The sequence below is a fragment of the Glycomyces sp. NPDC048151 genome, from assembly GCF_043202775.1.
Lineage (GTDB): Bacteria > Actinomycetota > Actinomycetes > Mycobacteriales > Micromonosporaceae > Glycomyces.
The window spans coordinates 394,030-451,700 of sequence record NZ_JBIDBB010000004.1; the positions used below are offsets into that span (position 1 = coordinate 394,030).

Below are 57,671 nucleotides of genomic sequence, written 5' to 3' on the forward strand. Positions count from 1 at the left end.
GCTGCTGCGGCTGCTGTCCGTAGCCAGGGGGCGGGGGATAGGTCATTGGTGCATTGCTCCTTGCGAACGTACTGTGGGTCGGGGGTGTACCGGCACGGGGGATGGGCACCGCGCGAATGTTGGTTCACTCTAACCACCGGCCGCCACCGGTTCGCGCCGCCCGCCCCACTGTGCAGGTGCGTTACGCGGCCATTACGAGCGCGTTGCCCTGCCGACGTCGTACGCGTGAGAAAAACCGCTCGACCTGCTCGGATCGTAGGACGATGGTGTCCATCAGATGAGCGATGGATTACACTCGTCAGACACTTTGCATTCTCTCGGGCCGACGTCGTCCCGTATGAAACACCGTAGTGCTCCGCGCCCCCACCTGCTGCTGGAGCCCTCGACGACGAAGGAGGCCACGGTTGCGTTCTGCCCTGAACTCAGAGCCCGGTCTTTACCGCCCCGCTTGGGAACACGACGCCTGCGGCGTCGCGTTCGTCGCCGACATGCAAGGCCGAGCGGCCCATGAGGTCATCGAGCACGGGCTCTCCGCGCTCGTGCGCATGGAGCACCGCGGCGCCACCGCCCCCGACCCCGATTCGGGCGACGGCGCGGGCATCATGCTGCAGATCCCGGACGCCTACTACCGCGACACCGTCGGCTTCGCCCTGCCCGAGGCCGGGCACTACGCCGCGGGCCTGGTGTTCACCCCCGAGGACGACGAGTCGACCGCGCGCGCCCGCGCGATCGTGGAGAAGTACGCCGTCGCGGAGGGCTGTACGGTCCTCGGCTGGCGCGACGTGCCCACCGACCCGTCCGGGCTGGGCGCCGCCGCCCTGGCCTCCAAGCCCCGCGTCTCCCAGGTCTTCCTGGCCGCCGAAGACGGCCTCGCCGCCGGGCTCGACCTCGACCGGCTCGCCTTCGCCGTGCGCAAGCAGGCCGAGCGCGAGCTGCGCGAGCGCCACCTCGACGGCGCCGCGATCGTCGGCCTCTCCTCCCGCACCATCGTGTACAAGGGCATGCTCACCCCCGCCCAGGTGCCGCAGTTCTACCCCGAGCTGGCCGACCCGCGCCTCAAGAGCGCGATTGCCCTCGTCCACTCGCGGTTCTCGACCAACACGTTCCCGTCGTGGCCGCTCGCCCACCCGTTCCGGATGGTCGCGCACAACGGCGAGATCAACACCATCCGCGGCAACCGCAACTGGATGACCGCCCGCCAGGCCGAGCTCGCGACCGAGGCCCTGCCCGGCCGCCTGCGCCGCCTCTTCCCGATCAACACCCCGGGCGGCTCGGACTCCCTGAACTTCGACGAGGTCGTCGAGCTGCTGCACCTGGGCGGGCGCAGCCTGCCCCACGCGATGCTCATGATGATGCCGGAGGCCTGGGAGCACAACGCGACCATGGACCCCAAGCGCCGCGACTTCTACCGCTACCACGCGTCCATCATGGAGCCGTGGGACGGCCCGGCCGCGGTCTGCTTCACCGATGGCGTCCAGATCGGCGCGGTCCTCGACCGCAACGGCCTGCGCCCCGCCCGCTGGTGGCGCACCACCGACGACCTGGTCGTGCTCGCGTCCGAGTCCGGCGTGGTCGACATCGAGCCCTCCAAGGTCGCCCAGAAGGGCCGCCTGGAGCCGGGCCGCATGTTCCTCGTGGACACCGGGGCCGGCCGCATCCTCGACGACGAAGAGGTGAAGGACGCCCTCGCGAAGGAGCACCCGTACGGGGACTGGCTCCACGCCGGGCTCATCCGCCTCGAGGAGCTGCCCGAGCGCGAGCACGTCGCGTACGACCCCGAGTCCGTGCGCCGCCGCCAGCTCACCTTCGGCTACACCGACGAGGAGCTGCGGCTCATCCTGGCGCCCATGGCCTCCAAGGGCGAGGAGCCGCTCGTCTCCATGGGCTCCGACACGCCCATCGCGGGCCTGTCGAAGCGCCCGAAGCTCCTGTTCGACTACTTCACGCAGCTGTTCGCGCAGGTCACCAACCCGCCGCTGGACGCGATCCGCGAGAAGCTCGTCACCGCGCTCGGCACCACCGTCGGCCCCGAGGGCAACCTGCTCGAGCCCGGCCCGCACTCGTGCCGCCAGATCGAGCTGGCCCGCCCGATCCTGCACAACGACGAGCTGGCGAAGATCCTGCACATCGACGACGACGGCGACATGCCCGGCTTCAAGGCCGTGCGCGTCTCCGGCGTCTACAAGGCCCGCCACGGCTCGCGCGGCCTGAAGGACCGCCTGGTCGAGATCTGCCGCCACGTCTCCGAGGCCATCGAGGACGGCGTGCGCATCCTCGTGCTCTCCGACCGCGACTCGACCGCGGACCTCGCGCCGATCCCGTCGCTCCTGCTCACCGCCGCCGTGCACCAGCACCTCGTGCGCGAGCAGACCCGCACCAAGGTGGCGCTGCTGGTCGAGACCGGCGACTGCCGCACCGTGCACCACGCCGCGGTCCTCCTCGGCTACGGCGCGGCCGCGATCAACCCGTACCTGGCTTTCGACTCGATCGAGGAGCTGAGCGCGCAGGGCGTCGTCGACGCCGAGCCCGCCCAGGCGGTCGAGAACTACATCAAGGGCCTGTGCAACGGCGTCCTCAAGGTGATGTCGAAGATCGGCATCTCCACCGTCGCCTCCTACACGGGCGCGCAGATCTTCGAGGCCGTCGGCCTCGACGCCGACTTCGTCGACCGGTACTTCACCGGCACCGACTCCTCGATCGGCGGCATCGGCCTGCAGACCCTCGCCAAGGAGGTCGCCGAGCGCCACCGCTCCGCCTACGAGCGCAAGATCGAGGCGAGCGAGCCGCTGCCCCCGGGCGGCGACTTCCAGTGGCGCCGCGAAGGCGAAGTCCACCTGTTCAACCCCGAGACGGTGTTCCTGCTCCAGCACGCCACCCGCTCGGGCCAGTACGAGGTGTTCAAGCGCTACACCGACAAGGTCAACGCGATCGCCGCCGACTCCGGGCTGCTGCGCGGCATGCTCGGCTTCGACGACGCCCGCGAGGCGGTCCCGCTCGACGAGGTCGAACCGGTCGAGTCGATCGTCAAGCGCTTCCACACCGGCGCGATGTCCTACGGCGCGCTCTCGGCGGAGTCCCACGAGACCCTCGCGATCGCCATGAACCGCCTCGGCGGCCGCTCCAACTCCGGCGAGGGCGGCGAAGCCGTCGACCGCCTGTACGACCCGCTGCGCCGCAGCGCGATCAAGCAGGTCGCGTCGGGCCGCTTCGGCGTCACCTCCGAGTACCTGGCCACCGCCGACGCCATCCAGATCAAGATGGCGCAGGGCGCGAAGCCCGGCGAGGGCGGCCAGCTGCCCGGCTACAAGGTCTACCCGTGGATCGCGGACACCCGGAACGCCACGCCCGGCGTGGGCCTCATCAGCCCGCCCCCGCACCACGACATCTACTCGATCGAGGACCTGGCGCAGCTCATCCACGACCTCAAGCACGCCGGAGGCGGCGACGCCGAGGTCCACGTGAAGCTCGTCTCCGAGACCGGCGTCGGCACCGTCGCCGCGGGCGTCTCCAAGGCCAAGGCCGACACGATCCTCATCTCCGGCTACGACGGCGGCACTGGCGCCTCCCCGGCCAACTCGATCAAGCACGCGGGCACCCCGTGGGAGATCGGGCTCGCCGAGGCCCAGCAGACCCTGATCCGCAACGGCCTGCGCGACCGCGTGAAGCTCGAAGTGGACGGCGCGATGAAGACCGGCCGCGACGTCGTCGTCGCCGCGCTGCTCGGCGCCGAGGGCTTCGGCTTCGCGACCGCGCCGCTCGTCGTCACCGGCTGCGTCATGATGCGCGTCTGCCACCTCGACACCTGCCCCGTGGGCGTCGCCACGCAGGACCCGCGCCTGCGCGAGCGCTACACCGGCAAGCCCGAGTTCGTGGAGAACTTCTTCCGCTACATCGCCGAAGAGGTCCGCGAGCTCCTCGCCGAGCTCGGCTACCGCAGCCTCGAGGAGGCCATCGGCGCGGTCGAGCGGCTCCAGCAGGTCCCCGGGCCCGGCCGCAAGGCCGCCCGCGTCGACCTGTCGAACGTCATCGCCTCCCCGGTCGAGGGCCCGCGCACGCAGGCCACCGTCCAGGACCACGGCGTCGAGGGGACCCTCGGGGCCCGCATCGTCGACATCGCCCGCCCCGCGATCGAGCAGGGCGAGCGGGTCACGGCCGAGCTCGAGATCCGCAACACCGACCGTTCGGTCGGCGCGCTCCTCGGTGCCGCGGTCTCCCGCGCGCACCGCGAGGGCCTCACCGAGGACACCGTGAACCTGACGTTCCGCGGCACCGCCGGGCAGTCCTTCGGCGCGTTCCTCACCCGCGGCGCGAGCTTCAAGCTCGTGGGCGACGCGAACGACTACGTCGGCAAGGGCCTCTCGGGCGGACGCCTCGTGCTCACGCCCGACGCCGGGGCCCCGTTCAAGGCCGAGGAGAACGTCATCGCCGGGAACACGCTCCTGTACGGGGCGACTTCGGGCGAGGTCTTCATCCGCGGCAAGGTCGGCGAGCGCTTCGCCGTCCGCAACTCCGGCGCGGTCGCCGTCGTCGAAGGCGTGGGCGACCACGGCTGCGAGTACATGACCGGCGGCACCGTCCTCGTCCTCGGCCCCACCGGCCGCAACTTCGCCGCGGGCATGTCCGGCGGCGTGGCCTACGTGTGGCGCCTGGACGAGTCCCGCACCAACACCGCGCTCGCGGACCTGGACCCGCTGTCGGCCTCCGACATCGACCTGGTCCACTCGCTGCTGCTGCGCCACGGCCGGGCCACCGGCTCCGCCGTCGCCGCGGACCTGCTGGCCGAGTGGCCGCGGGCCGCGAGCGGCTTCACGAAGGTCATCCCCCGCGAGTACAAGGCCGTCCTCGCCCGTCAAGCCATTGACACGATCACGACCCGCACGCTCGTCCTGACCGAGAAGGAGGCCGCCAATGCCTGATCCGAGCGGATTCCTCGAACACGGCCGCGCCGTCCCGAAGAAGCGTCCCGTGCCGGTGCGCATCCTCGACAACCGCGAGGTCTACACGCGCACCAGCAAGGACCTGGTGACGGCGCAGGCCTCCCGCTGCATGGACTGCGGCATCCCGTTCTGCCACAACGGCTGCCCGCTGGGCAACCGGATCCCGGAGTGGAACGACCTGGCCCGCACGGGCCGGTGGGGCGCGGCGATCGAGCAGCTGCACGCGACGAACAACTTCCCGGAGTTCACCGGGCGGCTCTGCCCGGCGCCGTGCGAGGCGGCGTGCGTGCTGGGCATCGGGGACGACCCGGTGACCATCAAGAACATCGAGGTCGAGATCATCGACCGCGCGTTCGACGACGCGAACGTCCGGCCGCAGGTGCCCGAGTTCCGCAGCGGCAAGTCCGTCGCCGTGGTCGGCTCGGGCCCGGCGGGCCTGGCGGCGGCCCAGCAGCTGGCCCGCGCGGGCCACTCGGTCACCGTCTACGAGCGCGACGACGCCCCCGGCGGCCTGCTGCGCTACGGCATCCCGGACTTCAAGCTCGAGAAGCACCAGATCGACCGCCGCGTCGAGCAGATGCGCGCCGAGGGCGTCGAGTTCGAGTGCGACGTCAACGTCGGCGTCGACATCACCGCCGAGGACTTGCGTGAACGCCACGACGCGGTGATCCTGGCCGTGGGCGCGCTCGAAGGGCGCGAGACCGAGCAGCCGGGCCGCGAGCTCGCGGGCATCCACCAGGCGATGGAGCACCTCGTGGGCGCCAACCAGGTGGTCGCGGGCAAGGCCCCGTTCGCGCCGATCGACGCCAAGGGCAAGCACGTCGTCATCATCGGCGGCGGCGACACCGGCGCGGACTGCCTGGGCGTGGCCCACCGGCAGGGCGCGGCCTCGGTCCGCCAGCTCGACCTGTACCCGACGCCGCCGGAGGTCCGCAACGGCGCCAAGGACCCGTGGCCGACGTGGCCGGTGATCGTGCGCAACTACCCGGCGCACGAGGAGGGCGGCGAGCGCAACTACGCGTCCGCGGCCGCCGAGTTCATCGGGGACGAGCACGGCCACGTGCGCCAGATGCGCTTCAGCGAGGTCCGGGTCGACAAGTCCCAGGGCCGCCGCGACATCATCCCGGTCGAGGGCACCGAGCAGGTCGTCCCGGCGGACCTCGTCCTGCTGGCGATCGGCTTCGCGGGCACCGAGGACCAGCCGCTGCTGCGGCAGTTCGGGATCGAGCGCAGCCGCCGCAACGTGATCGACTGCGGCGAGGACTGGCAGACGGACGCGCCCGGCGTGTTCGTCGCGGGCGACGCCCACCGTGGAGCGTCGCTCATCGTGTGGGCCATCGCCGAAGGGCGCGCGGCCGCGGCCGCCGCGCACAAGTTCCTCGGCGGCCAGACGGCGCTCCCGGCGCCGGTCGAATCGAACGCACAGGCGCTCGTCGCGTAAGTGCAATAGGCGGAATTGAGCGCAGTGAATATATTCTTGCGCTCAATTCCGCCTACCTTTGTTTTGCATTCCGGCGGCGGTGAATTCCACCTCTCAACTGCGGAGACCCTGCGAGTGCGAGTAGGCGTCCGATATAAGCTCGCAGGGTGACTCGTAGAGCAAAAATCGTCTGCACCATCGGGCCTGCCACCGCCACGCCCGAGCGTATGGCCGGCCTGATCGACGCCGGTATGAACGTCGCCCGCATGAACTTCTCCCACGGCGCCCAGGCCGACCACGAGGCCGTCTATCAGATGGTCCGTGAAGCCGCCGAGGCCGCCGGGAAGCCCGTCGCCATCCTGGCCGACATGCAGGGCCCCAAGATTCGCCTGGGCACCTTCGCCAACGGCGTCGAGCAGTGGGACGCGGGCGACCGCATCAAGATCACCTCCGACGACATCGACGGCACCCACGACCGCGTGTCCTGCACCTACAAGAAGCTGCCGGCCGAGGTCTCCAAGGGCGACCGCCTCCTGGTCGACGACGGCAAGCTGGCGCTCGAAGTGCTCAGCGCCGACGACACCGACGTCGAGTGCCTCGTGGTCGAAGGCGGCCCGGTCTCGAACAACAAGGGCCTGTCGCTGCCGAACGTGAACATCTCCGTCCCGGCGCTGTCCGAGAAGGACATCTCCGACATGAAGTTCGCGCTGAACCTCGGCGTGGACCTCATCGCGATGTCGTTCGTGCGCAGCCCCGACGACGTCCGCCTGGGCCACAAGGTGATGGACGAGGTCGGCGTGCGCCGCCCGATCATCGCGAAGGTCGAGAAGCCCGAGGCCGTCGCGCGCCTCGAGGAGATCGTCCGGGCCTTCGACGGCGTCATGGTCGCCCGCGGCGACCTGGGCGTCGAGATGCCCCTCGACGAGGTCCCGATCGTGCAGAAGGAGATCGTCCGCCTCTGCCGCGAGAACGCCAAGCCCGTCATCGTCGCGACCCAGATGCTCGACTCGATGATCGAGAACGCCCGGCCGACCCGCGCCGAGGTCTCCGACGTCGCCAACGCCGTCCTCGACGGCACCGACGCCGTGATGCTGTCGGGCGAGACCTCGGTCGGCAAGTACCCGATCGGGACCGTCCGCACGATGGCCAAGATCGTGGAGACCACCGAGAACGGCCCGATCGCCCTGCGCGAGCTGCTGCACGACCCGCGCACGAAGTCCGGCGCGGTGACCCACGCGGCCGCCGAGATCGCCGACGCGATCGGCGCGAAGGCCCTCGTGGCGTTCACCCAGACCGGTGACACCGTCAAGCGCCTCGCCCGCCTCAAGCCGAACCGCCCGATCTACGGGCTCACCCCGATTGAGAGCGTCCGCAACCAGATGGCGCTGTCGTGGGGCACCGACTCCTACCTGGTCGAGCACGTCGACCACACCGACCAGATGTTCCAACTGGTCGACAAGACCCTGCAGGAGCACCACCTGGCGCAGCCGGGCGACCTCGTCGTCATCGTGGCCGGGACCCCGGCCGGGACTCCGGGTTCGACGAACACCGTCCGGGTCCACCAGATCGGCTCCTAGATGAGGGAAGTCCTCGTAGGCCAGGACGCCGTGGACTCGCTCCTCGGCGTCCTCGACCTCGAAGAGATCGACAAGGGCCTGTTCCGGGGCCCGCGCGCCGAGGTCGGCCTGCAGCGCGTGTTCGGCGGCCAGGTCGCCGGGCAGGCGCTGGTGGCCGCCGGGCGCACCGTTCCGTCCGACCGCCGGGTGCACTCGCTGCACGGGTACTTCGTGCGCCCCGGCGACTCGACGAAGCCGATCGTCTACCAGGTCGAGCACATCCGCGACGGCCGCTCCTTCTCCGTACGACGTACGGTGGCGCTGCAGAACGGGCAGACGATCTTCTTCATGTCCGCCTCGTTCCACACCGGCGAGCGCGGCCTGGAGCACTCGGACCCGGCCCCGGACGGCCTGGCCCGGCCCGAGGACATCCCGCCGCTCAGCGAGCAGCTGAAGTCCCACCCCGACCGGCTCGGCATGTGGGCGCGCGTGCCGCGCCCGATCGACATGCGCTACGCGGGCGGCGGCTCGGGCTTCTCGGCCTCGGGCGAGCGCCCGGCGCAGGAGCACCAGCGGGTGTGGATGAAGGCCGACGGCCGCCTCCCCGACGACCCGCTGATCCACGTGTGCGTGCTCACGTACGCGTCGGACCTGACGCTGCTGGACTCGGTCCTGTCGCGCCACGGCGAGGTCTGGGGCCCCGGCGGCTACCTCGGGACGAGCCTGGACCACGCGCTGTGGTTCCACCGGCCGTTCCGGTTCGACGACTGGATCCTCTACGACTCGATGTCGCCGACCGCCGCAGACGGGCGCGGCCTCGCTCAGGGCCGGTTCTTCGACGCGAACGGGGTGCACCTCGCCTCGGCGACCCAGGAGGGCCTGCTCCGCGAGACCCCTGAGCCCCCAGGGGTTCCCTAGAGCGGACGAAACACGCGGCGAGGGCGCATCCGGACCTCCGGGTGCGCCCTCGCCGCGTCCCCGGCACTGCTACCCGTGGTGAGAACACTGCTCTCCGTGGGGATTGAGGCGTATATCACCGCTTTAGAGGGGGTAGATCCCATTAACCGGGCAATGTTATGGTCTGCGTTCGTCCCCGGTAAGACCCCCGACCCCAGTCCGCCCAGCCTTGCCCGGCTGGGGAGTCCGATGCCCGGTGAACCGTTCGGAGACCGAGATCCATGCGTCTGACCAACGCACCAGAACCGGCGAAGACGTCCGTTGACGCCGCCGCCCGCATAGCACCGAAGCGGGATCCCGAGACCTTGGCGCTCAAGCGCATCGCTCGGGAAGACCACCAGCCGACCAGTGCGCGCCCCAGCCACTGGCGGCCCGACATCGAAGGCCTCAGGGCCGTCGCCGTGGGCGTCGTCATCGCCGCCCACATCGGCTTCCCTTACATGGCAGGGGGATTCGTCGGCGTCGACGTCTTCTTCGTCATCTCAGGCTTCCTCATCACCTCGCTGCTCCTGCGCGAGATCGACAAGACGGGGACCGTCTCCATCGCGGGCTTCTACGCCCGCCGTGCCGTGCGGCTCCTCCCGGCCGCCGCGACCGTCCTCATCGCCACGCTCGTCGCCGCCTGGCTGTGGCTGCCGCGCACCAGACTCGGCGACATCGCCGCCGACGCGGCGACCGCCGCGCTCAACGTCATCAACCTCCGCCTCGCGCAGGAGGGCACGGACTACCTCAACGCCGAGGTCCCGCCGTCCCCGTTGCAGCACTTCTGGTCGCTCGCGGTCGAGGAGCAGTTCTACATCGTCTGGCCGCTCGTCCTCCTCGCGATCGCGTTCCTGGGCGCGAAGCTCTCCACGCCCGGGAAGTTCACGGCCGCAAGGCACCGCAACCGCGGTCCCGGCCGCACCGCGGCCATCACGGCGTTCCTCGCCGTCGCGGGCGGCGCCTCGTTCTGGGCCAGCGCCGCCTGGTCCGCCGACGACCCCGTCTGGTCCTACTTCGGGATCCACACGCGCGCTTGGGAACTCGCCGTAGGCGCGCTCGTCGCCGTCGCGGCGGGCCGCATCCGCGCATGGGCGCCTACATGGGCGGCCGCGCTCGCGTCCTGGGCGGGCCTGGCGATGATCGTCGCCTCCGTGTTCGTCCTCGACGAGCACACCGTGTTCCCCGGCACCGCAGCGCTGCTGCCGGTCGCGGGCTGCGCGCTCGTGATCGCCGCCGGGTGCGCGCCGCACCGCTTCGGCGCCGGGACGCTCCTGGGCGTCCGCCCGGCGCAGTTCGTCGGGAAGATCTCGTACGGGCTGTACCTGTGGCACTGGCCCTTGATCATGATCGGCCCCACGGCGATGGGCCTCGAAGAGGTGCGGGTGCGCCACTACCTGTTCCTCATGGCCGTCGCGTTCCTGCTCACGATCACCACGTTCTACCTGGTGGAGAACCCGATCCGCACGAAGAAGCCGCTCGTGCAGGTGCCGTCGCGGGCGCTGGCGCTCGGCGGCGGGCTCATCACGGGCATGCTCGCCGTGTCGATCCTCATGGTGCAGCAGCCGATGCCCGCCGAGGAGAACGGCGAGGCCGCCGAGATCACCGGCGACGACAGCACCGTGTGGGAGATGATCGGCGAATCCTCCGATGTGGAGTCCGTTCCGGCGAACCTCACGCCGTCGCTCGAAGCGGCGGGCACCGACGAGCCCGCCCTGTACGCCGACGACTGCGTCACCGACCGTGAGAGCGCCGACCTCGCCGACTGCGTGTTCGGCGACCCGGACGGCACCAAGACCATCGTCTTGTTCGGCGACTCCCATGCCGCCCAGTGGTTCCCGGCGTTCAACCAGCTCGCCGAGGCCTCCGGCTGGAAGCTCGTCCCGATCGCGAAGGCGGGTTGCAGCGTCTCGGACGTGACCGAGCGCGACAGCAGCCTGGGTCGCCGCTACACCGAGTGCGAGGAGTGGAAGGAGAAGGCGTTCGACGAGATCGAGTCCCTCGAACCCGACGTCGTCGTCACCTCCGCATACGACGAGAAGGAGGTCCTCGCCGACGACCCCGACCAGGCGTGGGCCGACGGCTGGGCCGAGAGCCTGAACCGCCTCGACGACGCGGCCGACGAGGTCTACTACCTGGCCGACTCCGCGAACCCGCCCGGCGACACCCCCGAGTGCCTCGCCGAGCACTCCGACAACGTCACCGAGTGCGTCGTCAGCGTCGAGCAGGCCACGACGCGGCCGGAACGCCGCGAGGCGACCATCGCGACCGTGGAGGCGGAGACCGATGTGAAGATCGTCGACCCGATCCCGTGGATGTGCGACATGGAAAGCGACTCCTGCCCGGTCGTCGTCGGCAACTTCCTCGTCTACCGCGACGGGAACCACCTCTCCCCGCGATTCGTCGCCGAGCTCACGCCGCAGGTCGCGGCGGCGATCCCGTTGGAAGCCCAGGAGGTCGCCAGGTAGTCCCGGGACACAATCCGCCGCACTGAGGTGGGCCCGCATTCGAACCTGAATGTAGGCTCACCTCGAATTCGTAAGCGGCACAGCGTGAACGGCACACAAGGAGCGGTACGGATGGAACGGGTCTCACCCTGGCTGAAGGCCGTCAACACGGTCCTGACGCCCGCGATCGCCGGACGCCGCAAGAAGGTCGACCGCGTCCTGGACCGCGCCGTGCGCGAAGCCGAGCACCGCACCGGCTCGACCGCCCACGGCGAAGAGGCCTTCGTCGAGGACATGCGCGTCCTCGTCGCCGGGTACGCCGACATCCACGGCCTCACCGTCACCGGCTGGGTCGCCGTGCAGCAGGAGGTCACCGACCGCCTCGAGAACCGCCTGCGCATCCGCAAGCTCCACGTCCTCAAGCCCGAGCTCGCCGACGAGCCGATCAGCCGGCCCATCGTCGTCACCGGCGTCCCCCGCACCGGTACCACCATGCTCCAGCGCCTCCTGGCCGCCCACGCGGGCCACCGCTCCCCGCTCATGCACGAGCTCATGCACGCCGACCTCGACACCGCCGACCACCTGCGCCGCGCCGAACGCGCCGCCGACTTCCTCACCAAGGCCGTCCCCACCTTCGGCGCCGTCTACGACATGCACCCCGAGAAGCCCGACGCCGACGTCTGGGTCCTCCCGCACGGCATCGGCCACCTCGTGCGCGCCCAGCCGCCCGGGTACGTCCAGTGGATGCTCGAACGCGACTACGCCCCCGACTACCGCTACCTCAAGCAGACCCTCCAGGTGCTCCAGCACGGCCGCCCCCGCCGCCGCTGGGTCCTGCGCGCCCCCGCGCACCTGTGGAACCTCAGGGCGCTCGTCAAGGCCTTCCCCGACGCGCAGATCCTGTGGACCCACCGCGACCCGGCCGAGGCCCTCGGCTCGCTGTGCTCCATGACCGAGACCGCGACCGGGATGAACACCGCCGAACTCGACCCGCACGAGATCGGCCGGACCTGGCTGGGGCTCTTCGCGACCGGCCTCGACCGCGCCCGCGCCGCCCGCGCCCGCATGCCCGCCTACGCCGTGGTCGACGTGCCCTACCGCGACCTCACCGACGACGCCCGCGAACGCCTCCCGCAGCTCTTCGAGCACCTCGGCGCGACCTGGGGCGGCGCCGAGCAGGCCGCCCTCGACGCGGCGCTGGCGTCTCGCCCGACCGAGCACAAGTACGACCTGGCCCGGTACGGCGTCACCGAAGGCGAGATCGACCAGGCCCTCGGCGACTACAAGCGGGCCTTCGCCCCGTTCCTCTAGAGCTCCAGGGCGAACGCCCAGAGGTCGACCCCGGGCACCGGCGACCAGTCGAGGTCGTGCGCGCGCGCGAACCCGAGCCGCCCGTAGATCCGGTGCGCGGTCGTCATCGCCTCCTGCGAGCACAGCACGACGCGCTTGGTCCCGGCCTCGGCCCGCGCCGCCTCCACGCACGCGGCCGCCAGTGCCGACCCGACGCCGCGCCCGTGCGCGGCGGGCGCGACCGCCAGCATCCGGATCTCGGCGTCCCCGGGGCCGCCGAGCTCGCACATGGGGCTGCCGTGGAAGGCGAGGGTGACGCCGCCGAGCAGTGCCTCCCCGTCGGCGGCGACGAGGACGCGGGCGCTGGCGGCGCGGTGGGGGACGTCGCGCAGGCGGTCCGCGTAGGTGTCGTCGAGCCCGTCGAGGAGGAACCCGCCCCGGAGGTAGGAGTCGACGGTCAGGTCCCCAAGGGCCGCATGTTCTCCCGTGCGGACGGGACGGATCTGGAAGTCGCGGTTCGCGGTCACCCGGACATGCTGCCACGTCTATCCGACAAAAACCTGGGATAGCGCTTGCAAAGCGCGTCGCGGGCCGGTTGAATCGAAGCTTGTGAGCGACGCGATCCGCAACCCGATCCTGCCCGGCTTCCACCCCGACCCCTCGGTGCTGCGGGTCGGCGAGGACTACTACGTGGCGACCTCGACGTTCGAATGGTGCCCCGGCGTGCGCCTGCACCACTCGCGGGACCTGCGGCACTGGCGGCCGATCGGCGGCGCGCTCGACTCCCTCCGCCTGCTCGACCTCACCGGCGTCCCCGACTCCGGCGGCGTGTGGGCCCCCGACCTCACGTACGCGAACGGCCGCTTCCACCTGGTCTTCTCGGTCCTCGACAACTACGCCTACGGCTACAAGGACTGCGCGAACTACCTCACCACGGCCGCGTCGATCGAAGGCCCCTGGGCCGATCCCGTGCGCCTGCCCGGGCGCGGCTTCGACGCCGCGCTCTTCCACGAGGACGACGGCTCCACCTGGCTGCTCAACATGATCACGGGCTTCCGCGGCATCGAGATCCAGCAGCTCGTGGACGGCAAGGCGATCGGCGACCCGGTGCTGCTCCTCGAATCGAGCCCCGCGGGCGTCACCGAAGGCCCGCACCTGTACAAGAAGGACGGCTGGTACCACCTCCTGTGCGCCGAGGGCGGCACCGGCTTCAACCACGGCGCCGTCGTCGCCCGCTCCCGGAACCTCTTGGGCCCCTATGAGACCGACCCGAACGGGCCGCTGCTCACCACCCGCGACAAGCTCGACCTGCCGCTCCAGAAGGCCGGGCACGGCTGCCTCGTCGAGACGCAGACGGGGGAGTGGTACATGACGTACCTGGCCTCCCGGCCCTACACCGAGATCGAAGCCGGCGTCCCGACCGACGCCCGCGAGCGCGACGCCACGGGCCGCTGCGTCCTGGGCCGCGAGACCGCGATCGCGAGGATCGACTGGACCGACGGCTGGCCCCGGATCGACGGCGCCGCACCGGCAATGGAGGTCCCCGCCCCGGACCTGCCCGCGCACCCCTGGCCCGTCGCGCCCGCCCGCGACGACTTCGACGCCCCCGCACTCGACCACCGCTGGGCCACGCTCCGCCGCCACCCCGACCCGTCCTGGCTCAGCCTCACCGAACGGCCCTCGCACCTGCGGATCACCGGAGGCCAGTCCCCGCACGGGAAGCGCACGCCCAGTCTCGTCGCCCAGCGCGTCACCGCCAAGCACGGCGTCTTCGAGGCGGGCCTCGAATTCGACCCGCAGACGGTCGACCAGACCGCCGGGATCACCGCCTACTACAACGCCTTCAACTGGCACAGCCTCCACATCGGACTCCATGAGGGCCGCCGCACGCTCGTCCTCGCCACCGCCGACCGGGGCCGCCGCACCGCAGTACCCGTCGCCGAAGTCGGAACCAGGCTCGACCTCCGCATCGTCTTCGACGGCCCCGCACTGCGCTTCGCCTACCGCGACAACGGCGAATGGACCGACCTCGAAACCGAGGCCGACACGACGATCCTCGCCGACGAGCACGCCACCTGGATCGACCCCGGCCTCGTCCACGCCTTCGGCTTCACCGGAGCCTTCGCCGGCCTCTGGGTCCAGGACCTCGCCGCCGAAGGCGGCTACGGCGACTTCGACTACGCCGCATACAGAGTCGGCCGATCCGCTTGACCCGAGCCGGTTCGGGACAGGTCCCGACAGGAGCCGATATCGTCTAGGATCGATGTCACACCTCACAGGATGCAGCGTCGCGTCCGCATGTGCGATCCCCACGCACCGCATAGGCACCCCGACAGGACACCCCCATGCCTTCCAACGACAGCGCCGCACTCGGCGAGCTCAAGAGGAACCTGCCCGCCCCGATGCCCGGCCACGAGCCGCCCGCGCCCCTCGACCACGGGAGCGCCGGCCTCCTGCGCGACTACGCCGACCAGCTCAAGCGCAAGACCCCGCTCGCCCGCGTCAACTGCGCCGAGTTCACCGACGACCCCGTCCCCGACCTCCTCACCGACATCAAACGCCAGCTCATGCGCCGCTGCGACCCCTACCCCAGGCTCCAGTTCCGGCGGCTCGAACTCGCACTCGCCGTGACCGACCAGCCGATCAACTTCCGCAACCACCGTGCGGCGCAACGCAACATCAAACAGGCCGCGAAGGCCACCTTCGCGCCGCCGTCCGTCTCGGCGAACGCCGTGACCGAGAGCGGCGCGGTCCTCGGGCAGGTCGTCCCCGGCACGGCGCAGGTGCCCGCGCTCATCGCCGGGCTCTACCAGGCGCGGTTCCCGACGCTCTACAGCTTCTACAAATGGTTCGGCCACCGCGACGTCGGCGAAGTGGACGAGCCGCTCGACTACCTCGCGAACCTGAACCGCTGGGCCCACCCCCTGGCCGCCCCGGGACCGGCCCGCGAGGCCGAACTGCGCAAGCGCGACCGGGCGCTCGTCGCCGCGTTCCTGGCGGACCTCCGCCACGCCTACGGCCGCGGCCGCCTCGCGAAGGAGCAGTGGTACTGCTGCGTCGCGCTGCTGACCAACGCGGACGCGCTGGCGGGCAAGGCGTTCCTGGCGCGGCTGCACGAGGTCACCGAGTGGCTTCGCCGCTCGCAGGTCGAACCGGCGGCGTTCCTGGTCGTGACCGACCGCGTGAAGGCCCCTGAGACCGGACGGACCACGTGATGAGCGATATCGACGTTGACGACGACACCGGCATCGGCTTCAGCCGCGGCTCCCGCTGGTGGCGCACCCGGCGGCGCAAGCAGCGCCGTCTCGCGGCCTTCCTCGCGGTGGTGGTCGCGCTCGCGGCGCTCGGCGTCGGCGTGAAGTGGGCCTACCCGCAGTTCCAGTGCGGGTTCGGCTTCTCGCAGGTCCGCCAGGTCGATGGCGAGTGCGTCGGCGTCACGGACGGCTCGTACGTCTTCCAGGAGCAGTTCACCGAGGTCCAGGAGAACATCAAGGCCGAGAACGACTGGGCCGCGGAGCAGGCCGAGGCCGAGGACCAGCCGCTGGTGCGGATCGCGCTGCTCACGACCCTGACGACCACCGACGACAGCGCGATGAGCGGCGACAAGATCCAGAGCGCCCTCGAAGGCGCGTACGTCGCGCTCCACCGCGCCAACCGGACGCGCGAGCTCGGCGACCCGCAGCCGTACGTGCAGCTGTACCTCGCGAACGAGGGCGCACGGCAGTCGCACTGGGAGCTCGCGGTCGGGCAGCTCGAAGACATGGTCGACGACGAGGTGCCGCTCGTGGCGGTCATCGGCCAGGGCGTCAGCAGCGACGCGACAGTGCAGGCGGCCGAACGCCTTGCCGCCGACGGCATCCCGATGGTCACCGGCGTGACCACCGCCGACGGCATCGACCACGGCAGCATCGACGGCCTCCTGCGGGCCGCACCGAGCAACACCGACTTCGCGGTCGCGCTGCGCCGGCACCTGGACGCGCAGGACGAGCTCGACTCGGCGATCATGGTGTACGACAGCACCGCCCAGGACCGGTACACCACGACGCTGCGCACCGCCTACGAAGCCCAGCTCGGCGAATACCTGACCTCATCCGACCAGCCGTTCCCCGGCCGCTCGATCGAGACCGGCGGCCCCGAGGTGTTCGACCCGATCACCCGCAACATCTGCACGGACGGATCGGACGTGGTGCTGTTCGCGGGGCGCGAACCGGACCTGAAGGTGTTCATCGAGGCGCTCAGCGTCCGCGCCTGCGACGAGCAGCCGCTCACGGTCATGTTCGGCGTCACCGGCACCGACCTCCAGCACGATGCCGAAGTGCTGCAGCAGATCAGCGAGAACAACCTCAACGTCCTGTACGCGGCCGGATCCGACCCCGGCTGGGCCACGGGAGCGACCCCCGCGCCCGAGGGCTTCGCCGCGTTCCAGGAGCACTTCGCGAAGCTCGTCACCGACGACCCGGCGGCGCTCTCGGACGGGTACGCCGTGACCTACCACGACTCGCTGGCCACGGCGATCGGCGCGGTGCGCATCACCAACCCCTGGGAGGACAAGGCGCCGCTGCCCGAGGACGTGCGCGAGCACCTGCTGCTGCTCAACAGCGAGCAGGTCGTGCGCGGCGCGACCGGCACGCTCAGCTTCGCGAGCAACCGCGGCGGGAACCCCGGCGGCAAATGGGTGCCGGTCGTGCCCCTGCCGTATCCGGAGGATCCTGCCGGTCTGCCCGCTGAGGACACGTACGTCACCCCTGTCGAATGACCCGCCGCCGACCAGCCGAGGTGTAGCCGCAGGCCGAACGGGTACCCCGAGCGCAGTCACCGTTCGGAAAGGACGGAAGCCAATGGGTGGATTCGACAAGGCAAAGGACAAGACCGAACAGCTCATCGGCCGCGCCAAAGAGAAACTCGGCGACGCGACCGACAACGAGGGCATGGCGAACGAAGGCCGCGCCCAAGAGCTCAAGGGCAAGGCGAAAGAGGAGTGGCACGACCTTCAGGAGAAGGGCGACGACAAGCTCCACGACGCCAAGGAACGCCTCACCGGCGACGATGAGGACGACCGGCGCTGACCGGACGCCCTGACCGGAAACCAACGGGGCCGGGCCGCTGCGAAGCGGCCCGGCCCCGAAAACGTCGTCACCGGCGCGGCGGCGGCGCCACCGTCTCGCGCACCACGATGTGGGTCCCCAGGACCACCTGGTCCGAAGCCGTCGCCTCGCGGCGCAGCCCCAGCCGCACCGCCTCCCGGCCCAGCTCCTCGTGCGGCACGTGCACCGTCGTGAGCGCCGGAGTGAGGTCCGAGGCCAGCGGGATGTCGTCGAAGCCGACCACCGACATGTCCTTCGGCACCTCGATCCCGGCCTCCCGCAACGCCTTCAGCACCCCGGCCGCGACCATGTCCGTCGCGCCGAACACCGCCGTCACGTCGTCCCGCTCCGCCAGCAGCTCCCGGGTCAGGTCGTACCCGCTCTGCTTGGAGAACTGGCCGGGGATGATGAGCGACTCGTCGACCTCCACGCCGTAGTCGGCGTGCGCGCGCCGGAACCCCCGCACCCGCTCGTCCGTAGTGGACAGACCCACACCCATGCCCATGTACGCGATCACCTTGTGACCCGCAGACAGCAGATGCGAGGTCATCGCGTACGAGCCGCCCTCGTTGTCGTAGTGCACCACCGTCGCCGGGACGTCGTCGCCCAGCGACGGCCGCCCGCACAGCACCAGCCGCGACCCCGACCGGTCCAGCGCCGAAGCGAAGTACCGCATCCGCTCGTTGTACGTCCCGTCGTCCCACGCCCCGCCGACGACGATCACGGCCTCCGCGTGCTGCTCGCGCATCAGCTCCACGACCGCCAGCTCCCGCTCCGGGTCGCCGTGCGTCGTGCACAGCAGGCACAGCCGCCCCTCCGAGGCGGCCTGCTGCTCGACCCCGCGCGCGATGTACGCGTAGAACGGCCCCGTCACGTCGTCCACCACGAACGCCACGGTCTTCGTCGTCGCCCCCGCCAGCGCGCGGGCGTGCGCGTTGACCACGTAGTCGAGCTCCCGCATGGCCCGCAGCACCTTCGCGCGGGTCGCGGGCGCCACCGGGTAGTTCCCGGCGAGGACCCGCGAGACCGTCGGCACCGACACGCCCGCCCGGGCGGCCACGTCCCTGATCGTGGGGCGCTTGCCGGCCTCGGCATTCGACTTCTTGGGCACTAGGGGCCTTCTCTCACCGTTCTCGGGGATGCGACGGGTCCGCACCCAGGGTATTGCACGCTCGCATATTCCTTTGTGCGCACGTCATGTGCGAACCCGCCGCATGCTGCCTACTCCGTCACTTCGAAGCCCAGCGTGAACGCCGTCGCCTCGGGCAGCAGCCGGTGCTCGGGCAGGACGCCCGGGCCGCACGCGGCCGAGCCCATACCGTGCAGGGCCGCGTCGAGGTTCACGTACAGGCGGTCGCGCTCGACCAGCTCGTGCGTGTGCTTCGCCGCCTCCAGGTCCTCGCTCGTCCACGGGCGCACCGTGAACGCGAACTCGGGCGCGCCGAACACCTTGAGCGACTTCCCCTCACCGGAGAGGCTGGCCCAGCGCACGTCGATGCGCGAGCCGTTCTCCTGCGGGAACACGTACGGGGCCTGCATACCAGACACAGTGGACTGGAACCGGCCGACCCGCGCGGCCGCGCGCGTGTCCGCGTACGCCTCGCCCGGCCCGCCGCCGAACCACTCGACCGCGTCCAGAGACTTCGGCACCGAGGCGCGCACACCCAGGCGCGGCAGCGGGAAGTTCCACTCGCCCAACGGGTTCACCTCGACGGTGAGCCACAGGCGGGCGCCCTCGAGCCGCCACCGGTAGACGGTGTCCATCGCGATCTCGGCGCCGGCCGCGCCGACCCGGGTCGACACGGTCAGGCCATCCGCAGTGGACTCGATGTCGAGGACCTTGTGCTCCAGCCGGTACAGGGCCGAGTTGCGGTCCGTCCACTGCTTCACCAGCGGCGCGTGCCAGCTGAGCAGGTCGTTGTCGGTCGGGGCCCGCCACAGGTCGAGACGCGGCCCTTCGATCTCCAGGCCGCCGATCGCCGTGAGGCGCCCGAGCGCGTCGAAGACGGCGCCGCCGAGGCGGTAGCCGCTCCCTTCGGCGACGGGCGCGGTTCCGGACCCGCTCGGCGCGGGGGCGCTGGCAGCGAGTTGCGCTTGGCCCCAGGCGATCTCGTGCCCGGCTTCGGCCCACGGCTCGTCCTTGGCGAGGACGGCGCGGACGGTGAGCCAGCGCTCGCCGTCGGCCTGCCCGAGGGCGGCGACGGCCGCGGGGAACGCGACGATCCCGGACTCGCCGGGCGCGACGGCGCGGATCTCGAGTTCGCCGTCGGCGACGACGACGCCCTCGTCCTCGACGGTCCAGGTGTAGGCGAGGTCGCCGGTGTCGGCGAAGTCGCGGAGGTTCGCGACGCTGACGGCGCGCGAGCCGGGCTGGACATTGATGCGGACGGGCTCGACGACCTTCTTGAACTCGACGAGGCCGGGGGAGGGCTCGCGGTTCGGGAAGATCAGGCCGTCGACGACGAAGTTGCCGTCGTGGAGCGGCTCGTCGAAGTCGCCGCCGTAGGCGAACCACTCGCGGCCGTCCGCGTCGTGCAGGCGCACGCCGTGGTCGATCCACTCCCAGATGAACCCGCCCTGGCAGCGCTCGTGCTGCTCGAACAGGCGCTGGTACTCGCTCATGCCGCCGGGGCCGTTGCCCATGGCGTGCGCGTACTCGCAGAGCACGAACGGGATCTCGTGGCGGCGGTGGTGGTCGAGCGCCGGGTCCTTAGTGGAGTCCTCGGTCTTGTGGCCGATGCGGTCGGTCTCGGCGTGGTCGGCGTACATGCGGCTGTACATGTCGGTGTAGCCGGAGTCCCAGTCGCCTTCGTAGTGGATGGGGCGGCCCGGGTCGCGCTGCTTGGCCCACTGGGACATCGCGGCGAGGTTCGCGCCGGTGTGGCTCTCGTTGCCGAGGGACCAGATGATGACCGAGGCGTGGTTCTTGTCGCGTTCGACCATGCGCGCCATGCGGTCGAGGTAGGCGTCCCTCCACATGGGGACGTCGCTGGGGTTGTTCCGCCACTCGTGGTGGACGAACCCGTGCGTCTCGAGGTCGCATTCGTCGACGACCCAGACGCCGATCTCGTCGCACAGGTCGAGGAAGCGGCGGTCCGGCGGGTAGTGGCTGGTGCGGACGGCGTTGACGTTGTGCCGCTTCATGATCTCGAGGTCGCGGCGCATGGTCTCGACGCTGAGGGTGCGGCCGGTGTCGGGGTCCCACTCGTGGCGGTTGACGCCGCGCAGGAGGATCCGCTTGCCGTTGACCTTGAGGAGGCCGTCCTCGATCTTGACGGTGCGGAAGCCGATGCGCAGGCTCACGCGCTCGGTCGCGGTGGCGACGACGGCGTCGTACAGGCGCGGGGTCTCGGCCGTCCACGGTTCGACCGCGACGCTGGCGGTCTCGCCCGCACTGATGTCGATGCCGAGCTCGGGCACGGTGACGCGTGCGTCCGCCGCGGTCTCGACGCGGAGGGTGCCCAGTCCGGTCGCGTGGTCGTAGTCGGCGTGCGCGAAGACGTCCTCGACGCCGTTCTCGGGTCGGTGCACGAGGTGGACGGGGCGGAAGATCCCCGAGAGCCACCACATGTCCTGGTCCTCCAGATAGGACGCTGCGGACCACTGGTGGACGCGAACGGCGACGGTGTTCTCGCCGGGCGTCAGGTGCTCGGTGGCGTCGAACTCGGTGGGGAGGCGGCTGCCCTTGCCGTCGCCGAGGAGGTTCCCGTTGACCCACACGGCGAATGCGGAGTCGACGCCTTCGAAGCGCAGGACGGTGCGGCCGGTGGCGGGCCAGTCGGCGGGGAGGGTGAAGGTGCGGCGGTACTCGCCGGTGGGGTTGGCGTCGGGGACGCGGGGCGGGTCGACGGGGAACGGGTAGACCGTGTTGGTGTACTGCGGTTTGCCGTAGGGCGCGTCGCCGTCGAGGTCGTGCATCTGCCACATCGACGGGACGGCGAGGGTGTCCCAGCCGCTCGCGTCGAAGCCGGGGGCCTCGAAGCCCTCGGTGGTGTCGTGGAGGCCGGAGGCCAGGTTGAAGCGCCACTCGCCGTCGAGGCTGAGCGCGGCGGCGTCGGAGGCCAGCGCCGCACGCGGATCGCGCCGCCCGCTACCTGGGCTAACGCTTTCCACGTAGGTGAAATCGATTCGGCTCATTCGCCAGGGTTCCCTTTCCTGTATGCGATCGGTCCGGTCGGCGGAGCCGACCGGACTTCCTGCCCGCGACCGCCGAGCTGCCGCGCTCTCGCGCGGCCGCCTCGTCTCGGTTCGGCGATGCGGGCCCGCTCATTGTCCGCCATGCCGCGGACGCGTCCACCGCGCCCGGCCCCGCCGTCTCGCATGGCAGGCCGACCGGATAGATACCGGTTTCTATCTTAGGGGCGGCCAGTGAGGTGTCAATACCCGGGAGACGTTCATGTTCCAGGAGTGAAGGAAGATCGCTTCTTGTTCGAAGGGAAAACGTCGGGACCCCGCGCTATTTTTGTGCCAGGGGTCCCTTAAGGGGGATTTATCGCGATAAAGCAGGATTCGTCATTATTCGACCGGCTTCAGCATCGACGAGAAGACGACCGTATCGGCCGGGAAGTGCTCCGCCGCGTACGCCTCCAGTTCCGGTGTGACCAGGAGCGCATCGATGATCGCGACGCCGTTCTGGTCGTCCGCGAAACCGCCGTACACGTAGCGCGGGAACTCCGCCACGATCTCGTCCGCGATCGCCTGCAGCTCCCCGGTGCTCAGATCCTCGGCCGGGTCGCCGATCTCCGGCTCCTGGTACTGCAGCTCAGGGTAGTCCGCCATGTCGATCTCCGAAGTCGGCACCGGGTCCTCGGTGAGCACGAACGACTTCCCGTCGAACGTCCCCGTCACCAGGTACGACCCCCACCGGACCCCCGCGGCCTCATCGTGCTCGACCGCGTCCCAGTCCCAGCCCGACACCGGCAGGCCCCCGCACTGCGGCGGATACGACTCCGCCACCGCGCCGCACAGCTCCGCCGCGTCCCGCTCGACCCCCTGGAGCACCGTCAGCGCCCCCTGGTAGACGAGGCCGCCGCCCGGCGCCGTCGGCTCGCCCGACTGCGACTGGTCCGCAGCCGAACCGGTCCCGTCCCCGGATCCGCCGCCGTCACCCGAACCCTGCCCGCACGCCGCCAGCACCAGCAGCGCCGCGACCGGGATGAACCGTTGCAACATCTTGTGTCCCATCATGTCCCTTCGACGCCGCGCCCACCGAACGGGTTCCCCGGACCCGGAAGATCATCCAATCTCGGCACGCGACACGACAGCAAAACACAGTCGGATAACAGATAACCGAAACCGCCCCCTGATGCTAGTTTTGGGCGGCGCCACCAGCGCCCCCAGGCCGGAGCCGCCCACCCGCCCGAGCACTCCGCCGCCCCACCGTGAGGAGCCACCGCCCATGAGCGACAAGTTCAACCCCCGTGCCGCGATCGCCATCGGCATCACCGTCCTGTGCTGGGCCTCGGCCTTCGTGTCCATCCGCGACGCGGGCCGCCACCTCGACCCCGGCCCCCTCACCCTCGGCCGCGCCGGAGTCGCCGCCGTCGTCCTCCTCGCCGTCTGGGCCGTCCGCCGCGAAGGCCTCCCCAAGCGCGCCGCCTGGCCCGGCATCCTCACCGCAGGCGTCCTCTGGTTCGGTGTCTACATGGTCGCCCTCAACTGGGGCGAGCAGCTCGTCGACGCCGGCACCGCCGCCCTCATCGTCAACATCGGACCCATCCTCATCGCACTCCTCGGCGGCTGGTTCCTCAAAGAGGGCTTCCCGCCCCGCCTCTTCCTCGGCATCGCCGTCTCCTTCGCGGGCGTCGCGGTCGTCAGCCTCTCCATGTCCCGCGACGGCGCCTCGTCCGTCCTCGGCGTCCTGCTCTGCCTCGTCTCGGCCGTCACCTACGCCGTCAGCGTCGTCGTCCAGAAGCCGACCCTGAAGCACTGCACCTCGCTCCAGTTCACCGCCTTCGGCAACGCCATCGCCGCGGTCCTCTGCCTGCCGTTCGCCCCGACGCTGTTCTCCCAGCTCGACGCGGCCCCGGTCTCGGCGACGCTCCACGTCCTCTACCTCGGCCTGTTCCCCACGGCGCTGGCCTTCCTCACCTGGGGCTACGCCCTCCGCTTCACCACCGCGGGCAAACTCGGCGCCACCACCTACGTGGTCCCGGCGATCGTGGTCGGCCTGTCCTGGCTGCTCCTGTCCGAGGTCCCGACCTGGCTGACGCTCGGCGGCGGCGCGCTGGCGCTGGTCGGCGTGGCGATCTCGCGTTCGCGCGGCAAGCAGTCGAACGCGGCGCCGAAGCCGCCCGTGGAGGCGACGGACGCAGCCGCGCCCGCCGTGAAGTCCTAAGTCCGCCAACCGTTCCGCGAGGCGTTCGAGGCGTGCCTTCCAGTCCGCCTTCGCGGCGGCGACCTCCTCGGCCGAGCCGAGCTTGGCGATCTCGACCTGCACGGCGGTCTTGGCCTCGCCTTTCACGGTGAGGTTCGCGAGGACGCGCGTGCCGTCGGAGGCGTCGAACCGCACGGACTTCGGCGGGGAGGCGCTGCGCTGCGTCAGCTCGAGCCCGTCGAGCCACCCGGCCTGCGCGGCGGGGTCGGCCAGCTGCTCGAACACGGCGGCGATGGAGGCCGGAACGGTCTTCGAGGCGTTGGCGCTGAACGTGCCGTCGGGCCGCTGGCCCGGTTCGCGCAGGCCCCGCTCCTGCTCGTAGCCGACGGTGATGGACTGGGCCCACCAGCCGTCGACCTCGAACTCCCGCACCAGCATCCGCGCGATCGCGGTGTGGTCGAGCTGTGCCGCGCCGCGCTCGTCGAGGAGCGCCAGCCAGGTCTTCCAGTCCGCGCCGGTGCCTTCGATCAGGGCCTGGTCGGACATGGTCTGGCGGCGCGGTGACGTCGATGCACCCATGGCTCCAGCGTAGGTGAGGAGCGTGGTGCGGGCGCCGCATCCGGCAGAAGGCGCGGCCGTACGCCGCCGGGCGGGAACCGCCTCGCCGTCGCGTCCCCGACAGTTTTTGCTATTTATGGCGGTTTCCTCCGTGAATGCACTTGTTCGGGCATTAACGTTCCTCCACGAACCTGATCGGAACGGAGCCAGCATGATCCCTGCCCGCCTCTCGGCCGCCGCCCTCGCCGCCGCCGCCGCGCTCGTCCTCCTGCCCGCCGCGGCCGCCCAGGCCCAGATGGATCCGACACGGTATGTGGCCCTTGGCGACTCGTACTCCTCGGGGACCGGCACCGGCGACTACTTCGACGAGGAGTGCCTGCGCTCGGCCAAGGCCTACCCGCAGCTCCTCGCGACCGGACTCAGCGCCGACTTCACGTTCGAGGCCTGCTCGGGGGCGACCGCTAACGACCTCCTCACCAAGCAGCTCGGCAGCCTCGACGCCGAGACCGACCTCGTCACGGTCACCATCGGCGGCAACGACATCGGCTGGGCCGAGGCCGTCAAGGCCTGCATCACGCCGCTCACGAGCTGCGCCGACGAGATCGAGGCGTCCGAGGCGCTCGTGCGCGACGAGCTGCCCGGCCTGCTCGACGGCGCGTACGGCGCGATCGCGAACCGCGCCCCGAACGCCGACGTCTATGTGCTCGGCTACCCGCGCCTGTTCAACGGCGAGCGCGCGTGCGGCGCGCTCAAGCAGCCGAACGTCGAGGAGCAGCTGCTCATGAACGCGGCCGCCGACCGGCTCGCCGGGGTCATCCAGAACAAGGCCGAGGAGCACGGTTTCACCTATGTGGACGTGCGGGACGGCTTCGACGGGCACGCGATCTGCGACGACGTCGCCTACCTCAACAACCTGGCCTACCCGCCGGTGGAGTCCTACCACCCGAACGCCATGGGCCACCTCAACGGCTACTACCCGGCGGTCGCCCGCGCGGTCTTCTGACCGGACGCGGCGGCGGGACGGCGCTGCCGTCCCGCCGTTCGCTTGCCCCGCAACGCCTGCAGTGCCCGCAAATAGAATGAGATATGTAAAGTTCCCGATTTGTGATGGTGCAGGGGTTCCCCGCAAGTTACTCGCGAGTTCACAATATGTGGCAAGTCAATGCCGACTCGCAAAGGAACTTCCCCCATGCACCGACTTCCCCGCGCGGCCACCGTCGTCGCCGCCGCCCTCGCGCTCCTGGCCCTCCCCGTCGCGGCCGAAGCGCAAGCCCCCGCAGTCGAATACGTCGCCCTCGGCGACTCCTACTCGTCCGGCTCGGGCGCCGGGCCCTACACCGACGCCGCCTGCCAGCGCTCCCTCAAAGCCCACCCCTCGCTCCTCGCGGCCGAGCTCGACGCCGAGTTCACGTTCGTCGCGTGCGGCGGGGCGACCACCGACGACGTGCTCGCCGGGCAGGTCCAGGCCCTCGAAGCCGGGACCGACCTGGTGACGATCGGCATCGGCGGCAACGACATCGGGTGGTCCGACGCGATCACCAAGTGCATCACGCCGTTCACGAACTGCACCCCGGCGATCCAGGAGGCCGAGCGCAAGGCAGTCGAGGAGCTGCCCGCGAAGCTCGACGCGGTCTACACCGAGATCGAGACCAGGTCGCCGGACGCGGAAGTCGTCGTGACCGGGTACCCGCGCCTGTTCGCGGCGCGGAACACCTGCGACGCGCTCGGCGCGATCAGCATCGCCGAGCAGCAGCGCATGAACGCGGGCGCGGACCTGCTCTCGGCGGTGATCGAGGAGGCCGCCACGGCGCACGGCTTCACCTATGTGGACGTGCGGGACGAGTTCACCGGCCACGAGGTGTGCTCGCAGGCGCCGTGGCTGCACGGGTTCACGCTCACTGACGTGCCGTACCACCCGAAGGCCTCGGGGCACGCCAGCGGCTACTACCCGGCGGTGCTGGCCGCGCTGTAGCGCGCGGAGACGGCGACGGGCCCGGCGATCGCTCGCCTGGCCCGTCGCGCGCGTTCGGGTTCAGGCGCCCCAGTTGTCGGGGATCGCGGCGAAGGCCGGATCGACCTGGGCGTAGCGGCCCACGTTCCAGGTGAACGCGCGGGCGCGCGAGAGCGGGTGGTCGGGGAACTGGGCGTCGTAGGCCGGGTCGTCGCCGCGGTGGAAGGGCAGGCGCGTCTGGAGCTGCGGGTCGAACGGGTGCGGCATCGTCCAGTTCTCGAAGCCGAACTGCGGCATGAGGGTCGCCTCGCGCATCCCGGTCATGCCCTGCTCCTTGGCGAGGTACATGAGCTGCGCGTACTGGGGCGCTTTGGCGAGGGTGAACATGGCCATGAAGAGCTGTCCGCTGGGCGCGTTGGGGATGGGGAGCTTGACGAGCTGGCGGACGGCGGTCACGCCGCCGAGGTTCACGGGTTCGACCTCGATGAGGCAGCCCTGCTCGGCGTACATGCCGGCGAAGCCGCGCTGGAGGGCGTAGGGGTCGCGCAGCCATTCACCGGGGAACGGGGTCCCTTGGGCGACTTGCACTTTGGCGACGTCGCCGGTGCGGGGGTCGGTCCAGGTCGTCGCATCCTGTTGCTGGAGACCACTGGTGTTGAAGGAGATGACCATCGGGCGACCCTAGCTCGCGGCGTCCACCGGGCGCGTGGTGCGCCCGGCGGACGGGAGGCGAGACCGGCGGCCGCACGACGCCGTCTCAGGCCTGCAGTGCGAGCGCCAGCGGGTAGACGGCCGTCGCGCCCGCCTCCCGCAGCCGCATGGCGGCCACGGTCGCCGACCAGCCGCTGTCGCGCACGTCGTCGACGAGGAGCACGCTCGACGCGGGCACCGTGAAGTCCACAGTGAACGCGTGCAGCACCTGCTGGAGGCGCTGGGCGCTGTTGGCGCGGTGCGTCCCGCCGCCGGTGACGGACGCCCGGCCGAGCGATCCGAGGTAGTCCATGCGGCCGAGCCGCGCGAGCCGCTCGGCGAGCCCGTTCACGAGCCTGGGCCGCGACAGCGAGCCCATCGAGACGACCGCCGAGGGCCGGTCGGCCCAGTCCCAGGACGCGAGCACCTGCACCACGGCCTTGAACACGTCCTCGGGGACCTCGCGGTCCGCGCCGTCGGACAGGAGCTCGCGCAGCGGGCCGCCCCAGCCGATGTCCGACAGGCGCGCCAGGGCCCGGCCCGGCTCGGCGCCGGACTCGGCCGGGATCTTCCCCTTCAGGTCGATCCCGATGGCCTGCAGTCCGGTGGGCCACATGCGCTTTGCGTCGAACGGCACGCCCGGCTTCGACAGCGCCGCCGCCGCGCCCGCCGCGGCCTCGGCCGAGACGCCCGCCTCGGTGCGGGTGCCGGTGCAGTTGTCGCAGCGCCCGCACGGCACGGCCGCGGCGTCGTCGAGCTCCTTGCGCAGGAACTCGAGACGGCACTCGGCGGTGGACTCGTAGGCGAGCATGCGCCGCTGCTCGTGCTTCCGGGCGGCGTCCACTTTGGCGTACCGCTCGGCGTCGTAGGCCCACGGCTGTCCGGTGGCCTCCCAGCCGCCCTTCACGCGGCGCACCGCGCCGTCCACGTCGAGCACCTTGAGCATCATCTCGAGCCTGGTGCGGCGCAGGTCGACCCGCGTCTCGAGCGCGGCGGTCGACAGGGCGCGGCCCTCGGCGGCGAGCACGTCGAGCGTGCGGCGCACCGCGTCCTCGGCCGGGAACGACAGCGACCCGAAGTAGTCCCAGATCGCGCGGTCCTCGCTGCCGGGCAGGAGCACCACCTCGGCGCGGTCGCGGGCGCGGCCCGCGCGGCCGATCTGCTGGTAGTACGCCACCGGCGAGGACGGCGCTCCCAAGTGGACGACGAAGCCGAGGTCGGGCTTGTCGAAGCCCATGCCGAGCGCGCTGGTGGCGACGAGCGCCTTGACGCGGTTGCCGAGCAGCTCCTCCTCGCGTTCGAGGCGCTCGGCGTTGTCGGTCCGGCCGGTGTAGGAGGCGACGGCGTGGCCGCGCGAGGAGAGGTAGTCGCTGACCTCCTCGGCGGCGGCCACCGTGAGCGTGTAGACGATGCCGGAGCCGTCCATGCGGGGGAGCTGCTCGTCGAGCCAGGCGAGGCGGTGGGCGTTGTCGGGCAGGTCGGCCACGGAGAGCCGCAGGGACTCGCGGTCGAGGCTGCCGCGCAGGACGAGCGTGGCGGCGTCCTTCTTGTCGAGCTGCTCGGCGATGTCGTCGGAGACGCGGGCGTTCGCGGTGGCGGTGGTCGCCAGGACCGGGACGCTGCCGGGGAGGTCGTCGATGAAGGTGGCGATGCGGCGGTAGTCGGGCCGGAAGTCGTGGCCCCAGTCGGAGATGCAGTGGGCCTCGTCGACGACGAGCAGGCCGCACCCGGCGGCGAGCTTCGGCAGCTGGTAGTCGCGGAACGCGGGGTTGTTGAGCCGCTCGGGGCTGATGAGCAGCACGTCCACAGTGTCCTCGGCGATGGCCTCGGCGATCGCGTCCCAGTCCTCGGGGTTGGCCGAGTTGATGGTGCGGGCGCGCACCCCGGCGCGCGCGGCGGCCTCGATCTGGTTGCGCATGAGCGCGAGCAGGGGCGAGACGATCACGGTGGGGCCCGCGCCGCGGCGGCGCAGGAGCGAGGTGGCCGTGAAGTACACGGCGGACTTGCCGAACCCGGTGCGCTGCACCAGGAGCACGCGCCGGCCCGGTTCGTCCTCGTCGCAGAGGGCCGCGATGGCCCGCCACTGGTCCTCGCGCAGCCGCGCGTGCTCGCCCGCGAGGGCGCGCAGCAGTGTCTCGGCTTCGTCTCTGAGCGTCGCTGTTCCTGCCATAGGGACCGTTGTACCGCACTGGTGTGACGGACCGTGACGACAGTAGGCTCGGGCCGATGGACAACACGGCACCGATCGAGATCCATTGGAAGTCAGGCGCCTGGACGGCGCTGCCGGTCGCGGCGGAGGAGTCGGACGGCAGGCTGCTCGTCACGGCCGCCGAGGGCAGCGACGCGTGGCGGCACACCGGGTACGGCTTCGTCCACGAGGACGAGCACGCGCTCCTGGAGGCCTGGGACCGCGCCCGGGCCGTCGAGGTGAGCTTCATCGCGTCGTTCGAGGCGCAGTTCGACCAGGCGGGCCTCATGGTCCGGGTCGACGCCGACCACTGGATCAAGGCCGGGGTCGAGTTCGCCGACGGCGCACCGCAGGTCGGCGCGGTCGTCACCGCGGAGAAGTCCGACTGGTCGGTCGCGCCCGTCCCCGAGTGGGCCGGACGCGAGGTCACAATCCGCGCCTCCCGCCTCGACGACGCGGTCGTCATCCGCGCCCGCGCCGACGACGAGCCCTGGCGGCTCGTGCGCCTCGCCCCGCTCGCCCCGCACCTCGCGGCCAAGGCCGGGCCCTACTGCTGCGCGCCGTCCCGCGCCGGGCTCACGGTCGCGTTCACCTCATGGCGGCTGACCGCCCCGGACGAGGCACTGCACTGAGGCTTGCTCGCCTCTTGTTCGAAAGGGCGATGTCACACCCGAGGAGTACTTTTGCGCCAGGGGTCCCTAAGACCGGAAATATCACCATTTAGCGGGTTATTTCCAGTCTTCCTCGTCGTCTGGTGTCGGCTCGTCCTCGCCGAGCTCCTTGTCGAGCTCGGCCGCGAGGAGCTTCAGATCGTAGACCGACATGCGCTGCGCGCGGTCGGCGCGGCCCTTCGCGCTGACCGCGACGCCGTCGGCGCGCAGGAGGTCGGGCACGTCCCGGCCGGTGCGGCCGTCCGCCCAGCGGAACCCCTCCGAGACCGTGCCGCCAGCGGTCAGGACCCGGTAGGCCCGCGCCACGTTCCCGTCCCGCATGTACGCGCCCACCTGCCGCGGGCCCGTGCCGATCAGCTCCGCCAGGTCCCCGTACGAAGTCCAGGTGCCCTCCGGCAGCGCCTCCACGACCCGCCGCACCCGCTCCCAATCCGCTTCAGACGTCACCCCCGCAATCTACCGAGCGCGGGCGACGGCCCCCGCCGCGCGTCGGACGCCACCTGGCGGGATCGCCTCGGCTAACGAGCCGCCTCCTGGTGTTAACGTCGAAGCTGACAGGGGAGCCGATTGGCTGAGAGTGCGGAACCGACCGCAGACCCTCACACCTGATCCGGGTAATACCGGCGTAGGAAGTCGTCGCCGCTGTCGCGCAATGCCCGCAACCTCGAAAGGCAAGCCCATGCCCGACAGCCCCGCCCTCTCCAGCCCCGGACGCTGGCGCACCGTCGACATCCTCACCTGCGCCGTCCTCGCCGTCGCCTTCGGCATCGTCTTCTGGGCCTGGAACTTCGTGTGGGCCGGACTCGAACCGGTCCTCGCGTTCCTGCCCCCGCTCAAGGGCATCCTCTACGGCGTCTGGCTCATCCCCGCCGTGCTCGCCCCGCTCATCGTCCGGCGCATGGGCGCAGGCCTCCTCACCGAGGGCCTCGCCGCCACCGTCTCGGCCCTGCTCGGCTCCTACTGGGGCGTCCTCGTCATCTACCAGGGCCTCGTGCAGGGCCTCGGCGGCGAACTCGCCTTCGCCGCCGGACGCTACCGCCGCTACGGCACCCTCATCGCCGCCGCAGCCGGAGCCCTCGCCGCCTTCGGCGCGACCATGTGGGACGTGTTCGTCTCCTACCCCGACACGTCGCTGTGGGCGTTCAAGGTCCCCTACATCGCCTTCGCCATGCTCTCCGGCGCCGTCGTCGCCGGACTCGGCTCCAAGGCCCTCGTCAAGGCCATGCTCCCCACCGGCGTCCTCGACCGCTTCCCGGCCGGACGCGAACGCCAGCGGATCTGAGTCCGACATGATCCCGGTCGAGTTCCGCGGCTTCGCCTGGCGCCACGCCGGACGCCGCGCCCAAGCCGTCGCGGGCGTCGACCTCCGCGTCGAACCCGGCGAGCGGGTCCTCCTGCTCGGCCCCTCCGGGTCCGGCAAATCCACCCTGCTCGCCGCGCTCGCCGGACTCCTCACCGAGGACTCCGGCGAGCAGGACGGCGACGTCCTCATCGACGGCAAACCCGCCGCCGAGCAGCGCGACCGGGCCGGCATCCTCTTCCAGGACCCCGAGACGCAGCTCGTCATGGCCCGCAGCGGCGACGACGTCGCCTTCGGCCTCGAGAACCAGGCCGTCCCCCGCGACCGGATCTGGCCCCTCGTTCACGAAGCGCTCGAAGCCGTCGGCTTCCCCTACGGCCCCGACCGCGCCACCCACGCCCTCTCCGGCGGCGAGCAGCAGCGCCTCGCCCTCGCCGGCGTCCTCGCCCGCCGCCCCGACCTCATCCTCCTCGACGAGCCCACCGCGAACCTCGACCCCGAAGGCGCCCAAGAGGTCCGCGACGCACTGCGCGCCGCGCTCGCCGCCACCGAGGCCACCCTCATCGTCGTCGAGCACCGCGTCGCCGAGATCCTCGACCTGGTCGACCGCGTCATCGCCCTCGGCCCCGGCGGCACCCTCCTCGCCGACGGCCCCGCCGCGGCCGTCCTCGCCGAACACGGCGACCACCTCGCCGCCCAAGGCGTCTGGGTCCCCGGCGTGCCGCTCCCCACCCGGCCCGCTCGCGCCGCCGGAGACGTCGCGCTCCGCGGCGAATCACTCGCCCTCGTCCGCCCCGGCGCCGACCGGCCCGCCCTCGACGACGTCTCCTTCGAACTGCGCCAAGGTGAACTCCTCGCCGTCACCGGCCCCAACGGCTCCGGCAAGTCCACACTCGCGCTCCTCGCGGGCGGACTCGCCAAGCCCACCCGCGGCCGCGCCACCGTCCCAGGCGAGACCCGGCCCCTCCACCGGCTCCCCGCCCGCCGCCTCGCCACCCGCGTCGGCTCGGTCTTCCAGGACCCCGAGCACCAGTTCGTCACCGCCAGCGTGCGGGACGAACTCGCGTTCGGGCCCCGGCAGGCGGGCTGGGCGAAGGACCGCATCGACGCCCGCGTCGCCGAACTGCTCGAACGGCTCCGTTTGGCGCCCTTGGCGAACGCCAACCCCCACACGCTCTCCGGCGGCGAGGCCCGCCGCCTCTCCGTCGCCGGAGCACTCGCGGCCGCGCCCGGTGTGCTCCTCCTCGACGAACCCACGTTCGGCCAGGACCGGCGCACCTGGGGCGAGCTCGTCGACCTCACCGCCGACATCCGCGACGAGGGCACCGCGCTCCTCGCCGTCACCCACGACCGGGACTTCGCCGCCGCCCTCGCCGGACGCGAACTCGTCCTCGACGCGGGTCGCGTCAGCGAGGAGCGCCGCCGATGAGCATGACCCTCGCGCCCGTCTGCGACACCGAAGCGCCCATCGCCCGCGTCAACCCGGTGGCGAAACTCGCCGCCGTCGCCGCCGTCTCGACCACCGCGCTCATCGCCTCCGACTGGCTCACGCCGCTGCTCCTGCTCGCCGCGCTCCTCGCCGCCATCCCGTTCAGCGGCATCAGGATCGGCGAACTCGCACGGCGGCTGCGGTTGCTCTGGTTCGCCGCGCTGACCGTCGTGATCGTGAACGCGGTCTTCGCCGCCGAGCAGACCGGCCAGATGCTGATCACGTTCGGCCCCTTGGAGATCAGCTCCGGGGCGCTGCTCGGGGGCACCGCGATCGGCCTGCGCGTCTGCGTCGCCGCCACCGCCGGGGTGCTCGGATTCGCGACCACCGACCCGACCGACCTCGCCGACGCGCTGACGCAGCAGCTCCGGGCCCCCGCCCGGTTCACCCTCGGCGCGCTGGCCGCGCTGCGTCTCATGCCGCTGCTCGCGGCCGAATGGCAGCAGATCACCAGCGCCCGCCGCGCCCGCGGCCTCGAAGGCGGCTGGAACCCGCTGCGGCGCGCGCGGCTCTTCGCTTCGACGATGTTCACGCTGCTGGTCGGCGCGATCCGCCGTGCCGGGCGGCTGGCGGCGGCGATGGACGCCCGCGGCTTCGACTCCGAGATCCCGCGGACCCACGCGCGCGAGCAGCGCATGCGCCCGGCCGACTGGGCGGTCATCGCCGTGGCGCTGCTCGTGTGCGGCGCAGCGGTGGCGGTGAGCGCGGCCTACGGCGTGTTCACGGCCTTCGACTGAGCACCCCGCCCCGGCGGTGCGGTCAGACGTCGACGGGGGTGCCGTCCGCGATGCGCTGGTAGGGGTCGCCGATGAGGTGCATCAGGTTGCGGTCGACGATGGCGATGCCGTCCTCGGAGAGGATCGCGTCGTGGATCGGGTGGACGACCGGGGCGTCGACCGCGCGGATGAAGTCGACGCATTCGGAGAGCTTCATCCAGGGCGCGGCGACCGGGGCGAGGAGGACGCGGACCGGGAGGTCGGGGACCGTGAGGGCGTCGCCGGGGTGGAAGACGCCGTCCACGAGGTAGCCGACGTTGGGGACCACCGGGATGTCGGGGTGGATCACCGCGTGGTGCCTGCCGACGACCTTGACCTCGGTGCCCGCCACGGGGATCGCGTCGCCCGCGCTGACCACGGTGAACGGCAGGCCGCCGAGCACGTCCGCGAGCGATTCGGGCCCGTAGAACACGGTCTCGGGCTGGTCCTCGAGCAGCCGCCGCAGCTCCGGGTCGTTGCAGTGGTCGGCGTGCTGGTGCGTGATGAACACGGCGTCCGCGCCGTCGAGCGCTGCAGGGTCGGAGAAGACGCCCGGGTCGATGACGATCGCGCCGCCGTCGGTGTCGAAGCGGACGCACGAGTGGCCGAACTTGGTGAGTCGCATGCCTTCACCGTAGAGCGCCCGAGCATCGCACGGCCCGACTCTCCGAGATAGGTCCTTCTGCGCGGTGCTCCGGGGACGCGGCGCCTGCGCAGAGCACCGCCTGACTCTCCGAGATACGTCGCTGCGTTCGGCATTCCAGTGGACGCGGTGTCTGCGCATCGCTCGGCTCGACGCGGCAAGGAACGCAGCGGCGGTGCCTCGCGGGACGGCTCCCCGGGGACGCGGCGGGCCGGGGCGTCTCGCCTCGGCCCGCCGCTGCGGGTCCTGGTTTCCGGTCGTTTCCCGCTGCGGTCGTCGCGGCCCCGCCGCAAGGTGGGACGCGACGACCTCTGCTTCAGACGGCTGGTTCCTCCTCGACCGCCGGCTGCGCGAACTGGGCCTCGTACAGGCGGGCGTAGGCGCCGCCCGAGGCGAGGAGTTCGTCGTGGTCGCCCTGTTCGACGACGCGGCCGTGCTCCATCACCACGATCACGTCGGCGTCGCGGATGGTCGAGAGGCGGTGGGCGATCACGAAACTCGTGCGTCCCTGCCGCAGCGCGACCATGCCCTGCTGGACGAGCATCTCGGTGCGGGTGTCGACCGAGCTCGTCGCCTCGTCGAGGATCAGGATCGACGGGTCGATGAGGAACGCCCGCGCGATCGTCACGAGCTGGCGCTCGCCCGCGCTCAGGCTGCCCTCCTCGGCGCCGACCACCGTGTCGTAGCCCTCGGGGAGGGTCCGGATGAAGTGGTCGGCGTGCGCCGCCGCAGCGGCCGCCACGATCTCCTCGCGGGTCGCCTCCGGCCTGCCGTACGCGATGTTCTCGGCGATGGTGCCGTCGAACAGCCACGTGTCCTGCAGGACCATGCCGATGCGCCGCCGCATCCGCTCCCGTTCGACAGTGGAGACGTCGACGCCGTCGACGGTGATCCGGCCCGCGTCCAGGTCGTAGAAGCGCATGAGCAGGTTGACGAGCGTGGTCTTGCCCGCGCCCGTGGGGCCGACGATCGCCACGGTCTGGCCCGGCTCGGCCGAGAGCCACAGGTGCTCGATGAGCGGCTCGTCCTCCAGGTACCGGAACGACACGTCCTCGAACGCGACCTTGCCCTGCACCGTGTCGAGCGCGGCGTCGACCCGCGGCGGGTCGGGCCGCTGCTCCTCGGCGTCGAGGAACTCGAAGACCCGCTCGCCCGAGGCCACTGCGGACTGGACCTGCCCGAACATGCCCGCGAGCATGTTGAGCGGGTTCGAGAACTGCCCGGTGTACTGGATGAACGCCTGGATCTGCCCGAAGGTGAGCACTGCGGCGGCCACCTGGAGCCCGCCGACCACGGCCACGAGCACGTACGTGACCGAGCCGAGGAACGCCATCGCCGGGCCGAGCAGGCCCGCGACCCACTGGGCGCGCACGGTGTTCTCGTACAGCTCCTCGTTGTGCGCCTTGAACCGGGCCGCGCCCTGGGCCTGGCGGCCGAAGAGGGTCACGAGCTGGTGCCCGGTGATCATCTCCTCGACGTGGCCGTTGAGCTTCCCCGTCGTCGCCCACTGCTTCGCGAACCGCGGCTGGCTGCGCTTGCCGATGAGCCGCGCCGCCAGCACCGTGAGCGGCATCGTCAGCAGCACCACGAGCGTGAGCAGCGGCGAGATCGTGAGCATCATGATCGGCACGCCGACGAGGAACAGCAGGCCCTGCACGATCCGCTGGGTCACCTGCCCCACGGTCTGCGTCAGGTTGTCGATGTCGTTGGTGACCCGCGAGAGCACCTCGCCCCGCGAACGGGAGTCGAAGTACCGCAACGGGAGCGCCGAGATCTTCCGGTCCGCCTCGGCGCGCAGCCCGAACGCCATCTCCTGGGCGAGCTTCGCGATCGTGCGCCCGTTGAGGACGGTGATCGCGAAGGTCGCCAAGGCGAGGACCACGGCCAGCCCGAGCATCCGTGCGAGCGCCCCGAAGTCGAGCCCGCCCGAGGTCGCGCCGTCGATCACGAGGTCCGTGGCGCGGCCGAGGACCGTGGGGATCGACAGCATCCCGGCGACCATGAGGACGCCGAAGCCGACCACCGAGGCCAGCCGCAGCGGGTTGCGCCGCAGCAGTTCGAGGATCCGGCGGACGGTGCCGCGGAAGTCCGCCGCTTTGGTCGTGCCGGGAGCGCCGCCCGGCCTGCCCATCATGCTCACAGCGCCTCCTGAAGGGTGAGTTGGGAGTTGACGATCTCGGCGTACACGGCGTTGCCCGCGAGCAGCTCCTCGTGGGTGCCGGTGCCCGCCACGCGCCCGGCGTCGAGCACGACGATGCGGTCGGCGTCGCGGATGGTCGAGACCCGCTGGGCCACGATCACCTGCGCGGCGTCGGCGATGTCGCGGGCGAGGGCGGCCCGCAGCGCCGCGTCGGTGGCGGTGTCGAGCGCGGAGAACGAGTCGTCGAAGAGGTAGACCCTGGGGCGCGCCACCAGGGTCCGGGCGATGGCCAGGCGCTGGCGCTGGCCGCCGGAGACGGTGGTGCCGCCCTGGCCGATGACGGTGTCGAGGCCGTCGGGCATGGCGCGCACGAAATCGGCGGCCTGCGCGGTCTCGAGCGCGCGCCAGAGGTCCTCGTCGCTCGCGTCCGGGTCGCCGTAGCGCAGGTTGGAGGCGACGGTGCCCGAGAACAGGTACGCGCGCTGGGGGACGAGCCCGATGGTGCGGGCGATGAGGGCCCGGTCCATTTCGCGGACGTCGACGCCGTCGACGCGGATCGCGCCGGAGTCGACGTCGAACAGGCGGGGGATGAGGTGGAGCAGAGTGGTCTTGCCCGCGCCGGTGGAGCCGATGACGGCGGTGGTCTGGCCGGGCCTGGCGATGAGGTCGACGTCGCGGAGGACGGCCTCCTCGGCTCCGGCGTACCGGAAGGTGACGCCCTTGAGCTCGAGCTCGCCGAGCCCGGCGAGCTCGGTGACGGGCTCGGCCGGGTTCGCGATGCTCGGCGCGGTGTCGAGGACCTCGCGGATGCGCCCGGCGGCGACCTTGGCGCGCGGGGCCATCATGAACACGCCCATGGACATCATGACCGCGCCGAGGATCATCCCGGCGTAGGTGAGGAACGCGATGAGGTCGCCGATCTGCATGGTGCCGTCGGCGATGCGGCCTGCGCCGATCCAGACGATGGCGATCGAGGTGAGGTTGCCGAAGCCCATCGCGGTGGCGCCGAAGAAGGCCTGGACGCGGCCGACCTTGAGGGACGCCTCGGTGAGTTCGGCGTTGGCCTCGTTGAAGCGGCGCTGCTCGTGGCCGTCGCGGACGAACGCGCGGATGACGCGGATGCCGGTGATGTGCTCGCGCATGACGCGGTTGATGCCGTCGATGCACCGCTGCATGACGCGGCTGGCGGGGATCATCGCGACGACGATGAAGTAGATGACGACGGCGACCACGGGGATGGCGGCGAGGAGCACGCCGGTCATGGGCACGTCGAGGCTCAGCGCGAGCGCGAGGCCGCCGACGGCGGCGATGGGCGCGGTGAGGAGCAGGGTGAGCGCCATGACGAGCATGGTCACGACCTGCGTGATGTCGTTGGTGGCGCGGGTGATGAGCGAGGGCGCGCCGAAGCGCTCCATCTCGGCCGCGGAGAAGCGCTGGATCTGCGCGAAGAGATCGGCGCGGAGGTCCCGGCCGAGGCCCATGGCGGTCCTGGCGCCGAAGTAGACGGCGAAGCCGGACGCGGCGATCTGGACGACCGTGACCGCGAGCATGAACGCGCCGTGGCGCAGCACGTAGCCGGTGTCGCCGGTGGCGACGCCGTGGTTGACGAGGTCGGCGTTGAGGGTCGGCACGTAGAGGGACGCGACGGTGCCGACGATCTGGAGCACGACGGTGAGGGCGAGGGTGCGGCGGTGCGGGCGCAGGTACTCGGCGAGGAGCCGGACGATCGAGCCCTCGGGTGAGGCCTCCTCGTCCGGGGCCTTCCGGGCCGGGGGTGCGGGTGGTGTTCCTGTCATGTCGTCGAGGATAGCAGTAGAATTTGACCGGGTACAAGTTTTTTCTCAGTTCAGATTTTGATCTGGTATAGTTAAGGAGTGGAGCACAAGGCGGGACTGCGCGAGCGCAAGAAGAACGCGACCTGGGAGCTGTTGCGGAAGACCGCCCTCGACCTGTTCGAGGAGAGCGGGTTCGAGGACGTGTCCGTCGCCCAGATCGCGGCCGCCGCCGAGGTCTCCAAGGCCACGGTCTTCAACTACTTCCCGACGAAGGAAGACCTCGTCATCGGCGGCATGAAGCACCACACCGGCGACGCCGCCCGCATCGTGCGCGAGCGCCCGAAGGGCACCACCCCGCACGAGGCCCTGTGCGGCCACTACCTCCACCTGCTCGAGCACGGCGCCCCCCAGGTGGGCCTGACGGACAACCCGGTGTTCCTGCGGGTGCAGCGCCTGCTCGTCGCGACCCCCTCGCTGCTCATCAAGGCCATGGACTACCGCCGCCAGGCGGCCGTGCTGCTCGCCGAAGCCCTCATCGAGGAGGGCAACGCCCCCCTCACCTCGCGCCTGGTCGCCTCCCAGCTGCTGCACACCCAGCACCTGCTTGTCGAGGTCAACGTGCGCAAGCTCCTCGCCGGCGAACCGCTCGAGGAGATCCGCGCGGCGGCCCGCGCCGCCGCCGAGCACGCCTTCGGGCTGCTGGAGCACGGCATCGGCGACCTCATGCGCCGCGGCACCGAGCCGCCCCCGCCCGACACCTCGTACACCCACGACGGCTGCCGCGTCGAGTACCACCACCACGCGGAGTCCGAAGTCGAGGCGGCCGCCGAGCAGGTCCTGGCCGAACCCGTCGAGGACATGCTCCAGACCCTCGCCAACCCCGACCGCCGCTAGACGCGCGCTGCGACACCCGTTACGCCAGTGGCGCACGGTGACTAAACTGTGCCCTATGTCCTCACTCGACCACCTCGTCCTCGCCACGCCGGACCTCGCCGCCACCGTCGCGGAGGTCACCCGCCTCACCGGGACCCGACCGGTCCCAGGCGGCGTCCACCCGGGCCTGGGCACCAGGAACTTCCTGCTCGGCCTCGGCGACGGCGGCTACCTCGAGATCATCGGCCCCGACCCCGAGCAGGACGCGCCGGAAGGCCCGCGCCCCTTCGGGATCGACGGCCTCACCGAGGCGCGCCTCGCGACCTGGGCCGTCCGCGTCGAAGGCATCGACGCCGCCGTCGCGGCCTCCCGCCAGGCCGGGTACGACCCGGGCGACGCCCGCGCGATGAGCCGCCAGACCCCCGCCGGGGACCAGCTCTCCTGGAAGCTCACGCTCGACGCCGAACGCGGCCGGACCGGGCTCGTCCCGTTCCTCATCGACTGGGGCCAGACCGCCCACCCGTCCGCGAACCTGCCGGTCGTGCCGCTCGTCGGCCTCGAAGGCGTCCACCCGCACCCCGAGCGGATCGAACCGCACCTCGCCGCGATCGGCGCGAAACTCCCCGTGAAAGCCGGGAACCGGCCCTCGCTGGCCGCCACGCTCTTCGGGGAGACCGGACTCGTCGTCCTCCACTAGGGAACGACGAAGGCCGCTCCCGATACGGGAGCGGCCTTGCGCGCTCTAGCCCTGATCCGAAGGCGGCTCGCCCGAAGGCATCTCGCCCCCGCCCGGGGCCTCGCCGCCGCCGCCGGACGGCGCGGCACCGCCGCCGCCCGCCTCAGTGGACGTGTCGACTCCGACCGCCAGCGCAATCGTGTACCCGCTCGCGACGTCGCCGGTGACGGTCCCCATCTGGGACTCGCCGCCGTCGTCGCCGAAGATGCCGTCCGACTCCAGCGTGATCTGCGACAGGTTCTCGACCGAGCTCTCGTAGCCCTCCTCCGCGTACACGGTGTCGCAGACGTCCTCGGGAAACGCGAGCTGCGAGGTCGCGATCGCGTTGGCGCTGTCGGTGATCGACGCCTCGTCGGGGTAGACCTCGAAATGGACGTGGGGCCAGCGGCCCGAGTAGCAGCCCGGATAGATGCTCGTGAATGACACGAGGCCGTCCGCGTCCGCTATCTGCACGCCGCGCAGGAAGTTCTCGCTCTCCAGCCCTTCGCCGTACATCGAGTACTCGCCGTCGCGGGTGCAGTGCCACGCGTAGACGGCGACGCCTTCGAACGGCACGTTGCCGTTCGCCATGTCGTAGATCGTGAACTGGAGCGTCAGCGGGACGCCGTCGGCGGTAGCGCTGCCGGTGCCGAAGCTGGACCGGATGTCCTGCCGCACGATCCCGCTCTCCTCGAGCACGTCTGGACCGTTCGACCCGTCGCCCGGGTACGGCCCGGCCGTCTCCTCCGGGATCTCGGTCAGGTCCCCGGCGTCGGCGGCCGCGCTGGTCGTGGAGTCCGAGCTCGTGCCGTTCGACGACGTGCCGCACGCGGCCAGCCCGAGCGCCGCCGCCGCGCCGCCCGCGAAGAGCACCCCGCGCCGGCTCAGCAGCGTCCCGATGTCGAATTGCAGGCCCTGGTCGACCAGCTCCTCGTCCGGCTTCGCATAGGGCCGGCCCTCGTACGTCAACGTCTCCTGCTGCTTCGCGCTCACCGTTTCACACCTCTCTGGCAGTTCGTTCCCCAGATTCTGCGGGCGCAAGCCACCAGGGCACTGGGAGACATGTCAGAGAAACATCGGAAAAAAGGGGCGCTCGTTACGCGGGTCGCGAGGCCTTCAACGAGTACATGAGCGGCGCCTTCGCGGTGCCTTCGGGCTGGTGGAAGCGGCCTTCCTGCTCCACGAGGGACCCGAACTGCCGGAACATCGTCCAGTCGAACTCGTGCAGGAACTCCAGTCGCAGCCCGTTCGCGGCCAGCGCCGTCACGACGGCGCCGAGCGCGTGGTTCCACTCGAAGCTGAGATTGTTCTCAGTCGCGGCGTCGAAATCGACGTACGTGCCCGGCGCGTCCACGACGAACGGGTCCCTGCCCAGGTAGTCCCGTTCGAAGCGGGTGCCGGTGTCCCAGTCGAGCACATTGCACAGCGGATGGAACTCGGCCAGGTACAGGAACCCGCCGGGGGCGATCATGCTCGCGGCGACCTCGGCCCACCGCTCGATGTCGGGCAGCCAGCACAGTGCGCCGATGCCGGTGTAGACGACGTCGAACGACTCGTCGGGGATCGCGGTGCGCGCGTCGTAGACGTCGGCGGCGACGAACGAGGCCCGGTCGGCGAGGCCGAGCTCCGCGGCCAGGCCCAGCGCGACCTCGACCGCCGGGGCGGAGAAGTCGAGGCCGACGACCTTCGCCGCGCCGCGCCGGGCCCACGACAGGGTGTCGTGCCCGATGTGGCACTGGAGGTGGAGGAGGCGTTTGCCGGTTACGTCGCCGACCTCGTCGGACTGGAAGCCTTCGACGGTGTCCTTGCCGGCGAGGAAGGCCGCCTGGTCGTAGAAGGCGCTGGCGGCGTGGATCGGTACGCGCTCGTCCCACATGGCCCGGTTGGCGTCGCGCCAGGAGGTGTCGGTGTTCATGCGGCCCACTCTGGCAGCGGGCCGCATGGGCGGCAACCGGTTTAGGTCAGTCGCGCTTGCTGCGCGCGCCGGGGAAGTCGGACACGAAGTGCCAGCCGAGGTGTTCGTAGAGGGCGCGGCCGTCGTCGCTGCCGACGAGGAGGCCGAAGCGCATGCCCTGGGAGTGGGCGCTGCCGGTGAGGGCCCGCATCATGAGTGAGCCGAGGCCGCGGCGTTGGTGGGCGGGGGCGGTGACGACCTTGTCGAAGACGCCGAACTCGCCGTCGCGGCCGAGGCGGGCGGAGGAGGCGAGGTCGCCGTTGCTGTGGAAGACGCGGGCGACGGTGAGCGGGCCTTCTGTCTCGAGCAGGAGCCGGTAGTCCTCGGGGACGGTGTAGGAGGTGGGGGTGAACTCGGTGGTCATGAGGTGGCCCGCGTCGTCCATGGTCCAGGTCGAGGGGACGGCGGCGGCGAGGAGTGCGGTGGGGCCGGCGATCATGATCTGCCTGCCGGGGACGTCGAGGCGTTCGGCGGCGGCGGCGAGCGTTTCGGGGGTGTAGGTGTGGAAGACCTCCCGGGTCTCGGTGCTGGGCGGGCCGACGGCGACGCGGAAGCCGCCTTCGACCGGTTCGGGGCGGGCGGTGGTGCGCGAGTGGGCGCGGCCGCGGCCCCAGGCCATGACGAGGTCGGGGAGGGTGTGGCCGGTGGGCGTGGTGGACATGGGGGCTCCTTTTCGCGGGTGCTGTCTGCGACTCTATTGCAAGTATCTTGCAATAAGCAACCGCGGTCCTGGAGTGTGGCGGAGGGAATTGTCGGAGGCGGCGCGTACGCTCGGGACGGTTCGCGAGGGACGGGAGTGCACGGTGAGCGACGCGGTGGCTGGGGAAGCCGACGGCCTGATGCGGTGCCCTTGGGGCGCATCGCCTGAGGTCTACCGGGACTACCACGACCAGGAGTGGGGTCGGCCGGTCCGCGGCGACGACGCCCTGTTCGAGCGGGTGAGCCTGGAGGCCTTCCAGTCCGGCCTGTCGTGGCTGGTGATCCTGCGCAAGCGCGAGGCCTTCCGGAAGGCCTTCGCGGGCTTCTCGATCGCGAAGGTCGCCGCGTTCACCGACGCCGACGCCGAACGCCTCCTCGGCGACTCCGGGATCGTGCGCAACCGCATGAAGATCGAGGCCACCATCGCCAACGCCAGGGCCGCCGACGCGCTCGACGGCGGCTTGAGCGACCTGGTGTGGTCCTTCGCGCCCGAGACGCGCGAGCGGCCGAAGCGCATCGCCGACGTCCCGGCGGTGACCGAGGAGTCGAAGGCGCTGTCGAAGGCGCTCAAGAAGCGCGGTTTCAAGTTCGTCGGGCCCACTACGGCCTACGCGATGATGCAGGCGATCGGCATGGTGGACGACCACCTCGCCGACTGCCATGTGCCGCAGCGGTAAAGGCCCGGACCGACGGTCCGGGCCCTTCGCGCTCGTCAGCCGATCGCGACCGTGTCGGTCGCCGAGACATCGTTGACCGTGGCGGTGAGTTCGACGCTGCCCTCGCGCCAGGCCCGCAGCTCGAGGGTCCCCGGGTCGAACCACGCGTCGTAGCGCCACCACGCGAGCGGGCCGGGCGGCCGCTCGCCGATGTAGACGTTCGAGCCGGACCACGCGACGCCCATCGGGTAGGCCACTGGGATCCGTGCACCGCCTTGGGTCAGTTCGGCTTCGACCGTGACCACCGTGCCCGGGGCGAGGTCCGGGACGGTCAGCGTCAGCTCGTCGACCTGCGGGCGGACCTGCGCCGCGAGCCATTCCTCTCCCGAAACGCCGAGGCCGAACTCCGTCCAGCCGATGAACCCGCCCTCCTCGGGCGTGCTCGACGGGGCCTTCCCCGAGTTGCCGTTCACCCAGTACGAGACGCCGTCCACGCGCGAGGCGTCGAAGTACCCGGCGTGCGCTCCGATGTAGACGGCCTCCTTGCCGCTGCCGGTCTCGAACGCGCTCAGCCATTCCTCGACCACCTCGGCTTCGAGCCGGTCGCCGAGCTGGCTCGCCTGCTGGGGGCTCTTGTCGTTGGCGGGGACGTGCGCGACGACGGCGACCGAGTCGACGTCCGGGTCGGCGGCGGCCGAGTCGAGGGCGTCGCGCAGCATCCGGATCTGCTCCCAGCCGCCCTTCGCCATCGTCAGGCCCGAGGTGTCGAGCGTGACGAACCGCGTGCCGCCCCGGTCGAAGACCTGGTGCGCGGGACCGAACACGGCCGACCAGTCGGCGACCTTGCAGCCCATGGCCTCGTGGTTGCCCGGCACGTACACCCAGTCGAGTTCGCCGCCGAGCTCCTCGTCCAGGATCCGCTCGGCCAGCGCCAGGTCGTCCGGTTCGCATTCGTCGACGAGGTCGCCGTTGATGAGCAGGAACTCGGCGTCGGAGTCCTTGATCTCGCGGAGGGTGCGGCGTGCGGAGGCGACGATCGCGCTGTCGGGGTTCTCGGCCACGAACTGGGCGTCGGACATGACCGCGAACGTCCAGTCGGCGCCGTCGAGGTCCCCGGCGACCATCGGGTCCGCGGCGGGCACGGCGGTCGGGATCGCGACGTCCGGAGCGGTGTAGGCGACGAGGTCGCTGATCGTGACCGAGCCCTGGTAGGCGGCGGTCGCGCGGGTCTCAGCGACGTAGAAGCGGTACACCGAGACGGGGTAGCTGACGCCCGCCGGGACGTCGAACTCGAGCTGGGTCCAGCCCGGTTCGGTGAGGTACTCGCCGCGGAGCACCACGTCGGTGCCGTTGGCGTCCTTGAGATGCAGTGACGGCCACTCGCCGTCGCCTTCGGCCTTGGCCCACAGGCTGAAGCGCTGCGGCTGGCCCGCCACCGGGATGTTCGCGGGCGGGCGCGCGTAGGCCGCGCGGGTCGCGGTGGACTGGCTGAAGTCGTACTGGAGGGCGAGGCCCGCGCCGTCGTGGCCTGCGGCGGGCGCCATGGAGCCGGTGGCGCGGGCGGTTGAGAACGTCCACTGTGCAGCGTCACTGAAGTCGGCGACGGTGTGCGCTTCGAGGCCGACGGTGACGGCGAGCGCGGTGGTGCTCCCCAGGACGGAGAGTTCGACGGTGCCCGAGCCCGCGGCCTTCGCGGTGACCGTGAAGCCGCCCAGGCCGTCCGCTTCGATCGCGAACAGGTCCTCGTCGTAGGCGAGGCCGACGTCGCCGGGGTCTATGGGCGCGGTGAAGCCCTGCGCGTCGGCGCCGATGAGCTGGAAGGACGCGGTCGCGCCGATGTCGGCGATGGACACGAGCCGCCGGGACGGTTCGAGTGCGGCGAGCGGGCCGAGGACCTGGAGTTCCGTCGCGCCTTCCGCGCCGCCGTCCTCCGCGGTGATCGTGACTGTCCCGGACCGGTTGCGGGCGTGGAAGACCGCGTCGTCGTCGACCCGGCCGAGCCGGGAGGGCGAGGTCGTGAAGCGCGGATCGGCCTCGGCGGGCCCGTACGCGCTGTCGTGCGCGGCGATGGAAAGCGGCCTGCTCAGGCCGGGGAACACGCGGTCGTAGTCGGCGCTCTCGATCGCGCCGGGATCGAAGGGCGCCTGCGGGGCGAGCGCGAACCCGGCCGGTTCGCCGTCGCCCGCAGGGACGGTGAACGCGAGGCCGTTGCCGACGGCGCGCTCGGTCGTGTCGGAGGGGCTGTTGACGGTGACGAGGTCGTCGGTCCCGGGGGCGCGGGCGATGAGCGTGGAGGAGCCGCCGCCGTCGAGGTTGAGGGCGCTGTGGGCGCCCATCGCGAGGAGCTGTTCGGCGGTCTCCTCGAGGGTGTAGCCGCCGCTCGCGGCCTGGCGGCCGTCGACGGTGAGGACGTAGAGGCGGGTGCCGTCCTCGGAGACGCCGACGGCGGTGCGCGGGTGGCGGGCCTGGTCGGCGTGGTCGACGACCTGGCCGTCCTGGACGAGGATCTGGCGGCCGGAGACGGCGGTCTCGGGCATGTCGCCCTGGGGGACGGCGGCGTAGTCGACCGCGACCTCGTCGCCCGCCTGGAGCTCTGCGAGGGCCTCGGCCCCGGCCTCGCGGCCCAGCAGCACGGTCGCGTCCTCGTCGATCGGACCCGCTTGCGGCGCATCGGTGACGGCGGTGACCTGGCCGTCGACGATATGCACTTCGGTGAGCGCGGTCGCGCCGTCGGCGGCCCGGGCGCGGCTCGCGTCGCCCCAGGCGGCGTCGTAGACGCCGATGCCGTTGGCGGGCAACGAGGTGGTGTTGAGGCCGTAGAGGTCGAGTTCACCGGTCGCGGTCGTCGCCGTCCCGGTGAAGCCGATCGACTGGATCGCGGCGGTGCCGTCGGCGTCGAAGCCGATGACGTTGGAGTTCCCGGAGGCCGCGGATTTCACGAGCCTCCCGGAGGCGATGGCGACGCCTTCGGCGCCGCCGGTGTCGTTGATGTCGAAGAAGTCCGCGTTGAACGCCAGGACCGCGCCTTCGACGCCGTCGAGCTGGTCGCGGACCGGCTCGGCCGCGGCGACCCGGCCGGGGGAGAGGTACTCGGCCTCCATGCCCGCGGTGAGGTCGATCGTCGCGGCGTCCCCTCTGATCCAGCCCTGGTCCTCCCAGCGGTCGAAGGATTCGAGGACGACGCCCGGGGCGAGTGTCGTTGCACCGGAGGCGATGCCGATGGCGTCGCCTCCGGTCGCTTGGGCGTTCGCGGGCGGGGCGGCGAGCGTCGCGGCGAGGACTGCCGCGGCGATCCAGGGGGTCGTGCGCACGATGGGACCTGGCCTTCGGGAGTGCGGTGCAGGGTCCTCCACAATCTCCCATGAAAATCAGCTACACGGGTAGTGCTGTGTATGAAAATATTCGCCAAATTCTGCGGGAACCTACGCGGGGCGCCGGTTGAAGTAGACGACGAAACCGCCCGTGGAGGCGGCGAGGACGAGCACGGTGAACACGGCCGCGACGCCCGAGCCGAAGGCCGCGACGGCGAGCGGCGCGGCGCAGACCAGCAGCCCCCACCAGGCCCGGTTCGCCAAGGCGCACAGGGCGAGGCACAGCGCGAGCGCGCCGCACAGGAGCCAGCGGTGCAGGTCCGGCAGCGGATCGGTCGCGTGCTCGGCGGCCGTGCCGAGGCCGAACGCGACGAGCGTGATCGAGACGGCCACGACCAGGTGCGCCGGCAGCAGCACGCGCGGCTGCGCCTCGTTCTCCTCGTCGAAGCCGTAACGGAAGTTCAGCCACCACAGTCCGATGAGGAGTCCGAACCCGGCGAGGCCGATGCCGACCTGGCTCCAGCCCCACTCGACCTCGCCCATCGCGGTGACCAGCTGGAGCACCGCTTCGCCGAGGACGATGATGATGAACAGGCCGAGGCGCTCGCCCAGGTGCGCGCCGTGCGTCCACCCCAGTTCCAGGGTGCGCCTGGAACCGCGGCGTTCGGCGGCCCGGTCGAGCCGGGTCTGGAACTCCTTCAGCCGCTCCGGGTCGTTCATGTCGGCGACCATGCCCGAGGTGAGCGTCAGCGCCACGCCCAGCGCCCACAGGCCCAGCAGCACCCACGGCCGGTCGGTGAACCAGAACGCCACGATGAACGGGAACAGGCCCGCATTGCGCTGCACGGCGGACCAGCCGAGCACGATCTTGCCGGTCCGGTTGATCCCCTGGGAGGCGACACCGCTGGTGTAGATGTACGCCGCGCCGAAGACCGCGGCGTGCGCGCCGGTCGCCTCGGGGATCGCGGCTGCCATCGCGGCGAGGCCGATCATGCCGAGCAGCATCGTCCTGGTCCGGGTCTGCCCGGAGGCGACGTTGGCGTACACGGTGAACGAGCTCCACACGAGCCAGATCGCGGCGTAGAGGATGAAGAACGCCGCGACGTGCTGCCCGTCCGGGTGCTCCAGCAGGTGTGTCAGCTGGGCGACGGCCGCGACGACGACGAGGTCGAAGAACAGTTCGAGCCAGGTCGCGTGGCGTGGGGAGGTCATCTGCTCGGTCACGAACCGAGAACCTACTCCCCGCGGATTCGCCTGCGCCGCCGACACTCCCGGATGTCAGCCCGCGGACGCGGTGGAGCCCCTGACGACGACGCGGCACTGGACGGTGTGGACGCCGCGCGTGTGCTCGGCGTCGATCGCCTCGAACAGGGCGCGCGCGGCGGCGCGGCCGAGCTCCTCGAGGTTCATGTCCACACTGGTCAGTTGCGGGCGCGCGCCGGTGGCGAGCACCTCCCAGTTGTCGAAGCCCATGACCGCCACGTCCTCGGGGACGCGGCGGCCCCGTTCGCGCAGCGTGTCGAGTACGCCGCGGGCGACCTGGTCCGAGCCGCACAGGACGGCGTCGACGTCGGGCTCGCGGTCGAGGAGCATCCCGGCCGCCGCACGGCCCCAGCCCTCCTCCCAAGCGCCGTAGGCGACTTCGCCGACGCCTGCGAGCCCGGCCGCCTCGAGGGCCGCCTGCGCGCCCGCGGCGCGGTCGCGCGCGGCGCTGTACTGGCGGTCGCCGCTGATGTGCGCGATGCGGGTGCGCCCGCAGGCGAGGAGGTGCTCGACGGCCATGCGGCCCGCGTTCACGTTGTCGGGCACGATCGAGAGGTCCTCGGGGGCCTCCGAAGGCGCGTAGGCGTACACGACCGGCACGTCCACCGTGTCGGCCAGGGGCGGGCGCGGGTTGGTCGAGGAGCCGACCACGATGAGGCCGTCCACGCGGCGGCTTAGCAGGGCCTGCACGTGGTGGCGCTCGCGGATCGCGTCGCCGCGCGCGTCGCACAGGAACACCGAGACCTGGCCCGCGCCGAACGCGTCCTCCGCGCCCATGAGGATCGGGAGGCTGAAGCGGCCCACCAGGTCCGAGGTGAGGAGCCCGACGGTGCCGGTGCGCCCGGCGAGGAGCCCGCGCGCGAGCGAGTTGGGGGAGAACGAGAGCTGCGCGGCCGCCTCCAGGACGCGCTCGCGGGTCTGGGCGTGCACGTGGTTGCGGCCGTTGAGCGCCTTGGAGGCCGTGGCCACCGAGACGCCCGCCAGGCGGGCCACATCGGACAGTGTGGCGGCGCGGGTGCCGCGCGACGCGGGGGTTCGGGCCACGGTGGTGCTCCTTCTGCCGAGTGCCGAGCCCGCCGTCGGACCGCAGATCCTATAGGAAATTCGATCGCGCTGGACGGTGCGGGCTGTCCCGACTGTAGCCGACCGGCCGAAACTTTGCCGAACCGGCTTTCGGGCAGCGGGTTCAATTCAATTCATGGTGATCAATGCATTGACATCGCTGTGGCCTGACCCATAGCATCGGTGGCGACGCAAACACCGAAAAGGTTTTCGGACTCTTTCGGCGCCCCGGCACACCCCGCATCCTTCCCGGAGGCACGCAATGGTGCATCGCCCCACGTCCACCCGACTCCTCGCCACCGCCGCATCCCTCGCTCTCGCCTCCGGCCTCCTCGTGGTCGGCGCGGCCGGACCCGCGGCGGCCCAGCAGACCATCGGCTACCCCGAGTTCACCGGCGGCGACGCCGTCCCGCCCGAACCGGTCGCCTACGACATCGACGGCATGATGCCGGCGATGTTCGAGGCCGAGTCCGGCGGCACCGACTTCTGGATGGACCGCCTCCTCGCCCGCGAGGGCGCGGACCCGGCGGGCGACCAGTGGCTCATGACCCGCGGCCGGGCACTCCTCATGCGCGTCCATGAGCCCGACATCATCGGCTTCGGCGGCCAGCTCGCCTACTACGACCCGTTCTTCGACCGCGCCTCCAACACCGACGGCTTCACGATCGACATCGGCGACACCGACTTCACCGAGGTCGTTGCACAGCGTCGCCAGACCCCGAGCCACTGGGCCAGCGTCCACGAAGGCGGCGACCTCCACGTCGAAGTGCAGAAGTTCATCACCGACAACAACGTCGCCGTCGCCAACGTGACCGTTCACAACAACGGCTCGGCGGCGACGGTCCCGATCCGCGTCGACTCCGACTTCGCCTGGCAGGCCTCCGGCGACGAGCTCACCGGCGTCCTCGACGTCCAGAACTCCCGCGGCGAGCGCCTCACCAGCGTCTTCCCGCGCCTCTCCGGCACCGGCCTCGCCCCTGCAGACGGATCCCTCACCGGCGAACTCGAACTCGCCCAAGGCGAATCGGCCACGTTCAAAGTCCAGCTCGGCATGGTCGCCACCGAGCTCCCCGAGTCGACGACCGAGTACGAGGCGTACAAGTCGGCCGAGCCGGGCGCCGCCTTCGCCACCCACGTGCGCACCTACAACCAGTGGTGGGCCGACAACGTCCCCTACTTCGACGTCCCCGACGAGGCGCACAAGAAGTTCATCTACTACCGCTGGTGGCTGATGCGCTACAACTACGTCGACGCGAACATCCCGGGCAACGACTTCCAGTTCCCGACCTCCATCGAAGGCGTCCTCGGCTACAACAACGCCATCGCCCTCACCGTCCCGATGTTCATCGACGACCTCAAGTACCTGCGCGACCCCGCCTACTCCTACGGCCCCTGGGTCTCCACCGGCGAGTCCTCCAAGGGCGGCCGGTTCATGGACAACCCCGGCGACCCCGAGAACTGGTCGAACTCCTACACCCAGTACATCGCCGAGGCCGCCTGGCGCTCCTACCAGATCCACGGCGGCCCCGAAGACGTCGTCGAGAACCTCGCCCGCTACGCCGAAGGCGACGTCAAGGGCCAGCTCGAGACGTTCGACTCCAACGGCAACTACCTCATCGAGTACGACTGGGGCGCGATGACCGGCAACGACGCCGACGCCGTCTCCTTCCACTGGAGGGACGGCGACCTCGACCGCGCCGAGTCCGCCTACCAGTACTCCGGCGCGATGGCCGCCGCCGAAGCGTACGAGCTCATCGGCGACACCGCGAAGGCCGACGAGATGCGCACCCTCGCCGAGAACATCCGGGCCGCGCTCACCGACGTCCTCTGGAACCCCGAGACGCAGCTGTTCGAGCACGTCCACGTCGCCTCCGGCGAGCACGTGCCGTGGAAGGAGATCAACAACTACTACCCGTTCTCCGTGGGCGCCATCCCGAACGAACCCCAGTACACCGACGCGCTGCGCCTCTTCGAGGACCCCGCCGAGTACCCGGTCTTCCCGTTCTACACCGCCAACCAGGCCGACAAGGCCGAGGCCGCCGAGCAGGGCGACCCCGGCTCGAACAACTTCTCGCAGATCAACTCCACCGTCCAGTTCCGCCTGTTCTCCTCGGCCATCCGCGACTACGACCAGGACTCCATCACCGAAGAGGACTACAAGAAGCTCCTCTACTGGAACGCCTGGTCCACCTACATCGGCGGCGACACCGCCTGGCCCGACTCCAACGAGTTCTGGGCCGACTGGAACGCCGGGAACGAGTCGATCGACTACCGCTCCTGGATCCACCACACCACGCTCGGCTCCAGCATCTGGACCTATGTGGAGGACGTGGCCGGCTTGCGCCCCCGCACCGACGAGAAGGTGGAGCTGTCCCCGATCGACATCGGTTGGGACCACTTCACCGTCAACGACCTCCGCTACCGCGACTCCGACCTCAGCATCGTCTGGGACAAGCCCGGCGACGGCAAGCGCCACTACGGCGACATCCCCGAGGGCTACTCCGTCTACATCGACGGCAAGCGCGCCTTCACGCTCAACAGCCTCGTCCCCGCCGTCTGGGACCCGAGCACCGGCAAGGTCGAACTCCCCGAAGGCGGCCGGGTCCTTAAGAGCAAGAAGATGAAGGACCTCTCCGCCCCCGACGAAGTCGAGCTCGACGGCCGCGTGGTCGACGTCTTCAACAAGGCCGGAGCCGACCTCGAAGGCGACGCCGAGAACCTCGCTGAAGGCCAGGCCGCGACCGCCTCGCACACCGCGAACGGCACCAGCACCGCAGGGGCCGTCGACGGCACCACCATCAACGCCCCCTACTGGTCCAGCGCCGGATCCGGCAACGCGACCGACTGGTACGAGATCGACCTCGGCGGCACCGCCCAGATCGATGAGGCACGGCTCTACTTCTACCGCGACCGCACAGTGGACGGACTCGCCGAACCCGCCGTCTACCAGGTCCAGTACCACGACGGCACCGACTGGGTCACCGTCGAGGACCAGGCCAAGACGCCCGCGATCCCGCAGGCCAACTACAACCTCGTCCAGTTCCCGGAAGTGAGCGCCGACCGCGTCCGCATCCTCATGGAGCACCAGGACGGCCACGCCACCGGCCTCAAAGAGGTCCAGCTCTTCGACAGCGGCCACGAGGTCATCGCGCCCGAGAACGTCCCGCCCTACGCACTCGCGAGGCAGGACCTGCAGTTCCGCCAGCCGATGCAGGCCCGCCTCACCGGCACCGTGAAGGACGACGGCCTCCCGCTCAGCGGCGGCCTCACCTCCACCTGGTCCATGGTGGACGGACCCGGCGCGGTTGTCTTCGAAGACCCGAACGCCTCCGCGACCGTCGCCACCTTCACCGAACCGGGCGCCTACACGCTCCAGCTCGCCGCCACAGACGGCACCGCCGAAGCGACCTCCACAGTGGAAATCCAAGTCGCCGAACCTGACACCCGCACCAACGCCGCCCTCTTCGCCACACCCACCGGCTCCTACACCTCGCCGTGGGAGAACATCACCGCGATCAACGACGGGATCGACCCGCCCCGCTCCAACGACGGCGAGAACCCCCGCTGGGGCACCTGGCCCGAAGAAGGCGAGCAGTGGGTCCAGCTCGACTGGGACCACCCCGTCCGGCTCGACGCCAGCGACATGTACTTCCTCGACGACGGCGGCGGCGTCCGCACCCCCGCCTCCTGGGAACTCCAATACCGCGACGGCGACCAGTGGAAGGACGTCACCGGCGCCGGAACCTACGGCACCGAAGGCGACCAGTACAACCAGGTCACGTTCGACCCCGTCACCACCACCGGCCTCCGCGCCGTCCTCCAGAGCGGCGCCGCCAGCGTCGGCGTCCTCGAATGGAAGGCCTTCGCCGAAGCGCCCCAACAGGTCCGCACCGTCCACCAACCCACCATCGTCGGCAACGTCCCCGCCCTACCCGCCACCGTGACCTGCGTGTACGCCGACGGCACCCGGCTCGAACAGCCCGTCGTCTGGCAGCAGCTCACCCCCGAGGACCTCGACGAGCCCGCCACCCACGTCGAAGTCGGCGGCCTCGTCACCGGGCTCGCCCTCCCCGCCAGCGCCACCATCCACGTCAGACTCCACGACCAGGTCGAGATCACCGCGCTCGAAACGGAGGCGGTCACCACCGTCGCCGGGCGAGCGCCCCAACTGCCGCCCACCGTCACCGCCGTCTACAACGACGGCTCCAAGGACAACGTCGGCACCAGTGTCACCTGGGAGGCCGTCGACCCGGCCGACTACGCCCAGCCCGGCACCTTCACTGTCCAGGGCACGATCGCGGGCACCTCGCTCACGGCCGAAGCCCACGTCACTGTCATCTGATCTCCACCGGCACCTAGGAGACTTCCCATGCAGCCCAGCACACTCAGACGTATGTTCGCCGCCGCGCTGGCCGCGGCCCTGGCCTGGAGCCTGTTCCAGATCGCGACCCCTGCGCAGGCCCAGCAGGTGAACGTGGCCCGCTCGGCCACCGCCTCGGCCTCCTACACCTCATCGTGGGAGTCCGTGGCCGCGATCAACGACGGGATCGAGCCGCCCGGCTCCAACGACACCCAGAACCCGCGCTGGGGCACCTGGCCCCAGACCGGTTCGCAATGGGTGCAGCTGACCTGGGCCGCCCCGGTCACCGTGTCCTCTTCGGACCTCTACTTCTTCGACGACTCGTTCAACTCCGGCCCCGGCGGCGTCCGCGTCCCGGCCAGCTGGCGCATCGAGTACCTGAACAACGGCGCGTGGACGCCCGTGAGCGGCGCGAGCGCCTACGGCGTGGCCGCGAACGCCTACAACCACACCGACTTCAACGCCGTCACCACCACCGCGCTGCGCGCGGTCCTCCAGAGCGGGGCCGCCTCCGTGGGCGTCCTCGAATGGAAGGTCTGGGGTCAGGGCTCGGCCACGCAGGCCGGGAACCCGATCGTCCGCAACATCTACACGGCCGACCCGGCGACCCTGGTCGTGGGCGACACCATGTACATCTACTCGGGCCGCGACGAGGCCGCCACCGGCCAGGACGCGTTCGTGATGGACGAGTGGCACGTCTTCTCCTCCAAGGCCCCCGACAACGACCCGGCCGCGTGGACCTCCCACGGCGCCAAGCTCTCCCTCTCGACCTTCGCGTGGGCCGGGGCGAACGCCTGGGCGTCCGAAGTGGTCCAGGGCCCGGACGGGCGCTACTACTGGTTCGTCTCCGTGGACGGGAACACCGACAACGGCTGGATGAACATCGGCGTGGCCGTCTCCAACAGCCCGCTCGGCCCGTTCACCGACGCGATCGGCGCCCCGCTCATCTCGGACTCGACCCCGAACTCGTCGGCGCTCAACATCGACCCGACGGTCTTCATCGACGACGACGGCCAGATCTACCTCTACTGGGGCTCGTACTGGCAGCCGCGCATGGCCAAGCTCAACCAGAACATGACGTCCCTCGCGGGGCCGGTCACGACCCCGACGGGCCTGACCGACTTCTGGGAGGCGCCGTGGATGTTCAAGCGGGGCGGCACCTACTACATGGCGTACGCCTCCAACGGCGGCTCGGGCTGCGTGACCAGCTCCGCCTACGCCTGCATCCGCTACGCGACCGCCTCGAACCCGGCCGGGCCGTGGACGCACCGGGGCGTGGTCCTCGGCCAGGTCACCTCGACCACCAACCACCCGGCGATCGAGCAGTTCAACGGCCAGTGGTGGATGGTCTACCACACCGCCGACGCCAGCGGCGGCGGCAACTTCCGCCGCTCGGTCGCCATCGACCCGCTCTACTTCAACGCCGACGGGACGATGCAGCAGGTCGTCCAGACCAGGGGATAGCTGAATGAGACTCAACCGACGCAACGCACTCCGCCTGGGCGCCTTGGCGTCAGCGGCTCCCGCCGGGCTCATCGCGAGCCCGGCGGGGGCCGCCCCCGCGGCGGCGCCCGACTCGTGGGCCGTCCGCCCGTTCGGCCTCGGCGACGTGGCCCTGGACGACTCGATCTTCACCGACAAGCGCGACCGCATGCTCGGCTACGCGAAGGGCTACGCCGCCGCTCAAGGCGAGCTCGGCGGGCCCGACCGGATGCTCTACAACTTCCGCGCCGCCGCCGGACTGCCCAATCCGGACGGTGTGGAGCCGCCCGGCAGCTGGGACAACGAGACCGGCTACCTGCGCGGACACTACAGCGGGCACTTCCTGTCGATGCTCGCGCAGGCCTGGGCGGGCACGGGCGACCGCGTCTACAAACGCAAGCTCGACCACCTCGTGGCCGGCCTGGCCGAGTGCCGCGACGCGTTCGCCGCCGCCGCGGCCGTGGCGACGCCGCGTGTGGAGGGCCGCAACGGGACCGCCGTGCGGCTCACCGGCTCCCCGGTCGGGAACGCCGAGTACCTGCGGCTCCCGGCCGGTCTCGTGGACGGCCTCACCTCGGTCACCGTCGCGACCTGGGTGAAGCTCGGCGCGGTCGACCAGTCGAAGCTGCCCGACCCGTGGGCCGACCCCGCGCCGCTCGCCAACGGCGTGAAGGTCTTCGACTTCGGGGCCGACGCGAACGCCCACATGTACCTCACGATCCGCGCCGACAACGCGAACCCGTTCCCGCGCTTCGCGATCACGACCGGCGGCACGGCGACTGAACAGCGTGTCACCGGGACCGCGCCGCTTCCGGCGGGGGAGTGGGTCCACCTCGCCGTCACGCTCGGCGGCGGCACGGCCGTGCTCTACGTCAACGGCACGGCGGCCGGTTCGGGCGCGGTCGCGCTGACCCCGGCCGATCTCGGTGCGACCGTGGCCAACTGGATCGGGCGCGGCCAGTTCCCGCAGGGCATCACGCAGTACCTGCACGCCGATGTGGACGAGTTCCACGTATACGCCTCGGCCCTCACCGCCGAGCAGGTCGCCGCGCTCCACGAAGGCGCGCAAGGCGACGTGGCCGCGTACCGCTTCGACGACCAGGCCGGGCCCGTCTGCGCCGACGCCTCCGGCAGCGGCCGGGACGCGCGGCTCATCGGCCCCGGCGACGGCAACCGCCACCCCGGCTTCGTCGCCGCCTACCCCGAGACGCAGTTCGTGCGGCTCGAGGAGTTCGCCACGTACGGCGGCAACGCCGGAATCTGGGCGCCGTACTACACGACGCACAAGATCATGGCCGGGCTCCTCGACGCCCACCGCCTCGCAGGCAGCGCCGCCGCCCTCGAACTCGCCTCGGGCCTCGGCGACTGGATGCACGCGCGCCTCTCGAAGCTCCCGCGCGAACGCCTCGACCGCATGTGGTCCATCTACATCGCGGGCGAGTACGGCGGCATGAACGAGAGCCTCGCGAACCTCGCCGAGGCCCGGCCCGACCGCCCCGAGTACCTGGAGACCGCGAAGCTCTTCGACAACACCGCGCTCCTGCAGGCCACCGTCGCGGGCACCGACCTCCTCGACGGGAAGCACGCCAACCAGCACATCCCGCAGTTCACCGGCTACCTGCGCATGCACGAGCAGGGCGCGGGGGAGGACTACAAGACTGCCGCCGTCCAGTTCTGGGACATGGTCGTGCCCCACCGCATGTACGCCCACGGCGGCACTGGCGTCGGCGAGATCTTCCGCAAGCGCGGCGTCGTCGCCGGGTCCCTGTGGCAGTACCCGAACGACCCCAACCACGCCGAGACCTGCTGCGTCTACAACCTCCTCAAGCTCGCGCGGAACCTGTTCTTCCACACCGGGGACCCGAAGTACATGGAGTACTACGAGCGGGCCCTCTACAACCAGATCCTCGGCTCGCGCCGCGACGAGGACAGCACCGAGGACCCCGAGGTCACCTACTTCGCGCCCGTGCGGCCCGGCCGGTGGCGCGACTTCGGGAACACCGGGACCTGCTGCGGCGGCACCGGCATGGAGAACCACACGAAGTACCAGGACTCGGTGTACTTCGCGTCCGCCGGGGACGACGCGCTCTACGTCAACCTCTACATGCCGTCCACTCTCGACTGGGACGCGCGGGGCGTCTCGGTCGAGCAGACCACCGAGTACCCCTTCGAAGGCGCGACCCGCCTGAAGGTCCGCACCCGCCGCCGCGCCGCCTTCGCCCTCAAGCTCCGCGTCCCCTCCTGGGCCGAGGAGTTCACGGTGAAGGTGAACGGCCGCAACCAGAACCTCGACGCCGCACCGGGCACCTACGTCACCGTCCAGCGGACCTGGCGCGGCGGCGACACCGTCGACATCGCCATGCCGCTGCGGCTCCACACCGAAGCGGTGATCGACGACCCCGGCATCGAGTCCGTCTACTGCGGACCCACCCTGCTCGCGATCAAGCACGAGGCGGTCGGCGACGACCTCGCGACCGGACTCATCGACATCGCCGTCGGCCCCGACCTCTCCGCGTTCGAGCCCACCGGCGAACCGCTGGAGTTCAAGGCAGACGGCTACACCTTCGCGCCGTTCCACCTCGGGAACGGCGAGCCGTACCACCTCTACTGGCGGCGGCGTTAGCCGTCGCGGAACCCCTTTGATCCCTTACACAGAGGAGCCCGAAATGAGAATGGACAAGCGCCCCTCGCGCGCCGCGCGCGCTGGGGCGGCGGCCGCCGCGGCGGCCCTGCTGGTCGCCGGGTGCGGCGACGGACGCCCGCCCGGCGGCGGGAGCGACGAGGTCGTCCTCGAAGGCGTCGACGACGGCACCACCCTCACCATGTGGACCCGCGCGGCCACCGAGGCCCAGTCCCAGGCCCTCGTGGACGCCTACAACGAGAGCCACGAGAACCAGATCGAGCTCACCGTGATCCCCACGGACGACTACCAGACCCGCGTCGGCACCGCCGCGGGCAACGGCGAACTGCCCGACCTGTTCGCCCTCGACGTGGTGTTCGCCCCGAACTTCACCACCTCCGGGGCCTACCTGGACATCACCGACCGCATCGACTCCCTCGAGTTCAAGGACGCCCTCGCGCCCTCGCACATCGACGTCGGGACCGTGGACGGCGCCAAGTACCTCGTGCCGCACACCCTCGACCTCTCGG

42 protein-coding genes and 1 riboswitch (2 of these 43 only partly in view) are annotated in these 57,671 nt (G+C 71.0%); of the genes, 25 read left to right on the forward strand and 17 right to left on the reverse strand.

The window, feature by feature from the left end; all coding sequences use genetic code 11:
• Positions 1-46, reverse strand: partial view of a hypothetical protein gene (locus ACGGCP_RS11685; protein ID WP_392964520.1) — the start only. 896 nt of this gene lie to the left of the window's left edge; only the first 46 of its 942 coding nucleotides appear in the window; its start codon is at positions 44-46; its stop codon lies beyond the left edge, outside the window.
• Between the two features lie 358 nt (positions 47-404).
• Between ACGGCP_RS11685 and gltB the strand changes: the two genes are divergently transcribed.
• The 6 genes from gltB (at position 405) to ACGGCP_RS11715 (ending at position 12,607) form a co-directional block, all read left to right on the forward strand.
• Complete coding sequence (gltB, locus tag ACGGCP_RS11690; RefSeq protein ID WP_392964522.1) at positions 405-4,916, forward strand: glutamate synthase large subunit; 4,512 nt, start codon at positions 405-407, stop codon at positions 4,914-4,916.
• On the forward strand, positions 4,909-6,378 hold the full coding sequence (locus ACGGCP_RS11695) for a glutamate synthase subunit beta (protein ID WP_392964524.1): 1,470 nt from the start codon (positions 4,909-4,911) through the stop codon (positions 6,376-6,378). The genes gltB and ACGGCP_RS11695 overlap by 8 nt, the downstream gene beginning before the upstream one ends.
• A gap of 146 nt (positions 6,379-6,524) precedes the next feature.
• Positions 6,525-7,934: a pyruvate kinase gene (gene pyk / locus ACGGCP_RS11700; RefSeq protein WP_392964526.1), complete on the forward strand. Its 1,410-nt coding sequence runs from the start codon at positions 6,525-6,527 to the stop codon at positions 7,932-7,934.
• Positions 7,935-8,831: an acyl-CoA thioesterase gene (locus ACGGCP_RS11705; RefSeq protein ID WP_392964529.1), complete on the forward strand. Its 897-nt coding sequence runs from the start codon at positions 7,935-7,937 to the stop codon at positions 8,829-8,831.
• A gap of 260 nt (positions 8,832-9,091) precedes the next feature.
• Positions 9,092-11,317: an acyltransferase family protein gene (locus tag ACGGCP_RS11710; RefSeq protein ID WP_392964532.1), complete on the forward strand. Its 2,226-nt coding sequence runs from the start codon at positions 9,092-9,094 to the stop codon at positions 11,315-11,317.
• A gap of 111 nt (positions 11,318-11,428) precedes the next feature.
• Complete coding sequence (locus tag ACGGCP_RS11715; protein ID WP_392964534.1) at positions 11,429-12,607, forward strand: sulfotransferase family protein; 1,179 nt, start codon at positions 11,429-11,431, stop codon at positions 12,605-12,607.
• On the opposite strand, the gene ACGGCP_RS11720 is transcribed toward ACGGCP_RS11715, so the two are convergent.
• Positions 12,604-13,113 carry a GNAT family N-acetyltransferase gene (locus ACGGCP_RS11720; RefSeq protein ID WP_392964536.1) on the reverse strand — a complete coding sequence of 170 codons (510 nt, stop codon included), beginning with the start codon at positions 13,111-13,113 and terminating at the stop codon, positions 12,604-12,606. The two genes, ACGGCP_RS11715 and ACGGCP_RS11720, sit on opposite strands and share 4 nt — an antisense overlap.
• A gap of 82 nt (positions 13,114-13,195) precedes the next feature.
• On the opposite strand from ACGGCP_RS11720, the gene ACGGCP_RS11725 reads away from it, so the two are divergent.
• From ACGGCP_RS11725 to ACGGCP_RS11740, 4 genes are all read left to right on the forward strand, one after another.
• Entirely contained in the window at positions 13,196-14,797 is a 1,602-nt protein-coding gene (locus ACGGCP_RS11725) for a glycoside hydrolase family 43 protein (protein ID WP_392964538.1), read from the forward strand.
• 134 nt (positions 14,798-14,931) lie between these two features.
• Positions 14,932-15,801 carry a hypothetical protein gene (locus ACGGCP_RS11730; protein ID WP_392964541.1) on the forward strand — a complete coding sequence of 290 codons (870 nt, stop codon included), beginning with the start codon at positions 14,932-14,934 and terminating at the stop codon, positions 15,799-15,801.
• Positions 15,801-17,342: an ABC transporter substrate-binding protein gene (locus ACGGCP_RS11735; protein ID WP_392964543.1), complete on the forward strand. Its 1,542-nt coding sequence runs from the start codon at positions 15,801-15,803 to the stop codon at positions 17,340-17,342. The genes ACGGCP_RS11730 and ACGGCP_RS11735 overlap by 1 nt, the downstream gene beginning before the upstream one ends.
• 82 nt (positions 17,343-17,424) lie before the next feature.
• On the forward strand, positions 17,425-17,652 hold the full coding sequence (locus ACGGCP_RS11740) for a CsbD family protein (protein ID WP_392964546.1): 228 nt from the start codon (positions 17,425-17,427) through the stop codon (positions 17,650-17,652).
• 67 nt (positions 17,653-17,719) lie between these two features.
• On the opposite strand, the gene ACGGCP_RS11745 is transcribed toward ACGGCP_RS11740, so the two are convergent.
• The 3 genes from ACGGCP_RS11745 to ACGGCP_RS11755 all read right to left on the reverse strand — a co-directional run bounded on the left by ACGGCP_RS11745 (position 17,720) and on the right by ACGGCP_RS11755 (position 22,842).
• On the reverse strand, positions 17,720-18,781 hold the full coding sequence (locus ACGGCP_RS11745) for a LacI family DNA-binding transcriptional regulator (protein WP_392964548.1): 1,062 nt from the start codon (positions 18,779-18,781) through the stop codon (positions 17,720-17,722).
• A gap of 110 nt (positions 18,782-18,891) precedes the next feature.
• Complete coding sequence (locus tag ACGGCP_RS11750; RefSeq protein WP_392964550.1) at positions 18,892-21,807, reverse strand: glycoside hydrolase family 2 TIM barrel-domain containing protein; 2,916 nt, start codon at positions 21,805-21,807, stop codon at positions 18,892-18,894.
• A 378-nt stretch (positions 21,808-22,185) separates the two neighbouring features.
• Positions 22,186-22,842 (reverse strand): hypothetical protein, encoded by a 657-nt coding sequence (locus ACGGCP_RS11755; RefSeq protein ID WP_392964553.1) that lies wholly within the window; start codon positions 22,840-22,842, stop codon positions 22,186-22,188.
• Positions 22,843-23,068: 226 nt separating this feature from the next.
• Here ACGGCP_RS11755 and ACGGCP_RS11760 point away from each other — a divergent pair, with 226 nt between their 5' ends.
• From ACGGCP_RS11760 to ACGGCP_RS11775, 4 genes are all read left to right on the forward strand, one after another.
• Entirely contained in the window at positions 23,069-24,007 is a 939-nt protein-coding gene (locus ACGGCP_RS11760; RefSeq protein WP_392964556.1) for a DMT family transporter, read from the forward strand.
• Between the two features lie 127 nt (positions 24,008-24,134).
• Positions 24,135-24,368, forward strand: a complete 234-nt coding sequence (locus tag ACGGCP_RS11765; RefSeq protein ID WP_392964559.1) for a hypothetical protein — start codon at positions 24,135-24,137, stop codon at positions 24,366-24,368.
• Between the two features lie 387 nt (positions 24,369-24,755).
• The gene (locus ACGGCP_RS11770; RefSeq protein WP_392964562.1) at positions 24,756-25,547 is read left to right on the forward strand and encodes an SGNH/GDSL hydrolase family protein; all 792 of its coding nucleotides are present in this window, start codon (positions 24,756-24,758) and stop codon (positions 25,545-25,547) included.
• Between the two features lie 186 nt (positions 25,548-25,733).
• Positions 25,734-26,516: an SGNH/GDSL hydrolase family protein gene (locus tag ACGGCP_RS11775; protein ID WP_392964565.1), complete on the forward strand. Its 783-nt coding sequence runs from the start codon at positions 25,734-25,736 to the stop codon at positions 26,514-26,516.
• A 60-nt stretch (positions 26,517-26,576) separates the two neighbouring features.
• Here the strand turns inward: ACGGCP_RS11775 and ACGGCP_RS11780 are convergent, their stop codons facing one another.
• Together ACGGCP_RS11780 and ACGGCP_RS11785 are read right to left on the reverse strand one after the other, a co-directional pair.
• Positions 26,577-27,167: a hypothetical protein gene (locus ACGGCP_RS11780; RefSeq protein WP_392964567.1), complete on the reverse strand. Its 591-nt coding sequence runs from the start codon at positions 27,165-27,167 to the stop codon at positions 26,577-26,579.
• A gap of 85 nt (positions 27,168-27,252) precedes the next feature.
• Positions 27,253-29,355, reverse strand: coding sequence for a DEAD/DEAH box helicase (locus ACGGCP_RS11785; protein ID WP_392964570.1), 2,103 nt, complete (start codon positions 29,353-29,355; stop codon positions 27,253-27,255).
• 56 nt (positions 29,356-29,411) lie between these two features.
• On the opposite strand from ACGGCP_RS11785, the gene ACGGCP_RS11790 reads away from it, so the two are divergent.
• Positions 29,412-30,005 carry a DUF1349 domain-containing protein gene (locus ACGGCP_RS11790; RefSeq protein ID WP_392964572.1) on the forward strand — a complete coding sequence of 198 codons (594 nt, stop codon included), beginning with the start codon at positions 29,412-29,414 and terminating at the stop codon, positions 30,003-30,005.
• A 96-nt stretch (positions 30,006-30,101) separates the two neighbouring features.
• On the opposite strand, the gene ACGGCP_RS11795 is transcribed toward ACGGCP_RS11790, so the two are convergent.
• Positions 30,102-30,491 (reverse strand): MGMT family protein, encoded by a 390-nt coding sequence (locus tag ACGGCP_RS11795; RefSeq protein ID WP_392964575.1) that lies wholly within the window; start codon positions 30,489-30,491, stop codon positions 30,102-30,104.
• Between the two features lie 99 nt (positions 30,492-30,590).
• A riboswitch (TPP riboswitch) is annotated at positions 30,591-30,693 on the forward strand.
• A 30-nt stretch (positions 30,694-30,723) separates the two neighbouring features.
• On the opposite strand from ACGGCP_RS11795, the gene ACGGCP_RS11800 reads away from it, so the two are divergent.
• The 3 genes from ACGGCP_RS11800 to ACGGCP_RS11810 are packed head-to-tail and all read left to right on the forward strand — an operon-like array spanning position 30,724 to position 33,570.
• Positions 30,724-31,326 (forward strand): ECF transporter S component, encoded by a 603-nt coding sequence (locus ACGGCP_RS11800; protein ID WP_392964578.1) that lies wholly within the window; start codon positions 30,724-30,726, stop codon positions 31,324-31,326.
• 7 nt (positions 31,327-31,333) lie between these two features.
• Positions 31,334-32,773, forward strand: coding sequence for an ABC transporter ATP-binding protein (locus ACGGCP_RS11805; RefSeq protein ID WP_392964581.1), 1,440 nt, complete (start codon positions 31,334-31,336; stop codon positions 32,771-32,773).
• A 2-nt stretch (positions 32,774-32,775) separates the two neighbouring features.
• Positions 32,776-33,570 (forward strand): energy-coupling factor transporter transmembrane component T family protein, encoded by a 795-nt coding sequence (locus ACGGCP_RS11810; protein WP_392965099.1) that lies wholly within the window; start codon positions 32,776-32,778, stop codon positions 33,568-33,570.
• Positions 33,571-33,592: 22 nt separating this feature from the next.
• On the opposite strand, the gene ACGGCP_RS11815 is transcribed toward ACGGCP_RS11810, so the two are convergent.
• The 3 genes from ACGGCP_RS11815 to ACGGCP_RS11825 all read right to left on the reverse strand — a co-directional run bounded on the left by ACGGCP_RS11815 (position 33,593) and on the right by ACGGCP_RS11825 (position 38,167).
• The gene (locus ACGGCP_RS11815) at positions 33,593-34,213 is read right to left on the reverse strand and encodes an MBL fold metallo-hydrolase (protein WP_392964583.1); all 621 of its coding nucleotides are present in this window, start codon (positions 34,211-34,213) and stop codon (positions 33,593-33,595) included.
• A 334-nt stretch (positions 34,214-34,547) separates the two neighbouring features.
• The gene (locus ACGGCP_RS11820; protein ID WP_392965103.1) at positions 34,548-36,365 is read right to left on the reverse strand and encodes an ABC transporter ATP-binding protein; all 1,818 of its coding nucleotides are present in this window, start codon (positions 36,363-36,365) and stop codon (positions 34,548-34,550) included.
• A 2-nt stretch (positions 36,366-36,367) separates the two neighbouring features.
• Positions 36,368-38,167, reverse strand: a complete 1,800-nt coding sequence (locus ACGGCP_RS11825; protein ID WP_392964585.1) for an ABC transporter ATP-binding protein — start codon at positions 38,165-38,167, stop codon at positions 36,368-36,370.
• Between the two features lie 78 nt (positions 38,168-38,245).
• On the opposite strand from ACGGCP_RS11825, the gene ACGGCP_RS11830 reads away from it, so the two are divergent.
• Positions 38,246-39,040 (forward strand): TetR/AcrR family transcriptional regulator, encoded by a 795-nt coding sequence (locus ACGGCP_RS11830; protein ID WP_392964587.1) that lies wholly within the window; start codon positions 38,246-38,248, stop codon positions 39,038-39,040.
• 55 nt (positions 39,041-39,095) lie between these two features.
• Positions 39,096-39,716, forward strand: coding sequence for a VOC family protein (locus tag ACGGCP_RS11835; RefSeq protein WP_392964590.1), 621 nt, complete (start codon positions 39,096-39,098; stop codon positions 39,714-39,716).
• Between the two features lie 45 nt (positions 39,717-39,761).
• On the opposite strand, the gene ACGGCP_RS11840 is transcribed toward ACGGCP_RS11835, so the two are convergent.
• From ACGGCP_RS11840 to ACGGCP_RS11850, 3 genes are all read right to left on the reverse strand, one after another.
• Positions 39,762-40,727 (reverse strand): intradiol ring-cleavage dioxygenase, encoded by a 966-nt coding sequence (locus ACGGCP_RS11840; RefSeq protein WP_392964593.1) that lies wholly within the window; start codon positions 40,725-40,727, stop codon positions 39,762-39,764.
• Positions 40,728-40,830: 103 nt separating this feature from the next.
• A complete protein-coding gene (locus tag ACGGCP_RS11845) occupies positions 40,831-41,649 on the reverse strand; it encodes a class I SAM-dependent methyltransferase (RefSeq protein WP_392964596.1) in 819 nt (272 codons plus the stop codon).
• Between the two features lie 46 nt (positions 41,650-41,695).
• Positions 41,696-42,349: a GNAT family N-acetyltransferase gene (locus ACGGCP_RS11850; protein ID WP_392964598.1), complete on the reverse strand. Its 654-nt coding sequence runs from the start codon at positions 42,347-42,349 to the stop codon at positions 41,696-41,698.
• A gap of 178 nt (positions 42,350-42,527) precedes the next feature.
• Between ACGGCP_RS11850 and ACGGCP_RS11855 the strand changes: the two genes are divergently transcribed.
• Entirely contained in the window at positions 42,528-43,064 is a 537-nt protein-coding gene (locus ACGGCP_RS11855; protein WP_392965105.1) for a DNA-3-methyladenine glycosylase I, read from the forward strand.
• Between the two features lie 35 nt (positions 43,065-43,099).
• On the opposite strand, the gene ACGGCP_RS11860 is transcribed toward ACGGCP_RS11855, so the two are convergent.
• The 3 genes from ACGGCP_RS11860 to ACGGCP_RS11870 form a co-directional block, all read right to left on the reverse strand.
• Positions 43,100-46,354, reverse strand: coding sequence for a phosphodiester glycosidase family protein (locus tag ACGGCP_RS11860; RefSeq protein ID WP_392964601.1), 3,255 nt, complete (start codon positions 46,352-46,354; stop codon positions 43,100-43,102).
• A gap of 111 nt (positions 46,355-46,465) precedes the next feature.
• A complete protein-coding gene (locus tag ACGGCP_RS11865; protein ID WP_392964604.1) occupies positions 46,466-47,578 on the reverse strand; it encodes a low temperature requirement protein A in 1,113 nt (370 codons plus the stop codon).
• 54 nt (positions 47,579-47,632) lie between these two features.
• The gene (locus ACGGCP_RS11870; protein ID WP_392964606.1) at positions 47,633-48,661 is read right to left on the reverse strand and encodes a LacI family DNA-binding transcriptional regulator; all 1,029 of its coding nucleotides are present in this window, start codon (positions 48,659-48,661) and stop codon (positions 47,633-47,635) included.
• A 280-nt stretch (positions 48,662-48,941) separates the two neighbouring features.
• Here ACGGCP_RS11870 and ACGGCP_RS11875 point away from each other — a divergent pair, with 280 nt between their 5' ends.
• The 4 genes in view from ACGGCP_RS11875 to ACGGCP_RS11890 are tightly spaced (at most 49 nt apart) and all read left to right on the forward strand, a layout consistent with a single transcriptional unit that may run on beyond the window.
• Positions 48,942-53,021 carry a discoidin domain-containing protein gene (locus tag ACGGCP_RS11875; RefSeq protein ID WP_392964609.1) on the forward strand — a complete coding sequence of 1,360 codons (4,080 nt, stop codon included), beginning with the start codon at positions 48,942-48,944 and terminating at the stop codon, positions 53,019-53,021.
• A gap of 27 nt (positions 53,022-53,048) precedes the next feature.
• Positions 53,049-54,503, forward strand: a complete 1,455-nt coding sequence (locus ACGGCP_RS11880; protein ID WP_392964612.1) for a family 43 glycosylhydrolase — start codon at positions 53,049-53,051, stop codon at positions 54,501-54,503.
• A gap of 4 nt (positions 54,504-54,507) precedes the next feature.
• Positions 54,508-57,144 (forward strand): beta-L-arabinofuranosidase domain-containing protein, encoded by a 2,637-nt coding sequence (locus ACGGCP_RS11885; protein WP_392964615.1) that lies wholly within the window; start codon positions 54,508-54,510, stop codon positions 57,142-57,144.
• 49 nt (positions 57,145-57,193) lie between these two features.
• Positions 57,194-57,671: the 5' end (the start) of an ABC transporter substrate-binding protein gene (locus ACGGCP_RS11890; protein WP_392965108.1), read on the forward strand. The gene runs 815 nt beyond the window's last position; only the first 478 of its 1,293 coding nucleotides appear in the window; it begins with the start codon at positions 57,194-57,196; the stop codon falls past the right edge of the window.

Coding starts and splice junctions, on each gene's coding strand:
- ACGGCP_RS11695 (WP_392964524.1), top strand. CDS start 4,909: ATGCCTGATCCGAGCGGATTCCTCGAACACGGCCGCGCCGTCCCGAAG.
- ACGGCP_RS11705 (WP_392964529.1), top strand. CDS start 7,935: ATGAGGGAAGTCCTCGTAGGCCAGGACGCCGTGGACTCGCTCCTCGGC.
- ACGGCP_RS11710 (WP_392964532.1), top strand. CDS start 9,092: ATGCGTCTGACCAACGCACCAGAACCGGCGAAGACGTCCGTTGACGCC.
- ACGGCP_RS11715 (WP_392964534.1), top strand. CDS start 11,429: ATGGAACGGGTCTCACCCTGGCTGAAGGCCGTCAACACGGTCCTGACG.
- ACGGCP_RS11730 (WP_392964541.1), top strand. CDS start 14,932: ATGCCTTCCAACGACAGCGCCGCACTCGGCGAGCTCAAGAGGAACCTG.
- ACGGCP_RS11735 (WP_392964543.1), top strand. CDS start 15,801: ATGAGCGATATCGACGTTGACGACGACACCGGCATCGGCTTCAGCCGC.
- ACGGCP_RS11740 (WP_392964546.1), top strand. CDS start 17,425: ATGGGTGGATTCGACAAGGCAAAGGACAAGACCGAACAGCTCATCGGC.
- ACGGCP_RS11750 (WP_392964550.1), bottom strand. CDS start 21,807: ATGAGCCGAATCGATTTCACCTACGTGGAAAGCGTTAGCCCAGGTAGC.
- ACGGCP_RS11755 (WP_392964553.1), bottom strand. CDS start 22,842: ATGTTGCAACGGTTCATCCCGGTCGCGGCGCTGCTGGTGCTGGCGGCG.
- ACGGCP_RS11760 (WP_392964556.1), top strand. CDS start 23,069: ATGAGCGACAAGTTCAACCCCCGTGCCGCGATCGCCATCGGCATCACC.
- ACGGCP_RS11770 (WP_392964562.1), top strand. CDS start 24,756: ATGATCCCTGCCCGCCTCTCGGCCGCCGCCCTCGCCGCCGCCGCCGCG.
- ACGGCP_RS11775 (WP_392964565.1), top strand. CDS start 25,734: ATGCACCGACTTCCCCGCGCGGCCACCGTCGTCGCCGCCGCCCTCGCG.
- ACGGCP_RS11780 (WP_392964567.1), bottom strand. CDS start 27,167: ATGGTCATCTCCTTCAACACCAGTGGTCTCCAGCAACAGGATGCGACG.
- ACGGCP_RS11785 (WP_392964570.1), bottom strand. CDS start 29,355: ATGGCAGGAACAGCGACGCTCAGAGACGAAGCCGAGACACTGCTGCGC.
- ACGGCP_RS11790 (WP_392964572.1), top strand. CDS start 29,412: ATGGACAACACGGCACCGATCGAGATCCATTGGAAGTCAGGCGCCTGG.
- ACGGCP_RS11800 (WP_392964578.1), top strand. CDS start 30,724: ATGCCCGACAGCCCCGCCCTCTCCAGCCCCGGACGCTGGCGCACCGTC.
- ACGGCP_RS11805 (WP_392964581.1), top strand. CDS start 31,334: ATGATCCCGGTCGAGTTCCGCGGCTTCGCCTGGCGCCACGCCGGACGC.
- ACGGCP_RS11810 (WP_392965099.1), top strand. CDS start 32,776: ATGACCCTCGCGCCCGTCTGCGACACCGAAGCGCCCATCGCCCGCGTC.
- ACGGCP_RS11815 (WP_392964583.1), bottom strand. CDS start 34,213: ATGCGACTCACCAAGTTCGGCCACTCGTGCGTCCGCTTCGACACCGAC.
- ACGGCP_RS11820 (WP_392965103.1), bottom strand. CDS start 36,365: ATGATGGGCAGGCCGGGCGGCGCTCCCGGCACGACCAAAGCGGCGGAC.
- ACGGCP_RS11825 (WP_392964585.1), bottom strand. CDS start 38,167: ATGACAGGAACACCACCCGCACCCCCGGCCCGGAAGGCCCCGGACGAG.
- ACGGCP_RS11835 (WP_392964590.1), top strand. CDS start 39,096: ATGTCCTCACTCGACCACCTCGTCCTCGCCACGCCGGACCTCGCCGCC.
- ACGGCP_RS11845 (WP_392964596.1), bottom strand. CDS start 41,649: ATGAACACCGACACCTCCTGGCGCGACGCCAACCGGGCCATGTGGGAC.
- ACGGCP_RS11850 (WP_392964598.1), bottom strand. CDS start 42,349: ATGTCCACCACGCCCACCGGCCACACCCTCCCCGACCTCGTCATGGCC.
- ACGGCP_RS11855 (WP_392965105.1), top strand. CDS start 42,528: ATGCGGTGCCCTTGGGGCGCATCGCCTGAGGTCTACCGGGACTACCAC.
- ACGGCP_RS11875 (WP_392964609.1), top strand. CDS start 48,942: ATGGTGCATCGCCCCACGTCCACCCGACTCCTCGCCACCGCCGCATCC.
- ACGGCP_RS11880 (WP_392964612.1), top strand. CDS start 53,049: ATGCAGCCCAGCACACTCAGACGTATGTTCGCCGCCGCGCTGGCCGCG.
- ACGGCP_RS11885 (WP_392964615.1), top strand. CDS start 54,508: ATGAGACTCAACCGACGCAACGCACTCCGCCTGGGCGCCTTGGCGTCA.